The following is a 57671-nucleotide window of genomic DNA, read 5'->3' as shown; positions in this document are numbered from 1 at the left end:
CGTATCCGCCGGCCCGGGTCGAGGAGGAGTTCCTGCCCGACCTGGACCGCGTGCTCGACGCCGTCGACCGCACGTTCGCCTACTGAGGAGGGTCTGCATGAGCGTGTCGCAGTTCAACCTCCCCGACGTCGGCGAAGGGCTGACCGAGGCGGAGATCGTGTCCTGGAAGGTCAAGCCAGGCGACGCGGTGAAGGTCAACGACGTCATCGTCGAGATCGAGACGGCCAAGTCGCTGGTCGAGCTGCCCTGCCCGTTCGCCGGCGTGGTCGAGACGCTGCTGGTCGACGAGGGCCAGACGGTCGACGTCGGCACCCCGATCATCGCCGTCCGGACCGGCGCCGACCCCGCGACAGAGGTCGGGGGGCCGGCGGAGGACATGGTGCCGGTGCCGCCCGCGCCGGAGCCCGCGGAGGAGCGGCAGGCCGTCCTCGTCGGGTATGGACCACGGACGACGGCGGCGAAGCGGCGGGCCCGCAAGGCGGCGGCGCCCGCGGCTGCTCCCGCTGCGGCTCCGGTCGAGCCGCAGCCGGTGGCCGAGCCCGTCGAGCCGGAGCCCGTCGCTCGCGTGTCGGTGCTGGCCAAGCCGCCGGTGCGCAAGCTCGCCAAGGACCTCGGCGTCGACCTCGCCACGGTCACCGCCACCGGCCCGAACGGCACCATCTCCCGCGACGACGTCCAGGCCGCGGCGGCGACGCCCGCGCCGGCCGCGGCTCCCGTCGTCGCACCGTCCGGCGCCGGCTGGGGCGGGCTGCCGCGGCAGGAGCGCGTCGCGATCCGGTCCGTGCGCAAGGCGACCGCGAAGGCCGTCACCGCCTCGGCGTTCACCGCGCCGCACGTCACCGAGTTCGTCACCGTCGACGTGACCCGCACGATGAAGCTGGTCGAGCGGCTGCGCGACGCCCGCGAGTTCCGCGACGTGAAGCTGTCGCCGCTGGCGGTGCTGGCCAAGGCGGTCTGCATCGCGGCCCGCCGCACGCCCGATGTCAACGCCCGCTGGGACGAGGCGGCCGGCGAGATCGTCCTGCAGCGCTACGTGAACCTCGGTATCGCCGCGGCCACCCCGCGCGGGCTGGTCGTGCCGAACGTCAAGGACGCCGACCAGCTGTCGCTGCGCGAGCTCGCCGTGGCGATCAACCAGCTGGCCGCCACGGCCCGCGAGGGCAAGACGCCGCCCGAGGACATGCTCGGCGGCACCATCTCCATCACCAACGTCGGCGTTTTCGGCGTCGACACCGGCACGCCGATCCTCCCGCCCGGCGAGGCGGCGATCGTCGCGTTCGGCGCGGTGCGCAAGCAGCCGTGGGTGCACAAGGACGAGGTCAAGCCGCGCTGGGTCACCACGCTGGCGCTGTCGTTCGACCACCGCCTGGTCGACGGCGAGCAGGGGTCGCGGTTCCTCGCCGACCTCGCGGCGCTGCTGCAGGACCCGGCCAACGCCCTCGTCTGGGGCTGACCGCCTAGGGGCGGGCCAGGAGGACGGCGATCCCCTGGCCCACCCCGATGCACATCGTCGCCAGCGCGTGCCGCGTGCCGCGCCGCTGCAGCTCCAGCGCGGCGGACAGCGCCAAGCGGGCGCCGCTCATGCCGAGCGGGTGGCCGAGCGCGATCGCGCCGCCGTTGGGGTTGACGTGCTCGGCGTCGTCGGGCAGCCCGAGCAGCCGCAGGCAGGCCAGCGCCTGGGCCGCGAACGCCTCGTTCAGCTCGACGTTCCCGATGTCAGCGAGCTCGACCCCGGCCCGGGTGAGCAGCTTGTGCGTCGCCGGGACCGGCCCGAGCCCCATGACCCGCGGCTCCACCCCGGCGGTCGCGGCCCCGGCGATGCGGGCCAGCGGCTCGACGCCGTAGCGCTCGGCCGCCGAAGCGCTCATGACCAGCGCGGCGGCGGCGCCGTCGTTGACGCCGGACGCGTTGCCCGCGGTGACGGTGCCGTCCGGCCGCACCACCGGCCGCAGCTTGGCCAGGGCCTCCAGCGAGGTCTCGCGCGGGTGCTCGTCGGCGTCGACGACGTCTGGCTCGCCGCGCCGCCGCGGCACGGTCACGGGGACGATCTCCGCCGCCAGCTCCTTGCGCCGGGCGGCCGCGCGCTGCTGGCTGCGCAGCGCGAACGCGTCCTGGTCGGCGCGGGAGACGCCCTGCTCGGCGGCGACGTTCTCCGCCGTCTCCGGCATCGAGTCGGTGCCGTACACGGCCTCGAGCGCCGCGTTGACGAACCGCCAGCCGATGGTCGTGTCGTAGATCTCCGCAGCGCCGCGGTCGAACGCGGACTGCGCCTTCGGCAGCACGAACGGCGCCCGCGACATCGACTCCACGCCGCCGGCCACGACGACGTCCGCCTCGCCGGTGCGCACCATCCTGGCCGCGTAGGCGACGGCGTCGAGGCCGGACCCGCACAGCCGGTTCACCGTCACGCCCGGCACCGAGACCGGGTAGCCCGCCAGCAGCACCGCCATCCGGGCGACGTCGCGGTTGTCCTCGCCGGCCTGGTTGGCGCAGCCCAGCACGACCTCGTCGACGGCGTCGGCCGGCACCTCGGGATGCCGGGCCAGCAGCTCGCGCAGCACGTGCGCCGCCAGGTCGTCGGGCCGCACGGACGACAGCGCGCCCCCGTAGCGCCCGATCGGCGTGCGCACCCCGTCGGCCAGGAACGCCTCCGTCATGGCTCCTCCTCGTCGGCCACCAGCGTGCCGGGGATCTCCCGCGACCGGCCGCGGAACTCCCCGATCGCGACGTCGTCGCGGTACACGGTGACGTCGCAGATCCCGGTCCGGCCGGAGCGGTGGCGCTCGTGGGCGACGGCGCGGAGCAGGTCGCCCTCGTGTGCGGGCGCCAGGAACGTGATGTCCGCGCCGAACGCGACCGTGCGGCGGTTGTGGGTGTTGCACGCGACGGCGAACGCGCTGTCGGCCAGCGTGAACACCAGGCCGCCGTGGCAGATGCCGTGGCCGTTCACCATGTCCGGCCGGACCCGCATCGTCACGACGGCGTGCCCGGCGCTGACCTGCTCGACAGTCATCCCGAGGGCCTGTGACGCGGCGTCGTCGGCCCACATCGCGTCGGCGGCGCGCCGCGCCAGCTCGTCGCGCTCGACCACCTCGGCGTCGTCGCGCCACCCGTCGGCCTCGCGGGCGCGTCGGCGCAGTTCGGGCGAGACCCGGTAGCGGCCCGGGTCCTCGGTGGCGGCCAGCGCGTCCAGCACTCCGGCGACCCAGTTCCAGCCCAGCGCCGCGCCCCACTCGTACGGGCCGCGCGGGTAGTTCACGCCGAGGCGCATCGCGGTGTCGACGTCCTCGGCCGTCGCGACGCCGGAGTCGACGGCGTCGGCGGCCGCGGCGGCCAGCGTCGCCACCGTCCGGGCCACCACCAGGCCGGGCAGGTCCGGCAGCACCGTCACCTCCAGGCCGAGCCCTTGCAGGAACCCGACCGCCGCCTCGACGTGCTCCTTCGGCGCGTGCTCCGGCGCCGCGATGCCGACGCGGGCCGGCGACCGGTCCAGCGTCACGTCGACCAGCACGACGGTGCGCGGCCCGCCGCCGGTGCGCTGCGCCGCGGTCCGCCCGTCGGTGAGCCGCAGCTCGACGTCGTCGCCGCTCATGGTCCAGCCGGGGACGGACGGATCGAACCCGCCGGCGCCGGTCCAGATCGCCACCGTGCCGCTGACCGGCTCCGCCGTCGACGGCGCCGGACGCGGCTCGTCGTCGGCGTAGACGCCGCGGCCGGTCTTGCGGCCCAGGCGCCCGTCGGCGACCAGCCGCTCCTGCAGCACCGACGGGGTGAACCGCGGGTCGCGGCCGAACGCCTCCCACACCGACCGGCTGACCGCCAGGTTGACGTCGTGGCCGATGAGGTCGGCCAGTTCGAACGGGCCCATCCGGAAGCCGCCGGACTCGCGCAGCAGCGCGTCGATCGTCGCCGCGTCGACCCGGCCGGACTCCAGCAGCCGGAACGCCTCGCCGTAGTACGGCCGGGCCACCCGGTTCACGATGAAGCCCGGCGTCGACGCCGCCCGCACGGGTGTCTTGCCCCAGGCCGCCGCCGTCGCCACCAGCAGGTCCGCGACGCCGGGGTCCGTGCGGGCGCCGCTGACGACCTCGACCAGCGGCAGCAGGGGCGCGGGGTTGAAGAAGTGCAGCCCGGCCACCCGGCCGGGTTGCGCGAGCGACTCGGCGATCGCGTCGACCGACAGCGACGACGTGTTCGTCGCCAGCACGGCGTCCGGCCCGCAGACCGCCTCCAGCCCGGTGAACAGCGCCCGCTTGACCTCCAGGTCCTCGGCCACCGCCTCGATCACCAGCCCGCAGCCGGCCAGGTCCTCCAGCGGCCCGGCCGGGCGCAGCCGGGTGGCGGCGTCCTCGGCCTCATCGGCCAGCATCGTGCCCTTGTCGACCAGCCGGGCCAGCCGCTGGAAGATCGCCTCGACGGCGGCCGCCGCGGCGCCCTCGGCCGCGTCGTGGATCCGGACCTCGTGCCCGGCGGCCGCGGCGACCTGGGCGATGCCGGCCCCCATCGTCCCGGCGCCGACGATGCCGACGGGCACCGAGCGTGCGATCGCGTCCATGGTCCGAGTGTCTCCCCTCATGGACGGGCAGCGGGTCGATGTGACAGAGTTGGGGCAACTGCGCGCTAGTCTGTCACACGCTGTGGAGGTCCCGCGATGTCGCTGGGCAGTCTGATCGAACGCCACCGCGACCTCCTCGGCCGGGCCGAGCAGGCCATCGCCGAGCGGACGTACTTCTCCGCCTACCCGGAGTCGCCGAGTCCGCGCGTCTACGGCGAGACAGCGGCCGCCGACGGCCAAGCCGCGCATGACGCGCACCTCGGCGCCGACTTCCCGCTCACGACGCCCGGCGCCGACGGCGTCGTCGCGAGCGAGACCAGCCCGTTCGGCCCCGAGCTCGGCGTCCGCTACCCGCGGGTCCCGGCCACCGACGAGGCTGTCGGCACGCTGCTGGCCGCGGCCCAGGCGGCCATCCCAGCCTGGCGCGACGCCGGCCCGGACGCCCGCGCCGCGGTCTGCCTGGAGGCGCTGTCCCGGCTGCACGGGCGGATCTTCGAGCTGGCCCAGGCGGTCATGCACACGTCCGGCCAGGCGTTCGTCATGGCGTTCCAGGCCGGCGGCGCGCACGCGCTGGATCGTGCGCTGGAGGCCGTCGCCTACGCGCACGCCGAGCAGGCGCGGATCCCCGCCGAGGCGCAATGGGAGAAGCCGGCCAAGGGCGAGCCGCTGCGGATGACCAAGACGTTCCATCTGGTCCCGCGCGGCGTCGCGCTGGTGATCGGCTGCAACACGTTCCCGACGTGGAACTCCTGGCCGGGCCTGTTCGCGTCGCTGGCCACCGGCAACGCCGTCGTCGTCAAGCCGCACCCGAACGCCGTCCTGCCGCTGGCCATCACCGTGCAGACGATCCGCGACGTGCTCGGCGAGTACGGCTTCGACCCCGGGCTCGTCACGCTCGCCGCCGAGGAGCCGGGCGACAGGCTGGCCGCGGTGCTCGCCGTCAGGCCCGAGGTGCGCATCGTCGACTACACCGGATCCACCGCGTTCGGGACCTGGCTGGAGGAGCACGCCCGGCAGGCCGTCGTGTTCACCGAGAAGGCCGGGCTGAACACCGTCGTCGTCGACTCCACCGACGACCTGCGCGGCCTCGTCGGCAACCTCGCGTTCTCGCTCAGCCTCTACACCGGCCAGATGTGCACCGCGCCGCAGAACGTGTTCGTGCCGCGCGACGGCGTCCTCACCGACCAGGGCAAGATCACCTTCGACGAGTTCGGCGCGGCGCTGGCGGGCGCGATCGACAAGCTGCTCGGCGACGACGCGCGCGCGGTCGAGATCCTCGGCGCCGTGGTGAACGACGGCGTTCGTGGCCGGGTCGACGCGCTGGCCGGCGACGACGGCACCGTCCTTGCCGCGCGGACGATCGTCCACCCGGCCTGGCCCGACGCCACCGTCCGCACGCCCGCCGTCGTCGCCGTCGACGTCTCCGACGAGGACCGCTACGCCGCCGAGTGCTTCGGCCCGGTCTCGTTCCTCATCGCCGCCGACTCGACCGAGCAGGCGCTGGACCGGTTCGCCTCGTCCGTCCGCGAGCACGGCGGCATGACCGCGTCGGTGTACTCCACCGACCCGGCCGTGCTCGACGCCGCCGAGGCGGCCGCGATCGAGGCCGGCGTCCCGCTGTCGATCAACCTGACCGGCAGTGTCTTCGTCAACCAGTCGGCCGCGTTCTCCGACTTCCACGGCACCGGCGCCAACCCCGCCGCCAACGCGGCGCTCACCGACGCCGCGTTCGTCGCGTCGCGCTTCCGCGTGGTCGCGTCCCGCCGGCACGCCTGACCGGCAGTGTGACACCTCACAGTCCCGGCGCGACGTGACGTAATCGTTACGGCGAAGTTGCCGTAAGCCTCTTGCATTTTTCGAGCGTAAACGTTTTCGTTCATGCACTAGGACATGCATGGAGGGAGACAGAGACATGGCGATGAGCAGCGCCCGCAAGGGGTGGGCGGCCGTCGGCCTCGCTGCGAGCGTGTCGCTCGTGCTGGCCGCGTGCGGTGGCGACGACGACGGCGGTGATGACAATGCGGGCGGCGGCGAGACCGGCGGCGGCGGTGACTGTGCGTTCGCGGAGGACTTCACCGACCTCGACGGCACCTCGGTGACCGTCTACAGCACCATCGTCGCGCCGGAGGACGCGCCGCTCGAGGCGTCGTTCGACGCGTTCGAGGAGTGCACCGGCATGACGGTGGTCTACGAGGGCTCCGACGAGTTCGAGGCGCAGCTGCCCGTGCGCGTCCAAGGCGGTTCGCCGCCCGACCTGGCGATCATCCCGCAGCCTGGCCTGCTGGCCACGCTGGTCCGCGACTTCGACGCCGTCATCCCCGTCCCCGACGAGGCACGGGCCAACGTCGAGGCGTCCTTCGACCCGGCGTGGGTCGACTACGGCACCGTCGACGGCACCTACTACGGCACGCCGTTCGGGGCGAACGTCAAGTCGTTCGTCTGGTACTCGCCGTCGGCGTTCGAGGAGGCCGGCTACGAGATCCCGGAGACGTGGGACGACCTGATCGCGCTTTCGGACCAGATCGTCGCCGACGGCGGCATGCCGTGGTGCGCCGGCTTCGGCTCCGGCGACGCCACCGGCTGGCCGGGCACCGACTGGGTCGAGGAGGTCATGCTTCGCACCGCGGGCATCGACGTCTACCGGCAGTGGTACAACCACGAGATCCCGTTCAACGACCCGCAGGTGGTCGAGGCGTTCGACACTGTGGCCCAGATCCTCAAGAACGACCAGTACGTCAACGGTGGCCTCGGTGATGTCACCAGCATCGCCACCACGCGGTTCGAGGACGGCGGCCTGCCGATCCTGGACGGCAACTGCTGGATGCACCGTCAGGCGTCGTTCTACCAGGCCAACTGGGGCGACGGCGTCGAGGTGGCCGAGGACGGCGACGTATACGCGTTCTACCTGCCGGGCATCAACCCCGAGCACGGCAACCCGGTGCTGGGCGGCGGCGAGTTCGTCGCGGCGTTCGCCGAGCGCCCGGAGGTCCAGGCGTTCCAGACCTATCTGTCCACCGACCACTGGCACGCCGAGCGCGCGAGCAAGGGCAACTTCGTGTCCGCCAACCGGACCGTGCCGGTCGACGCGTACGACAGCCCGGTCAACCAGCTGTCGGCCGAGATCATCGCGGACCCCGAGGCGGTGTTCGGGTTCGACGCGTCGGACCTGATGCCGGCCGAGGTCGGGACCGTCGCGTTCTGGACCGGGATGGTCAACTGGATCACCGGCGCCGAGACGCAGGAGACGGTCGACGCCATCGAAGACGCCTGGCCGTAAGAGGGGTGAGGCGCGGACGAGCGGGATGTTCCGCTGGCTCCGCGTTTCGTGGCGGAGAAGCATGCCACGAAACGCTCTTTAGACGCCGGCTCCACATCCCGCTCGTCCGCGCCTCGCGGGTGCCCTCGTCCCCTTGTATCCCGAGGTGGTGACACGTGGACAACTCCGAGAAGCTCGTGCAGATGGTGCTGGCGATCGCGCTGTTCGTCGCGCTGATGGGCCTGGTCCTGCTGGTCGCCGGCCGAGCCCGGCGGCGCGCCGACCTCTGGCAGTCGCTGGCGTTCATGGTGCCGGCGTTGCTGCTCCTGACGGTCGGGCTGATCTACCCGGCCATCCGCACGGGCTACCAGTCGTTCTTCGACCGCACGGCGGAGAACTTCGTCGGGCTGGACAACTACCAGTTCGTCTTCACCAACGACGCGATGATCACGGTGCTGCGGAACACCGCGATCTGGGTGTTCCTGACGCCGGTCCTGTCGACGTTCATCGGACTGGTGTACGCCGTGCTGGTCGACCGCAGCCGCGTCGAGGCGGCAGCCAAGGCGGTGATCTTCCTGCCGATGGCCATCTCGCTGGTCGGCGCGTCGATCATCTGGAAGTTCGTCTATGAGTTCCGGCCGGACCAGCAGGGCATCGAGCAGATCGGCCTGCTGAACCAGGTGCTCGTCTGGCTCGGCGCGGAGCCACGGCAGTTCCTCATCGGTGAGCCGTGGAACACGCTGTTCCTCATCGTCATCATGGTGTGGGTCCAGGCCGGCTTCGCCATGACGGTGCTGTCGGCGGCCATCAAGGCGATCCCGTCCGACATCACCGAAGCGGCCCAGCTCGACGGCCTCACCGGTGTGCGGATGTTCCGCTACATCACGGTGCCGAGCATCCGGCCCGCGCTCGTGGTGGTGCTGACGACCATCGCCATCGGCACGCTCAAGGTCTTCGACATCGTCCGCACCATGACCGGCGGCCAGTTCGGGACCAGCGTCATCTCGTACGAGTTCTACACGCAGGGCTTCCGGACTCTGAACACGGGCATCGCGTCCGCGCTGGCCGTCGTGCTGTTCGTGCTGGTGGTGCCGATCGTCGTCTACAACGTCCGGCAGATGCGAAAGGCGGAGTACCGATGAGCGCCGTCATCCCGACCCCCGCCGTCCAGGAGGAGCTGTCGCACCTCGAGCCGGCCACCATCTCCGGGCGCGCGAGGAAGCGGCTCACCTCGCGCTGGGCGTCGCTGGCGGCGCTGATCATCGCGGTGCTCTGGACCCTCCCGACCTTCGGCCTGCTGCTCACGTCGTTCCGGCCCGAGCAGTCGCTGAAGACCACCGGCTGGTGGACGTGGTTCACCAACCCGGAGTTGACCCTCCAGAACTACGACGAGGTGCTCTACGGCGCGACCGCGCTGTCGACCTACTTCATCAACTCGATCGTCATCACGATCCCGGCGGTGATCATCCCGGTGACGCTCGCGTGCCTGGCGGCGTACGCGTTCGCCTGGATGAATTTCCCCTACCGCGACACGATCTTCGTCGCGGTGTTCGCGCTGCAGATCGTGCCGCTGCAGATCGCGCTGATCCCGCTGCTGTCGCTCTACGTCGACGCCGGCATGCGGGGATCGTTCTGGCCGCTGTGGATCTCGCACACGATCTTCGCGCTGCCGCTGGCGATCTTCCTGCTGCACAACTTCTTCAAGGAGGTACCGGCCGAGCTGGTCGAGGCGGCCCGGGTCGACGGCGCCGGCCACGTCACGATCTTCCTGCGGATCATGCTGCCGCTGGTGACGCCCGCCATCGCCGCGTTCGGCATCTTCCAGTTCCTCTGGGTCTGGAACGACCTGCTGGTGGCGGTCACGATGGTCGGCGGCACCCGCGACGTGGCCCCGCTGACGGCTCGCATCGCCGAGCTGGCGGGTAGCCAGGGGACGGAGTGGCACCTGCTCACGGCCGGCGCGTTCATCTCGATGGTGATTCCGGTCATCGTGTTCCTGGCGCTGCAGCGGTACTTCGTGCGCGGATTGCTCGCAGGTAGCGTCAAGGGGTGACCGGAATCGTCGACGTCGCCGCCCGCGCCGGGGTCTCGGTGGCGACGGTCTCCCGGGCACTGCGCGGGCTGCCGGGGGTGTCCGCCGCCACCCGGCAGCTCGTGCAGGAGATCGCGTCCGAACTGGGCTACGTCGCGTCGCCCAGCGCGGCCGGGTTGCCGACCGGGCGCACGGGCGCCGTCGCCGTCGTGTCGCCGATCGCGCGCGGCTGGTACTTCACCGCCGTGCTCGAAGGGGCGCAGGAGGTGCTGACGGCGCACGGCTACGACGTGCTGCGCTACGACCTGTCCGAGGTCGAGACCAACCGGCGCAAGGTCTTCGACACCCAGCTGCTGCGCAAGCGGGCCGACGGCCTGCTGATCATGAGCCTGCCGCTGGACACCGACGAGGTCGCCGCGCTGCACGCCATGCACCGTCCGGTCATGGTGGTCGGCCCGATCGTCCCGGGCATCCCCACCGTCCGCGTCGACGACGTCGAGGTGGGCCGGCAGGCGACCCGGCACCTGGTCGAGCTCGGCCACCGTCGCATCGCGTTCGCCGGCGGAGACCCCGACGACCACCTCGGCTTCCCGGTCTCGCCGGACCGCCGCCTCGGCTATGTCGAGGTGCTGCGTGCGGCCGGGATCGAGCCGGACCCGCGGCTGACCGTCCCCGCCAAGTTCACCGTCGAGGCCGGCCTGGACGCCTACGCGGAGCTGGCCGCCCGCGACGTGCGGCCGACGGCGCTGTTCGCCGTCTCCGACGAGGTCGCCATGGGGTTCATCTACGCGGCCCGCCGGGCCGGCGTCCGGATCCCCGAGGACCTCTCCGTCGTCGGCGTCGACGACCACGACCTGTCCTGGCTGTTCGGCCTCAGCACCGTCGCCCAGGACGTCCGCGAGGAGGGCCGGCTCGCGGCGACGGCGCTGGTCGAGCGGCTGCGCTCCGGCGTCGACGCGCCGCCCTCCGTCACCACCGTCCCGACCCGGCTGATCGCCCGCGCCAGCACCGCGCCGCCGCGCTGAGTGCGGCAGCCGGGTCAGTGCTGCGGGCCGTGCGGCGCCGGGACGTCGGCCAGCGCGGCGTCCTCGTCATCGGTGTAGAGACGTGAGCGGATGAGGAACCGCACGCCCTCGGGCGCCTCGACGCTGAACCCGCTGCCTCGTCCCGGCACCACGTCCACCGTGAGGTGTGTGTGCCGCCAGTACTCGAACTGCGGGCCGGACATGTAGAACGGCGTGGCCGCCACCCAGCCGAGGAACACGTCGACGTCTCCGACGAGGAACTCCCCACGCGGGTAACACATCGGCGAGCTGCCGTCGCAGCACCCGCCGGACTGGTGGAACAGCAGCGGGCCGTGCTGCTCCACCAGTCGCGTCACGAGCGCGGCGGCCGCGTCGGTGATGGCCACGCGCTCGGGCATCAGAAGAATCCCTGCGCCTTCGGGCTGTAGCTGACCAGCAGGTTCTTCGTCTGCTGGTAGTGGTCGAGCATCATCCGGTGGTTCTCGCGGCCGATGCCGGACTGCTTGTAGCCGCCGAACGCCGCGTGCGCCGGGTAGGCGTGGTAGCAGTTCGTCCACACCCGGCCGGCCTTGATCTCGCGTCCGGCCCGGTAGGCGGTGTTCGCGTCGCGGCTCCACACCCCGGCGCCGAGGCCGTAGAGCGTGTCGTTGGCGATCGTCATCGCGTCGTCGTAGCCGTCGAAGCCGGTGACCGCGACGACCGGGCCGAAGATCTCCTCCTGGAAGATCCGCATCGAGTTGTCGCCCTCGAAGATGGTCGGCTGGACGTAGTAGCCGCCGGACAGCTCGCCGCCGAGGTCGGCCCGCTCGCCGCCGGTGAGCACTCGTGCGCCCTCGGCCTTGCCGATGTCCAGGTAGGACAGGATCTTCTCCAGCTGGTCGTTGCTGGCCTGGGCGCCGATCATCGTCTCGGTGTCCAGCGGATGGCCCTGCTTGATCTCCTTCGTCCTGATGACGGCCGCGTCCAGGAACTCGTCGTAGACGGACCGGTCGATCAGCGCCCGCGACGGACAGGTGCACACCTCGCCCTGGTTGAGGGCGAACATCGCGAACCCCTCCAGCGCCTTGTCGCGGAACTCGTCGTCGGCGGCCAGGACGTCGGCGAAGAAGATGTTCGGCGACTTGCCGCCCAGCTCCAGCGTCACCGGGATGAGGTTCTGCGACGCGTACTGCATGATCAGCCGGCCGGTGGTCGTCTCACCCGTGAAGGCCACCTTCGCGATCCGGGAGCTCGACGCCAGCGGCTTGCCCGCCTCGACGCCGAACCCGTTGACCACGTTCACGACGCCGTCGGGCAGCAGGTCGCCGATCAGCCGCATCAGCTCGAGGATGGACGCCGGCGTCTGCTCGGCCGGCTTGATCACGACGGCATTGCCGGCGGCCAGCGCCGGCGCCAGCTTCCACGTCGCCATCAGCAGCGGGAAGTTCCACGGGATGATCTGGCCGACCACGCCCAGCGGCTCGTGGAAGTGGTAGGCGACGGTGTCGTGGTCCAGCTCGCTGATGCCGCCCTCCTGCGCGCGGATCGCGCCGGCGAAGTAGCGGAAGTGGTCGATGGCCAGCGGCAGGTCGGCGGCCAGCGTCTCGCGGACCGGCTTGCCGTTGTCCCAGACCTCGGCCACGGCGAGGCTTTCGAGGTTCTGCTCGATCCGGTCCGCGATCTTGTTGAGGATGACGGCCCGCTCGGCCGGCGACGTGCGGCCCCAGGCCGGCGCCGCACCGTGCGCCGCGTCCAGCGCCAGCTCGACGTCCTCCGCCGTCGACCGCGGGATCTCGCAGAACGGCTGGCCGGTGACCGGGGTGGGATTCTCGAAGTACTGGCCCTTGACCGGCGGGACGAACTGCCCGCCGATCCAGTTGCCGTAGCGGGACTCGAACTGCGCGGGGCTGCCGGGCTGGCCCGGTGCGGCGTACACGCTCATGGCTGGTCTCCTTCGACTGCACGGGTGCGCGGTGCCGGAGACCGTAGACGGCGTGTGGTTGCCGCAACGTTGCCGCGACGGCTGGGTGATCCGGGCGCCTCAGCGCAGGCCGAGCTCGGCGTCGAGCAGCTCGATGCGGCTGGCGACGGGGGACCGGCGCGGGTCACCGGCCGGCAGGCGGTCGTGCGCCGCCGTCCACACGTCGAGGTCGTCGTCGGCGTGCCGGTGGGCGTAGTCGAGCAGGGTGGCCGCGTCAGCGTGGTCGAGCAGCACCCGGCGCAGCGCCGCGGCGGTCTCGGCCCGCAGCCGGGCGATCCGCGGCGCCTGTGAGGACGGCAGCACCGGACCCGCGTACCGGTCCAGCGCCGCACGGGCGTCGCCGCGGGTGAGCAGGGCGGTCAGCTCGGCGAGGTCGGTGCCGACCGGGACGCGCAGACGGTACGGCCGCGACTGCACCGCCGCGGCGCCGAGCAGGGTCCGCAGCCGGCTCAGCTCGGCCCGGACGGTGACCATGGACGGTTCCCGTTCGTACAGGTCGACCGCCAGCTGTTCGGCGCTCAGACCGTCCGGACGGAGGCTGAGCAGCAGCAGGACCTCGGCCAGCCGGGGCGAGATGGGCTGCGGCGCGCCGCCGCGCAGCAGCCGCCCGGACGTGCCGAGCACCTCCAGGCGGGGCTGGCCGGCCGGCGACGGCACGGCCCGGGACCGCGACGGCGCCAGCGGGCCGAGCGCCTGCAGCCGCAGCTCGGACTCGGCGGCCGCCGCGGCCGCGCGCACCAGCGTCAGCATGTGCGGCGAGGCCACGTGGTCGCCGCCGGTGACGTCGATGACGCCGAGGACGGCGCCGGTGCGCGGGTCGTGGATGGGCGCGGCCGAGCAGCTCCACGGCTGCACCGCCGCGGAGAAGTGCTCGGCGGCGAAGATCTGCACCGGCCCGCCGATGGCCAGCGCGGTACCGGGGGCGTTCGTGCCGGCCAGCTGCTCGCTCCACCGCGCCCCGGCCACGAAGTGCATCGCCTCGGCCCGCCGGCGCAGCAGCGGCTCGCCCTCGACCCACAGCAGCCGGCCCTCGTGGTCGGCCACCGCGACCAGCAGGTCGCTGTCGGCGGCGTCGGCCACCAGCAGGTTCCGGATCACCGGCATGACCGCGGCCAGCGGATGCGCGGTGCGGTAGCCGTCGAGGTCGGCGTCGGTCAGCTCGACCGGCGCCAGCCGGCTCCCGGCGGGATCGGCGCCGGACGACACCGACCGCTGCCACGAGTCGGCGACGACGGGGCGCAGATCGGGGGAGGCGCGGCCGGTGGCGACGAACGTCTCGTGGGCGTACCGCAGCCGGCGCGCGATCGTGGACAGGTCGGCGCCCTTCGACCAGGCCATCGCCGTCTTCGTCATCGAAGCTCCCTCTCCGCCATGTCGAGGGTAGAACGCCGTCGTGGTGTTGCGTAAGTAGTCCTGTCAGGGCGCCGCGGTCCCGTGATAGGTAAGAAACCGTGACAGACACCACGCCGGAGACCCCGGACCTCCCACCCACACCGTTCCACGACCTGGACGCCTATGTGGCACTGCCGCGCACCGGCGGGCTGACGCTGTCGCCCGACGGCGCCCGGCTGGTGACCGCGGTGTCGACGCTCGGCCCCGACAGCACGAAGTACGTCACCGCCCTCTGGGAGGTCGACCCGGCCGGCGAGCGCCCGGCCCGGCGGCTGACCCGCAGCGCGAAGGGCGAGAGCGGCGCCGCCTTCCTGCCCGACGGCTCTCTGCTGTTCGGCTCCGCACGCCCCGATCCCTCCGCCAAGGAGGACGACGAGGTCCCGCTGCTCTGGCTGCTTCCGGCCGACGGCGGCGAGGCCCGCGTCGTCGCGAAGCGGCCGGGTGGTGTCGGCGGCGTGGTGGTCGCGCGCGAGTCCGGGACCGTCGTGGTCGCCTCCAGCACGTTCCCGTCGTCGACCGACCTCGAGTCCGAGGAGAAGCGGCGCAAGGAGCGCAAGGAGAAGAAGGTCGCCGCGATCCTGCACGAGCGTTACCCGGTGCGGTACTGGGACCACGACCTCGGCCCCGACGCGCCGCGGCTGTTCGCCGGCGCGCTGCGCGACGGAGACTCGCCTCTCGACGACCCCGCGGTCGAGCTGCGCGACCTCACCCCCGACGCCGGCCGGTCGCTGGACTCCACCTCCTACGACGTCAGCGCCGACGGCTCGAGCGTCGTCGCGGTGTGGAACGTGCCCGAGCGCGGCGGGTTCCGCCAGTCGCTGGTGCTGATCGACGTCGCGACCGGCGAGCGGCGGCTGCTGGCCGACGACGCCGACCACGAGTTCGAGACGGCGAAGTTCTCGCCCGACGGCGCCAGCGTCGCTGCCATCAGGGGCCGGCGCTCCACGCCGACCGAGCCGGTCGACCAGGAGCTGGTCGTCATCACCGTCGCCGACGGCGCCATCCGGTCGCTCACCGCCGACTGGGACCGCTGGCCCGGCACGCCGGTGTGGGCGCCGGACGGCTCCGCGCTGTTCTTCGCCGCCGACGACGACGGCCGCGCACCGGTCTTCCGGATCGACCTCGCCAGCGGCGAGATCACCCGGCTCACCGCCGACGACTACGCCTACTCCGACCTCGTCGTCGCGCCCGACGGCCAGACCGTCTACGCGCTGCGCACGTCCTACCTCGAGCCGCCGCGGCCGGTCCGGCTGTCGGCGACCGCCGCCCGGCAGAGCTCGGAGCCGCTGCCGGCGCCCGCGCCCGTCCCCGAGCTGCCGGGCACGCTCGCCGAGCTGGACACGACCGCCGCCGACGGCGTGCGCGTGCGCGGCTGGCTCGCGCTGCCCGACGGCGCGTCGGCGACGAGCCCGGCGCCGCTGCTGCTGTGGATCCACGGCGGCCCGCTCGGGTCGTGGAACGCCTGGTCGTGGCGGTGGAACCCGTGGCTCGCGGTCGCACAGGGCTACGCGGTCCTGCTGCCGGACCCGGCGCTGTCCACCGGCTACGGCCTCGACTTCATCCGTCGCGGCTGGGGCGCGTGGGGCAAGGCGCCGTTCACCGACCTGATGGCCATCACCGACGCCGCCGTCGCCCGCGACGAGGTCGACGACACCCGCACCGCCGCGATGGGCGGCTCGTTCGGCGGCTACATGGCGAACTGGGTGGCCGGCAACACCGACCGCTTCGACGCGATCGTCACGCACGCCAGCCTGTGGGCGCTGGACCAGTTCGGCCCCACCACCGACGCCGCGTTCTACTGGGTCAAGGAGATGACGGCCGAGATGGCGGCGGCCAACTCGCCGCACAACCACGTCGACTCCATCACCACCCCCATGCTCGTCATCCACGGCGACCGCGACTACCGGGTGCCGATCGGCGAGGCGCTGCGGCTCTGGTTCGAGATCGCCACCCGGGCCCAGGGCGAGGACGGCGAGATGCCGCACAAGTTCCTCTACTTCCCGGACGAGAACCACTGGATCCTCACCCCGCAGCACGCGAAGGTCTGGTACCAGACGGTGTTCGCCTTCCTCGCGCACAACGTGCTCGGCAAGGACTGGGAGACGCCGGCGATCCTCACCTGACCGCCGGCGCCCCCCGTTCGTCAGCGCGCGCTCGCCCTGCCCACCTCGGGCGGGGCGAGCGGCGAGTGCGCCTCGGCGTAGCGCCACAGCGCGTCGCCGCCGTTGAAGAGGCTGCGGTCCTGGTCGCGGGCGCCGATCAGGGCCGTGAAGCCCGGCGTGGCGTTCTTGGCGAAGAAGTTGTTCGCCAGCGTCGCCACCCGGTAGTCGCCGCCCGGGCGCAGCGGCCGGCCGTCGACGCGGACGCTGCCCGGCACGACCCGCCGGCCCAGCGGCCGGTCGGTGTCGTAGGCGTAGGTGACGTTGCCCGACACCGCCATCGACCGGAACGTCACCGTCCCGTTCGGGCCGGCCTGCCACTGGCTCTCCAGCAGGTCCAGCACGTCCTGACCCGTCACCGTGCCGCGGACGATCCCGACGCCGATGCCGGAGTCGTAGACCACGCCGACGGCGAGCTCCGGGAACAGCACCCGGCCCGGCGCGTCGCCCAGCCGCGACGGCGTCGGCGCATACGTGACGTCGGCGCGCAGGATGCCGGGCATCGCCACCGCCAGGTCGGCCGCGCCGTCCTGGTTCGCCGCCCAGAGGAACGCGTCGGCGGCCAGGTTGTACGCGGGCGACTCAGCCGCGTCGCCCGGCGCACGGCGGATGTCGCCGGTGACCGTGGCGATCTCGGTGGCGTTGCGCTCGGCCAGCCGGGCCTGCCAGTAGTCCGCGATCCGCACCGCCTCCGGATCCGGCGCGACGTCCTGCGTGTTGGGGTGCAGGACCGACGTCGTGCGGTCACGGACGACGTCGCCGGTGGCCGGGTCCAGCCGCAGGCCGATCTCGCTGATCAGGTGGCCGTGGTTGCCGCCCTGGACGATCGGCCGCGGCACGCCGTCGGGGCCGGGCAGGAAGCAGTTGACCATGCCGTGCCAGTGCCCGGTGACGATCGCGTCCACCTCGGCGTCGATCTCGCGGTTGAAGTCGACGGCCGGGCCGAACGGCGCGACGCAGTCGTTGTAGCCGGTGCCCGCCTGCTGCGAGAACCCCTCGTGCAGTACGACGACGATCGCCTCGACGCCCTGGTCCCTCAGCGCCGACGTGGCCGCGTTGATCGCGGCGACCTCGGGCGCGTAGTCGTACCCGGTGGGCGTGTACGACATCTGCTCGCTCGACGTCAGCGAGGTCGTGGCGTGCACGAACCCGACCGGCAGCGTGCCACCGGCGCCGTCGTCCACGTACTCGACGTGCGACGGCTCCAGCGCGGGCTCGTCCGTCGCGCGGTCGATGACGTTCGCCGAGTAGTACTCGTACTCGGCGCCGTCGAACACCTGGCCGGTCGAGTCGGTGAAGCAGAGGTCGTCGTCCGGGCGGCCTTCGCAGGTGCCGTTGCGCATGTGGTCGAGGAACGCGAAGCCGCGGTCCATCTCGTGGTTGCCGACGGTGGAGAACTCCAGCCCGATCGCGTCGAGGTACTCGACGGTCGGCTCGTTCCAGAAGAACTCGGTCTCGTCCGGCCAGCCGGAGAAGTCGTCGCCGGCGGAGAACAGGATCGAGTTCGGCTGCCCGGCGGCGAGCTGCTTCAGGTGCGTCGCCAGGTACGCGCCGCCGCCGACGGTCTGCGCGGGGTCGCCGGCGTGCGCGCCGCGGATCGACGCGGTGTAGGCGCCGAAGTAGCCGTGCAGGTCGGTGATCGACAGCAGCTGGACGGGGACGGTGCCGGCCGGCTCAGTCGCCTGCTCGGTCGCCGGCTCGGCGGTGGCGGCCGGCGCAGCCAGTCCGGTCAGGACGAGGGCGGCGGCCGCGGCGAGGGTGTGGTGACGGCGCATCATCGGCTCCCGGTCCGCTCGAGCTCGAGGTGGTCGAGGTTGAAGTTCTGGTAGGCGTTCGCGTCGATCCGGACGGTGAACTCGTGCGTGCCGCGGCCCAGCAGGACCTCGCCGACGGGCTGGGTCATGAAGCTGTTGTGGCCGGTCGTCGTCCTGACGTCGACCGGGCCGAGGCTCGCCCCGTCGTCGAACTCGACGGTGAGCCGGCCGGCCGGACGGTAGGGCGACGACACCCGCGCGGTGACGGCGTACCGGCCCGGCACCCGGACGTCGACGGAGTAGCGCGTCCACTCGCCGCCGCGGATCCAGCAGACGACGATCGCGCCGCCGTTGTCGCAGACGTCGACGCCCTCGTACTCGCGGGCCGCCCCGCCACGGTTCTCGACGTCCTGGTCCGCGTAGCCGACGCCGACGCCGTCGATCGAGTAGTCCTCGGCCTGGACCCGCAGGACGTCGCGGGGGAGGACCGGCCAGTCCTGGCCGGTCCTGCGCGCGGCCAGCCACTCGACCAGCGCGTCCTGGTCGTCGGTCTGGATCATCGACGCGCCGTGCCGCTCGACCACCGGCTCCCAGCCCTCGGCCGGGTCGACCAGCGACCGCTCGTCGGTGTAGCCGGCGGCCAGGCCGTACCACATGGTGTTGATCCACACCCGGGCGTCCTCGCGGATGCCTGCGACCGTGGCCGGCTGGATCTGCGGGTCGGTCAGCCGGTCGAAGACCAGCTCGTAGGCCTGCGGCCGGCCGGCGTCGTCGGAGAACGCGCCGATCGACGCCGCGTTCCCGTCGCCGACCACGTGCGTATAGAGGATCTCCGCGTCGCGGGCGAGGAACGCCTCGACCTCGGCGACCGGGGCGCTGCTCTTGAAGATCGCGTTGCGCAGCGTGCCGGTCTCGACCAGCAGGTCGTACTCCTGGCCGCGGAACGGCCAGCCCTTGTCCAGGTTCACCATGGCCCGGTCCTTCACGACCGCGAGCGCCTCCTCCAGCGTCGGCACCTGGTGGTCGGTGACGGCGGCCTGGGCGCCGCCCAGGTGCTCCTTCAGCCGCAGCGCCTTGATCTGGGCGAGCGTGAGCGACGAGACCGCGCCGGTGCCGTTCGTCGTGCGGTCGACGGTGGTGTCGTGCATGAGCACGAGATGTCCGTCGGCGGTCCGCTGCACGTCGATCTCGACGACGTGGGCGCCGCGCTCGATCGCCTGCTCGACGGCGGCGATCGAGTTCTCCGGCGCGCCGCGCCAGTAGCCGCGGTGCGCGATCACCATCACGCCGGCGTCCGGCCCATGGTCGAGGTACATCTCGTGGATCGCGTCGATGCCTTCGACAGGGGCGGCGCCGGCGACGGCCGGTGCGGCCGGCGGTGTGCCGGGTGCTGGCGGCGGGGCCTGGTCGTCCGCGCGGACGAAGCCGGCCACCGTCAGCGCGACCGCGGCGGTCGTGACCGCCGTGGTCCTCCAGGTGCTGGGCATGGGTGCTCCTGATGGGTGGGGGATCATCCACTCTCGGGACGCAAGGTGTGCGGCAAGGAGCCGTCCGGTGACGCCCGCCCGACGCTCCTGTGAAGTCGGGCGCGCAGAATGGGCCCATGGCATCGACTGGACGGGCCCGGGTCCGCGCCCCCGAGCTGGTCGGCCGCGGCGGCTGGCGATGACAGCAGTGCCCACCGGGGCGACCCCATAGCGCACGAAGGGGACCGGTTCCCACCGATCCCCGTTCGCTCCCTGGCGGCCCGACGTCAGCCGGCCCTGTCCAAGGTCACATCCGAATCAAGAACGCCACCACGAACAACGGCCAGAGATCCCGAAGGACCTGACCAATAACCTTGGTGTGACTGCGGAACCTCTCCAAGCGCTCCAGCGTCGTACGTCCTTGCCTGTGCGTGTGGCTTCGGCTACCTCCTGAGTGCTGAGGCCACCGGAGAGCCGCTCCCACAGCCCGCCCGGTAGCCCATTTCTGGACTACGCCGGGCGGATTCCCGATGTAGTTAGCCGACCAGAATGACAGTCGGACACACGAACGGTCAACGGGTAGCCTTGGAAGCGGTCGGAGGAGGCGCTCCCACGCCGGCGATCCCGGCTAGGCCCCGGCGCGCGCTGTGTGGCTCCGCGCCGGGGCTCTTGAAGTCCAGCGCAACAACGACGCTCTGCGGGCTACCGGGGGGCGGGCGCCCGGCCGGGTGTCAGGGACACTTGAACTGTGACAGGACGAGCGCGAGTCCGCGCACCAGAGTTGGTGGGCCGCGGAGGATGGATCAACACCGGCGGCGAGGACCTCAGCCTCGCAGACCTTCGAGGTCGATTTACCGTCATCGACTTCTGGACGTTCTGCTGCATCAACTGCCTGCACGTCCTCGACGAGCTGCGGCCATTGGAGGAGCGGTACGGCGACGTGCTCACGGTGGTCGGGGTGCACTCGCCGAAGTTCGAGCACGAGGCGGAGCACGATGCGGTCGTCGCGGCGGTGGAGCGGTACGGCGTGCACCATCCGGTGCTCGACGACCCGGAGCTGACGACGTGGCAGCAGTACGCCGTGCGGGCCTGGCCGACGCTGACGCTGGTCGACCCGGAGGGGTACATCGCGGCGCAGTTCTCCGGTGAGGGGCACGCGCACGCGCTCGCCGCGATCCTCGACGAGCTGATCCCGGTGCACGAGGCGAAGGGCACGCTGCGCCGCGGCAACGGCCCGTACGTCCCGCCCGAGCCGGAGCCGACCACGCTGCGCTTCCCCGGCCAGGCGATCGCGCTGCCCGGCGGCACGTTCCTGGTCAGCGACACCGGCAACCACAGCCTGGTCGAGCTGGCCGACGACCTGGAGACGGTGGTCCGGCGCATCGGCACCGGCGAGCGTGGCCTGGTCGACGGCGGCCCCGGTGAGGCCCGCTTCAACGAGCCGCAGGGACTCGCGCTGCTGCCGCCGGAGTTCCACCCGTGGACGGACTACGAGGTCGTCGTCGCCGACACCGTCAACCATGTGCTGCGCGGCGTGCGGCTGGCCGACGGCCAGGTGACGACCATCGCCGGCACCGGCCGTCCGTGGATGCAGGGCGACCCCAACGGCGAGGACGTCGGCGGCGACCCGCGCGCGATCCCGATGTCGTCGCCGTGGGACGTCGTCTGGTCGCCCGCCGATCTCACCGTCGTCGTCGCGATGGCCGGCATCCACCAGCTCTGGGCGTTCGACCCGAAGGAGCCCTCCATCGAGGTGTTCGGCGGCACCACGAACGAGGGGCTGGTCGACGGCAAGCTGCGCGAGGCCTGGTTCGCGCAGACGTCGGGGCTGACGGTGACGGCGGACCGCACGCTGTGGCTGGCCGACTCCGAGACGTCGGCGCTGCGGGCGGTCCGCGACGGCGCCGTCGAGACCGCCGTCGGCACCGGGCTGTTCGACTTCGGCTTCCGCGACGGCCCGGCCGGCCAGGCGCTGCTGCAGCACCCGCTTGGCGTGACGGCGCTCCCGGACGGCTCGGTCGCCGTCAGCGACACCTACAACGACGCCGTCCGCCGCTACGACCCCGCGACCGGCGAGCTGACCACGCTGGCCACCGGCCTGCGCGAGCCCAGCGGCGCGGTCGTCGACGGCGAGCACCTGGTGGTGGTCGAGTCCGCCGCGCACCGGCTCACCCGGATCCCCCTGGGAGCGGCCGCGACGGCGTCCGGCTCGGCGCACCGGACCCAGCGGCCCGCGCTCGACGTCGCGCCCGGCGACGTCGAGCTGGTCGTCGTGTTCGAGCCGCCGCCGGGGCAGAAGCTGGACGAGCGGTACGGCCCGGCCACCCGGCTGACGGTGTCGTCGACGCCGGCGCCGCTGCTCACCGCCGGCGAGGGCCGCGACACCGCGCTCACCCGCCGGCTGACCATCGCGGCGGGCGATGACGGGGTGCTGCACGTCGCCGCCATGGCCGCGTCCTGCGACGACGGCGGCGAGAACGCCGCGTGCCACATCCACCAGCAGGACTGGGGCATCCCGATCCGGGTCGTCGCCGGCGGCACGAGTCGCATCGAGCTGGTGCTGTCCGGCTGACCTGCCGAAACTCAACCTGCTTCCCAACGCCTGACGCCGTGGCTAGAATTTTGGTCATGCGACCAAGAAATGGGGCGACCGACCAGAAGGACCGGTCCTTCATCGAGGCCGCACGCCGCGACCAGATCGTCAAGGCGGCCATCGAGACGCTGGCCGACCTCGGCTATTCGAAGACGTCGTTCGCCCGCATCGCCGAGCGCGCAGGCATCAGCGCCGGCCTGATCTCGTACCACTTCGACCACAAGGCCGAGCTGTTCCAGCAGGTCGTCGCGGACATCAACGCGCTGACCGACGCCTGGCTCACCGAGCGCATCGGCGACGCCGACAGCTACCGCGAGGCGCTGCGCCGGCTGATCGAGGGCTTCGTGCTGTTCTGCGACACGCACCGCTCGCAGGTCCTCGCCCTCGGCCAGGTGCTGGCCGGCGCCGGTGGGCAGGAGAACGGCGAGCTGGTCCGGTCCCAGCGCGAGCAGTCGGTCGGCCAGTTGGAGCAGATGCTGCGCGAGGGCCAGGAGCACGGCGAGTTCCGCGACTTCTCGCCGCGGTTCATGGCGGCCACGCTGCTCGGCAGCCTCGAGGCCATCCCGCGCGAGCTGTACTCCCGCCCCGGCGCCGACGTCGCCGCCTACGCGAAGGAGCTGTCCATGACCTACGACCTGGCCGTGCGCCGATCCCGGCTGAGCCGGATCACCCGTGTCTGACCAGACGATCGCGTTGCGGCCGCCCGAGCACCGGGTCGAACGCCGCGCCATCGGGCTGTGGACGTTGCAGTCGGTCATCGGCTTCGGCATCCTGGCCGGCCTGCTCACCGCCGCCTACCTGATCTTCGACGGCGCCCGGTCCTGGCTCGGCCCGATCCTGCTCGTCGTCGCGATCTGGGGTGTCGTCGTCACCGCGGTCATGCCGGTGTGGCGCTACGCGGTGCACCGGTGGGAGGTCACCGAGGACGCCGTCTACACCGTCAGCGGCTGGATCGTCCGCGAGTGGCGGGTGGCGCCGATCTCGCGCATCCAGACCGTCGACACCACCCGCGGCCCGCTGGAGCAGACGCTGAGGCTGGCCACGCTGGAGGTGACGACGGCCTCCTCGCGCGGCCCGATCAAGGTGGCCGGCATCGACGCGACGGTCGCCGCGCGGGTGGCCGCGGAGCTGGCGAAGATCACCCAGCGGACCCCCGGCGACGCGACATGAGCACGGAGCCGATCCGGCCGGCGACGGACGTGCCGGATCAGCCGGAGCAGCCGGCGGCGGACGAGCCGGCGCCGGAGTCCGACCTCCCGTGGCAGCGGCTGGACACCCGCGTCGTCTGGGTCGACACCGCGAAGACCGTGCTGTCGATGGTCCCGGCCAGCGTCGCGATCGCGTTCTTCGGCGCCGAGATCAACTGGAACACGATGGGCCCGATCCTGTTCGCCACCGCGTTCGGCGTGCTCGGCGGGCTGGCCGACCTGCTGCGCTGGGTGAAGACGCGCTACCGCATCACCGAGACGCACGTCGAGCGGCGCACCGGGCTGCTGGTCCGCCAGCACCGGTCGATCCGGCGCGACCGCATCCGCAGCGTCGACACGTCGGCGCGGTTCCGGCACAAGCTGGCGGGCCTGCGCGTCGTCACCGTCGGCGCCGGCCAGCACAGCGCGGCCGGCGAGGCGGCGCTGACCCTCGACGCCGTCCGGGCCGAGACCGCGCAGCGGCTGCGGCAGGAGCTGCTCTACGGCGGCCCGGTCGAGCGCGACGACCCGGCCGCGGCGGAGCCGGCCGCCGGCGCGACGCCGGCGCACGAGGAGCAGGTGTTCGCCCGGCTGGACCGGTCCTGGGTTCTCTACAACATGTTCAGCTTCTGGGCGTTCCTGATGGCGGCCGGCCTGCTCTGGGGCACCTACTGGGCGCTGAACATGTTCGGCATCGATCTGCGCGGCTTCGTCGAGGGGCTGGCCGACTGGGACGCCATCGGCACCGGCTGGACGATCGCGATCGCGGTGGCGACGGTGGGCGTCATCGGCGTCGTCGGGCTGGCGATCAACTTCTTCACCGAGAACTGGCGGTTCGTGCTCGCCCGGGTTCCCGGCGACCGCGGGACCGTCCTGCGCACCACCCAGGGCCTGTTCAAGACGCGCGAGGTCAACCGCGACGACAACCGCCTGCGTGGCGCCCAGATCGACGAGCCGCTGCTCTGGCGCTGGATGGGCATGGCCGACACCAGCGTCATCTCGACCGGCCTGAGCATCTGGAGCATGACGCCGTCGGCGCAGATCCTGCCGCGCGGTCCGGTGTCCGTCGCCCGCCGGGTCGTCGGCGAGGTGCTGGAGACCGACCCGAGCCCGCTGGACCGCCCGCTGCGCCGGCATCCGCGCCGGGCGCTGCGCCGCCGGATCGGCTGGGCGCTCATCAGCACCGCCGCCGTCACCGGCCTGCTCGTCTGGCTGACCACGCTGATCGACGCGATGCACGACCGTCTGTGGCTGGCCGGGCTGGGCCTGCTGCCGGTCACGCTGGCGCTGGCGGTGGTGGCCTATCGGTCGCTCGGGCACACCGTCGCCGACGGCTACCTGGTCACCCGGTCCGGCGCGTGGACCCGCAGCACGGTCGCGCTGCAGGGCCGGGCCGTCGTCGGCGTCATGTTCCGGCAGTCGCTGCTGCAGCGCCGGCTGGGCCTGGCCACCGTCACGGTCACGACGGCGGCCGGGCACGGCGGCTACCAGGCGATCGACGTCGCGTCCGCCGCGGCGGTCGACCTGGCCGACAGCACGGTGCCCGGCCTGCTCACCGAGTTCCGCGCGACCGCGGCCGACGACGACGCGAGCGAGCCGGTCGAGGCTCAGGCCCTGCCGTAGACGTGGTCCACCGGCAGCCGCAGCAGCACGCGCTCGTCACGGACCATCGCGGCGCGGAAGTCGTCCCAGTCCGGGTGCTCGCCGCGGGCGTCGCGGTAGTGCTCGACCAGCGCCTCGACGGCGTCGTCGTGCGGGTCGCGGGCCACCGGTCCGAGCTCCGCGACGCCCTCCGCCGCCACCCAGGTGCCGCCGTCCGGCCCGGTCACCTGAAGCGTCGCCCGGGGATCGCGGCGCAGGTTGCGGGTCTTCGCCAGCGGGTCGCGGACGGAGACGCGGATCAGGTCGGAGCCGAGGTCGTAGACGTAGGTGACCACGGACAGCTGCGGCCGGCCGTCACGCTTGATCGTCGCCAGCACACCCAGACGTTGCGCCGCGAGCAGCTTGCGGAGGGGATCGTCGCTCATGTCCGCGATCAACGCGGCGGCCGAGGGGTCGCATTCCTGGTGACGAGCGTCTCCGTCGTGGATTGGGCGGGCGGGGCACGGAACCGGTAGACTATGGACAAGCCAAGGCCTCGTGATCGATGCGAGGCCTGATTCGTGCCCGAATTCTGTGACGGTGGAAACGTCGAGGGAAAGTCGGGTACCCCGCGCCCCTCGAAGGCCTACCGTTCATCCGCCCGCTTGCGGATGTGCTGGGGTGCGCGCCCCGCGCTCTACCGATTCGGAGCACAGTGAATTCGTACGACCCTGCCGCCAACTCGGCCGGCACAGACTCCCGTTCCTTCCGCCAGCGGCCCGAGCGCCGTGGCGGCCCTCGTCGTGAGGGCGGCGGCTACCGTCGCGAGGGTGGGTTCCGTCGCGACGGCGACACCGCCGGCCACGAGGGTGGTCGTTCCTACGGCCGCCGGCCGTTCCGCGGCGACCGCCGTCAGGGCGCCCGCCCGAACGACCGCCGTCCCTTCGACCCCGCCCGCCGGGCCGCCATCGAGGCGTTCGACCCGGCCGGCTCGGCGTTCTCCGGCATGGGCGTGCCGGACGGCGTCGTGAAGATCCTCGGCGTCGACGGCATCGTCGAGCCGACCCCCGTCCAGGCGGCCGTCATCCCCGACGCGATCGCCGGCCACGACGTGCTCGGCCGCGCCAAGACCGGCTCCGGCAAGACGCTGGCGTTCGGCCTGCCCATCCTCACCCGCCTCGAGGGCAAGCGCAGCGAGCCGAACCGCCCGCGTGCGCTCATCATCGTGCCGACCCGCGAGCTGGCCGGCCAGGTCACCACCGCGCTCGAGCCGCTGGCCGAGGCGCTGCGGCTGCGCATGGTCACCGTCTACGGCGGTGCGCCGTACGACCGGCAGATCCGCCGGCTCGACCGCGGCGCGGATGTCGTCGTCGCCACCCCGGGCCGGCTCAGCGACCTCATCGAGAAGGGCGTCTGCAAGCTCGACGACGTCGAGGTCGTCACGCTCGACGAGGCCGACCACCTGTGCGACCTCGGCTTCTTCCCGGTCGTCGACGAGCTGCTCGCCGCGACTCCCGAGGGCGGCCAGCGGATGCTGCTCTCGGCCACGCTCGACGGCGACGTCGACAAGCTGGTCCGCCGGCACCTCAACAGCCCGGCCAAGCACGAGATCGACCCCGACGCCGGCTCCGTCACCACGATGGACCACCACGTGCTCGTCGTCGGCCCGTACAACAAGCTCGAGATCATGACGGAGCTGATGCGGGCCAACCCGCGCAGCATCGTCTTCACCCGTACCAAGGACGGCGCCACGCGCCTGGCCGAGGACCTCGAGGGCGCCGGCGTCGCGGCCGTCGACCTGCACGGCGACCTGTCGCAGCGGGTCCGCGAGCGCAACCTCGACCGGTTCCGCTCCGGCCGGGCGAAGGTGGTCGTCGCCACCGACGTCGCGGCGCGCGGCATCCACGTCGACGGCGTCGGCATGGTCGTGCACTTCGACCCGGCCGGCGAGCCGAAGTCGTATCTGCACCGGTCCGGCCGCACGGCCCGCGCCGGCGCCACGGGCGCCGTCGTCACCGTCGCGACGCCGCGGCAGGTGCGCGGTCTGGGCGAGCTGTTCCGCCGGGCCGGCGTCACCGCCAAGAACGTCGACGCCCGCTCGGTCGACGGCCCGATCACGCCGACGTCGCTGGCCGACGCACCGGCGATGGTGCAGGAGCGGGAGCGGGAGCGGCCGCGCTCGTCCGGCAACGGCGGCCGGCCGAACCGCTCCGGCCGTCCGTACAAGGGCGGCGGCGCCGGCCGCGGCCGCCCGTCGGGCTACCGCCGCCGCGACTGACAGACGCCTCCGCACGACGCGCCGTCGCCGACCCGCTCCGGGTTCGCGGCGGCGCGTCGCCGTCCGGGGCGGGGGCGGGGAGCTACGGGGACTCGGCCCGCGCCAACCGGGTGGCGGCGACGTGCTCGCGGGCCAGCCGGCCGGCCGTCACGCCGTCGCGCCGCCGGACCGCGTCGACCAGGGCCTCGTGCTGCCGCCGCGAGACGTCCTGGCGCCGCGCCGGCACCGTGGCGAAGTAGAACCGGGCCCGCATGCTCAGTGTGCGGACGAACCCGGCCAGCAGGTCGTTCTGCGAGCAGCCGGCCAGCGCGCTGTGGAACTCCGCGTTGATCCTGGCCAGCTCGACCGGGTCGGTGCAGCGCCGCTGCCGGGCCAGCACGTCGTCGAGGATGGCCAGCTGCTCGCCGGTGCGCCGCTCCGCCGCGAGCGTCGCGGCCTGTGCCTCCAGCAGGGCACGGCTCTCGAACAGGTCGGCCAGCTCCTGCTCGCTGCGGCCGCGGACGAACGCGCCATGGTGCGGCCGGAACTCGATCCAGCCGTCGACGCCGAGGGCGCGCAGCGCCTCACGGACCGGGACGTGGCTGATGCCGAGCTGCTTGGCCAGCCCGTCGGCGTTGAGGTGTGCCCCGGGCGGCAGCACGCCCTGCAGGATGGCCTCTTCCAGCAGATCGCGGACATGCGGAGCGGTGCGGCCGGCGGGTTGCCGGCGACGCAGCGGCGCGAGGCCGGTGATGCCGGAGGACACAGCGAGATCCTATCCGCTCGGCGTCGGCCACAGCAGGTCGCAACAACACTAAATATGCAGGTCAGAGGCGGTTCCTGCGGCTTTACCAGCGGGCAACACAGCGGAAACGCGGTGGTGACCCGCCGTGGACCCGGGCGAGTGGTTGACCGCCCCCGGACGCGGTTCTAGGGTATCCGTATGGTGATGGGTTCGATTCCGGATCGTGGAATATGAGCTGGGCTGCCGAGCTGACGGAGGTCTTGGGTCGCGAGAACGTCATCACCGATCCGGCCCGGTTGCGCACCTATGAGTGCGATGGGCTGACTGGTTACCGCGTGGTGCCGGCGATGGTGGTGTTGCCGCGGTCGGCCGCCGAGGTGGCCGCCGCTGTGGGTGTGTGTGCTCGGCATGGTGTCCCGTTCGTCGCCCGTGGCGCTGGGACGGGGTTGTCCGGCGGCGCGTTGCCGGTCGCCGACGGCATCGTGATCTCGCTGCAGCGGCTGCGCCGCATCGTCGAGGTGGACCCGGTGAACCTGCGGGCGGTGGTGGAGCCGGGTGTGACGAACCTCGACATCAGCAAGGCGGCGGCGCCGTACGGGCTGTACTACGCGCCGGATCCGTCGAGTCAGCAGGTCTGCACGATCGGCGGGAACGTGGCGGAGAACTCCGGTGGCGCGCACTGCCTGAAGTACGGGTTCACCGTCAACCATGTGCTGGCCGCCGAGGTCGTGCTGGCCGACGGGACGGTCACGACGTTGGGTGGGGACTCGCCGCAGCTGCCGGGGTACGACCTGCTGGGTGCGTTCATCGGGTCGGAGGGCACGCTCGGGATCGTCACCCAGGTCACCGTGCGGCTGCTGGCTAAGCCGGCCGCCGTCCGCACGATGGTGGCCGACTTCGCGACGGTGGCCGGTGCCGGCGACGCGGTGACGGGCATCGTGGCGGCGGGCATCGTGCCGGCGGCGATCGAGATGCTGGACAACCTCGCGATCCAGGCGGTGGCCGCGTCGACGCAGAGCGTCTACACGCTCGACACCGTGGCCGCGCTGGTGGTCGAGCTGGACGGCCCGCCCGACGATGTGGCCGAGCAGTTCGAGCAGGTGCAGGAGATCTGCCGCGCGCACGGCTGCACGAAGGTCCTGGTCGCCGAGGACGCCGAGCAGCGGGCGTTGATCTGGACCGGCCGCAAGGCGGCGTTCGCCGCGGTCGGGCGGATCAGCCCGGACTACTTCGTCCAGGACGGGGTGGTGCCGCGTGGGCGGCTGGCCGAGGTGCTCGGCCGGATCGCCGCGATGGCCGACGAGGCCGGGGTCCGGGTCGCGAACGTGTTCCACGCCGGTGACGGCAATCTGCATCCGCTGGTCCTCTACAGCGAGGCCGCCGGTGAGCACGACCGGGCCGAGCGGCTGTCCACCGAGATCGCAGAGTTGTGCGTCGAGCTGGGCGGGTCGCTGTCGGGCGAGCACGGCATCGGTGCGGACAAGGCGTGTTCGATGCCGCGGATGTTCGGCGAGGACGACCTGGCGACGATGCTGCGGCTGCGCTCGGCGTTCGACCCCGGCGGGCTGTGCAACCCGGGCAAGGTGTTCCCGACGCCGCGGCTGTGCGGCGAGCGGCCCGGGCGGTACCGGCCGCACCCGCTGGAGGAGGCCGGGGTGATCGAGCGGCTATGAGCACCGTGACGACGTACCGGCCGACGACGCTGCGGGCGCTGCGCGACGCTCTGGCCGACGGCGCGGGCGGGCGGCTGGTCATCGCCGGCACCGGGACCGCGGCGGACTGGGGTGGTGCGCCGGAGTACGACGGCGTCCTGGACACGACCGGGATGAGCGGCCTGATCAGCTACAACCCGACCGACATGACGGTGGCCGTGCAGGCCGGCATGCCGTTGGCGACCCTGCAGGAGACGCTGGCCGAGCACGGCCAGTGGGTGGCGCTCGACCCGGCCCGCGCGGCCGCCGGCGCCACCGTCGGCGGGCTGATCGCGACGGGCGACGCCGGGCCGGTGCGGCACACGTTCGGCACGCTGCGCGACTGCGTCATCGGCGTGACGGTGGTGCTGGCCGACGCGACGGTGGCCCGCTCCGGCGGCCACGTGATCAAGAACGTCGCCGGGTACGACCTGGCGAAGCTGTTCCACGGCTCACTGGGCACGCTCGGGGTGCTGGCCGAGGTGATCCTGCGGGTGCACCCGCGCGCCGCGGCGACGGCGACGCTGGCGGTGCGGTGCGACGCGGCGACGGCGTTCGACCTCGGCGCCCGGCTGATCCACGGCTCGCTGGAGCCGGTCGCCGTCGAGTGGTGCGACGGGACGCTGCTGGCCCGGTTCGACGGCACGCCCGGCGGCGTCGAGGACCGCCTGCGCCGGGCCCGCGAGTTGGCGGGTTCCGACGCGACCGACACGGCCGACGCGGCGGCCGATGCCTGGGCCGTGGTCGGCGCGCTCGTGCGCGGCGCGGACGGCGACACCGTCGTGCGGATCGGCACGGCGCCGGACCGGCTCCCGGCGCTGGCCGCGCTGGTGGACCGCGCGGCCGCCGAGCACGCCGTCGACGCCGCGATGACCAGCAGCCCGTTCGCCGGCGCCCACACCGTCCGGCTGCGCGGCGGCGCCGCGGCCGCGCACGCCGCCGTCGTCACCGCGCTGCGCACCGCCCACCCGGCGACCACCGTCTGCCGCTGGACGGACGGCCTGCGCGCCGAGCTGCCCGCCTGGGGCGAGCCGCCGCCCGCCGTCGCCGTCCTGCGCGCCGTCAAACACGCCTTCGACCCCGACGACCGCCTCGGCTCCGGGAGGTTCGCCCCGTGGTTCTGACCAACGGCTCCTTCGACGCGCATCGGCCGCCGCGGCGCGAGCTGCTCGACGACTGCGTGCATTGCGGGTTCTGCCTGCCCAGCTGCCCGACGTACGCCGTCGGCGGCGAGGAGATGGACTCCCCGCGCGGCCGGATCTACCTGATGGACCTGGCCGAGCGCGGCGAGATCCCGCTGGACCGGACGATGGCGGGGCACATCGACTCCTGCCTGGGCTGCCTGGCCTGCGTGACGGCGTGCCCGTCGGGCGTCCAGTACGACCTGCTGCTGGAGGCGACCCGGCCGCAGCTGGAGCGGCACGTCCCGCGCACCCGGCGCGACCGGCTGGTGCGCCGGGCGGTCTTCGCCGTCTTTCCGTACCCGGCCCGGATGCGGGTGGCCGCGCTGTTCGGCGTGCTGTACCGGCGGCTCGGGCTGCGGGCGCTCACGCACCGGCTCGGCATCGTCGACCGGCTGCCGGCCGAGCTGCGCGCCGCCGAGGGCCTGCTGCCGCCGGTGAAAGTGCGGTCGCTGTTCCGCCGGCTGCCGGCGCGAGTGGCGGCGGTGGGTGAGCGGCGGCTACGGGTCGCGCTGCTCGAAGGCTGTGCGCAGCGGGTGCTGTTCGGCGACGTCAACGCCGCGACGGCACGGGTGCTGGCGGCCGAGGGCTGCGAGGTCGTCGTCCCGGAGGGGCAGCGCTGCTGCGGCGCGCTGAACCTGCACGCCGGCCTGGAGGACGACGCGGCCGCCCGGGCCCGCCGGCTCATCGACACGTTCGAGAAGGCCGAGGCCGACGTCGTCGTCGCCAACGTGGCCGGCTGCGGCTCGTCGATGAAGGAGTACGACCGGCTGCTGGCCGACGACCCCGCCTACGCCGAGCGGGCGGCGCGCTTCGCCGCGTCCGTCCGCGACGTCACCGAACTGCTGGCCGAGCTGGAACCGCGGGCACCCCGGCACCCGATACAGGCCAAGGTCGCCTACCACGACGCCTGCCACCTGGCGAACGCGCAGCGGATCCGCCGGCAGCCGCGTGACCTGCTGCGCGCCGTCCCCGGCATCGAGCTGACCGACATCGCCGAGGCGGAGCTGTGCTGCGGGTCGGCCGGAATCTACAACCTCGTCCAGCCCGTCGCGGCAGAGGAGCTGGGCCGGCGCAAGGCGGCGAACATCGAGGCCGCCGCGCCGGACGTCATCGCGACCGCCAATGCCGGCTGCCTGCTGCAGGTGCGCCGGTTCCTCGGCCGCGACATCCCGCTGGTCCACCCGATCGAGATCCTGGACGCGTCGATCCGCGGCGTGCCGCTGGAGCGGGCCCGGCGATGACGGCGTCAGGCCCGGGTCCGGCCGCTGAGCTCCTCGGAGAGGTCGCCGGCGGCCTTGATCAGCAGCGGGACGGCGCGGGCGACGAGGTCGTCGGTGACCCGCGACGTCGGGCCGGAGATGGACAGTCCCAGCCGCGACGGCGCGTCCGGCACCACGACGGCGACGCAGCGCACGCCGATCTCCTGCTCTCCGTCGTCGAGCGCGTAGCCGCGGTCCGCGGTGCGGGTGAGCTCGCGGGCGAACTCGGCCGGGTCGGTGATGGTGTGCTCGGTCTGCTGCGGCATGCCGGTGCGCTGCAGCATCTCCTGCACCGCCCGCTCCGGCAGCGTCGCCAGCACGGCCTTGCCGACCGCGGTGCAGTGCGCCCACACCCGGCGGCCGACCTCGGTGAACATCCGCATGGAATGGCGCGAGGGCACCTGTGCCACGTATACGATCTGGTCACCGTCGAGCATCGCGAGGTTCGCCGACTCGCCCAGCTCGTCGACCAGGTGAGTGAGCTGCGGCCGTGCCCACGTGCTGAGCATGGTCGAGGAGCTCTCGCCGAGCCTGATCAGGCGCGGCCCCAGGGCGTAGCGCCGCGACGGCTCCTGCCGCAGATAGCCGAGGTCGACGAGGGTCCGGACGATGCGGTGGATGGTCGGCAACGGCAGTTGCGAGGCCGTGGCCAGCTGGGACAACCCCATGCTGCCGCCGTGGTCGGCCATCGTCTCGAGCAGGCCGAACGCCCGCTCGACCGACTGCACACCGCCCGAGCGAGCCCGCGACGACTCAGTTTCCACACTGCAGATACTAACGTCCGCGATACAGAATCTTGGAGAGTAAGCGCATGGCAACGCCCAGTCCGGGATATGCGATCACCGTCCGTGTCGAAGCCCCGTCCTCGTCCACGGCCACCAGCGGCCTGGCCGCCGCCGTCAGCGCGGCCGGCGGCGCGCTGACCGCCCTCGACGTCGTCGAGTCCTTCGCCGACCGTCTCGTCGTCGACGTCACCTGCGACGCCGTCGACTCCGACCACGCCGAATCGATCACCAAGGCGCTGACGCAGGTCGACGGCGTCACGGTGCGGAAGGTGAGCGACCGGACGTTCCTCATCCACCTCGGCGGCAAGCTCGAGGTGAACCCGAAGGTCCCGCTCAAGCACCGCGACGACCTGTCCCGCGCCTACACCCCCGGTGTGGCGCGGGTGTGCCTGGCGATCGCGGAGAACCCGGAGGACGCGCGCCGGCTGACCATCAAGCGCAACACCGTCGCCGTCGTCACCGACGGATCGGCCGTGCTGGGACTGGGCAACATCGGCCCGGCCGCCGCGCTGCCGGTGATGGAGGGCAAGGCGGCGCTGTTCAAGCAGTTCGCCGGCGTCGACGCCTGGCCGGTCTGCCTGGACACGCAGGACACCGACGAGATCGTGTCGATCGTGCGCGCGCTGGCGCCGGTCTATGGCGGGATCAACCTGGAGGACATCGCCGCGCCCCGCTGCTTCGAGATCGAGGCGCGGCTGCGCGAACTGCTCGACATCCCCGTCTTCCACGACGACCAGCACGGCACGGCGATCGTCGTCCTGGCGGCGCTCTACAACGCGCTGCGGGTGGTCGGGAAGTCGCTGGACTCCGTCCGGGTCGTCGTCAGCGGCGTCGGCGCGGCCGGCCACGCGATCATCCGGCTGCTCGCCGCCCAGGGCGTCACCGACATCGTCGCCTGCGACCGTCGCGGCGCCGTCAACCCCGACGGCGAGGGCCGCGACCAGTTCCGCCGCTGGATCGCGCAGAACACCAACCCGCGCGGTGTCACCGGGTCGCTGCGTGAGGTGCTCGCCGGCGCCGACGTGTTCATCGGTGTCTCCGGGCCGAACCTGCTCACCGGGGCCGACATCGCGACGATGGCCGACGACGCGATCGTGTTCGCGCTGGCCAACCCCGACCCCGAGGTCGACCCGATCGGCGCGCGCGAGCACGCCGCCGTCGTCGCCACGGGCCGGTCGGACTTCCCGAACCAGATCAACAACGTGCTCGCCTTCCCCGGCTTCTTCCGCGGCATGCTCGACGCCGGCGCGCACCGGATCACCGACGCCGTCATGCTCGCCGCGGCCCGAGCCATCGCCGACTCCGTCCGTCCGGCCCAGGTCAACGCCAGCTACATCGTCCCGTCGGTCTTCGACCCCGAGGTCGCCCCGGCCGTCGCCGCCGCCGTCAAGCAGGCGGCGCAGTCGGGCTGACGGGATGCCAGGGTGGCAGGTGCTCGGGGTCGCGCGGGTAGAGCTCGTGGTCGCGGCGCAGTAGCTCCACCTCGCCCGGTCCCCACTGCATGAACGGCGGGCCGTCGTAGTCGTACTTGGTGGCGAGGCGGCCGTCGTTGTCGAGGCGGATGAGGGCGCCGTACCAGGCGCCCCGTCCGTCCGGCTCGTAGGTGGCGCGGCGCAGCGCCAGCGCGGCCGCGGCGACGTCCGGGAGGTAGAGCAGGATCCGGTGCCGCGCGTCGCCGCCGGGCAGCCGGACCGTCACGTACGTCCGCACCTCGTCGGCCGCCGCCGACACCGTGAGCAGCGCGAACTCCCAGCCCTCCGGCAGGTGGGCCAGCAGCGCGTACCCCACGGCCAGCAGGGGGTCGTCGGTCGGCGCCGGCGGGTCGTCCAGCTCCAGCCGTGGGTACGGCGCGCCGTCGGCATCGGCCCAGTGGTCGCGGCCGGAGTCGAGCATCGCCGCGCGCATCGTCCGGCCGAGTTCCTCGTCGCCGAGAGCGAGCAGCTCGTTCGTGATCTCGTACGCCGGTCCGTCGCTCATGTCCCGCTCATGGCATCTGTTCGTAGGCCGGCAGCGTGAGGAAGTCGGTGTAGTCGTCGGCGAGGGCCAGGTCGGTGAACGTGGCCCGTGCCTCGGCCCAGTGGCCGCCGGCGAACGCGTCGGCGCCGACGCGCTGCTCGATGGTGGTGCACTCCTCCTCGATCAGGCGCTCCACCAGTTCCCGGGTGACCCGCTGGCCGTCGGCCAGCTGGACGCCGTTGTGCAGCCACTGCCAGACCTGGCTGCGGCTGATCTCGGCGGTCGCCGCGTCCTCCATGAGGTTGTTGATGCCGACGGCGCCGAGGCCGCCCAGCCAGGCGGCGAGGTACTGGATGCCGACCGAGATGTTGCCGCGCAGGCCGGCCTCGGTGACCTCGCCCGGCGTCGACGCGACGTCGAGGAGGTCGGCGGCGGTGACGTTGACGTCGTCGCGGGTGCGGTCGATCTGGTTCGGACGGTCGCCGAGGACGGCGGTGAAGGCGTCGCGGCAGACCTCGACCATGCCGGGGTGGGCCACCCAGGACCCGTCGAAGCCGTCGCCGGCCTCGCGCTCCTTGTCGGCGCGGACCTTGGCGAACGCGGCGTCGTTGATCTCCGGATCCTTCGACGGGATGAACGCCGCCATCCCGCCGATCGCGTGCGCGCCGCGCTTGTGGCAGGTGCGCACGAGCAGCTCGGTGTAGGCGCGCATGAACGGCACCGTCATCGTGACCGAGTTGCGGTCGGGCAGCACGAAGTCGGTGCCGCGGGTGCGGTGCGTCTTGATGACGCTGAACATGTAGTCCCAGCGCCCGGCGTTGAGGCCGGCGGAGTGCTCGCGCAGCTCGTAGAGGATCTCCTCCATCTCGAACGCCGCCGGATAGGTCTCGATGAGGACGGTCGCCCGGATGGTGCCGCGCGGGATGCCCAGCGCCTCCTGGCCGATGACGAACGCGTCGTTCCAGAGCCGCGCCTCGAGGTGGCTCTCCATCTTCGGCAGGTAGAAGTACGGCCCCTGGCCGCGGTCGATCTGCTTCTGCCCGCTGGTGGCGAGGTAGAGCGCGAAGTCGACCAGCCCGCCCGACGTCGGCTCGCCGTCGACGGTGATGTGCTTCTCCGGCAGGTGCCAGCCCCGCGGCCGGACGACGATCGTGGCCAGCGGCTGGTCGGTGCGCAGCGCGTAGTGCTTGCCGTCGGGGTTGGTGAACTCGATCGTCCTGTCGATGGCGTCGCGCAGGTTGAGCTGCCCCTGGACGACGTTCTCCCACAGCGGCGTGTTGGCGTCCTCCTGGTCGGCCAGCCACACCTTCGCGCCGGAGTTGAGCGCGTTGATCGTCATCTTCCGGTCGGTCGGGCCGGTGATCTCGACCCGGCGGTCCTCCAGGCCCGGCGCCGGCGGCGCGGCCCGCCACGAGTCGTCCTCGCGGACGTCCTTGGTCTCGGCGAGGAAGTCCAGATCGGCGCCGCCGGCGATGGCTGCGGTGCGCTCGGCGCGACGGCGCAGCAGCTCCAGGCGGCGCGGGTTCAGCTCCCGGTGCAGCCGCTCGATCAGCGCCAGCGCGGCCGGGGTCAGCACCTCGTCGAACCGTTCGCGCATCGGACCGGTGACCTCGATACCCGCCATCCCAACTCCCAGAATTCCACGATTCGGAAACTGCTATCTGCATTCCAGAATATCGGTGAGGCGGATGGGTGGTCAACCGGTCCGGGATACGAGGTGAGAGGCTGCGATCGTGCACGATGACGCGTTGGCCGCGCTGCTCGAGGCGTCGCTGTCGCCGGACGTCGAGATCCGCGCCGACGCCGGTCGTCAACTGGCGGCCTGGGCGGAGCGTTCTCCAGTCGCCGCGACGCTGCGCCGCCTGGTCCTGGACGCCTACAACACCTATGTCACCGATGTGGTTGCTCGCGCTCTGCTCGAGCGCGACGACGTTCGCGGCGTCCGCGTGCTGGCGCAGGCTGCGGCTCACGCCGACGCCGAGCAGCAGGACCACCTCTACTGGGTCGTCCAGGAGCGGCAGGAGCGCGTCCTGGAGCTGTGCGCCGTCGCGGCCCCTGACGAGGATCTGACGACCCGGGCGGGTGCCGCACTGCTGCAGGACTGGCTCAGCTAGCCGCCCCGTCGAGGAAAGCGACGGCCCCCGGACCGTGGGTGGTGCGGTCCGAGGGCCGGCGATCGTGGGCGCCTGGTCAGGCGCGTGGGCGATGGGTCAGAAGGCGGCCTCGTCGAGGTCCATCAGGGCGTTGTCGGTCGCCTCGGCGACGGCCCGCTCGGCGGCCAGCCGGGGCAGGACCTGCCGGGCGAAGAACTGCGCGGCCGCGACCTTGCCCTCGTAGAACGCCTGGTCCTTGGCCGAGACCTCGCCGTCGAGGCGGGCGAGGGCCACCGCTGCCTGCCGCAGCAGCAGCCAGGCGACGACGAGGTCGCCGGCGGCCAGCAGCAGCCGGGTGGTGTTCTGGCCGACCTTGTAGACGTTGCGGACGTCGCCGCCCTCGGTGCGCTCGTCGGCGGACATGAGGAAGCCGACCATCGTGGCGAGGATGCCCTGGACGTCGGCCAGCGCCTTGGCCAGCAGCTCCCGCTCCACCTTCAGCCGGCCGCCGCCCAGCTCGTCGTCGACGGTCTGCTGGATCTGCTGCGACAGCCAGCCGATGGCCTGGCCGTTGTCGCGGACGATCTTGCGGAAGAAGAAGTCCTGGCCCTGGATCGCGGTCGTGCCCTCGTACAGCGTGTCGATCTTGGCGTCGCGGACGTACTGCTCGAGCGGGTAGTCCTGCAGGAAGCCCGAGCCGCCGAAGGTCTGCAGCGACTCCGAGCCCAGCAGCACCCAGGACCGCTCCGACCCGTACCCCTTGACGATCGGCAGCAGCAGGTCGTTGACGCGCTCGGCGTTCTCGTCGGTCTCGCCGCGCGCGGCCGCCGCCGCGACGGCGTCCTGCATGGTGGCGGTGTAGAGGACGAGCGCCCGCATGCCCTCGGCGTGCGCCTTCTGGGTCATGAGCGACCGGCGTACGTCGGGGTGGTGGGTGATGGTGACGCGCGGAGCGGACTTGTCGGTGGCCCGGGTGAGGTCGGCGCCCTGGACCCGCTCCTTGGCGTACTCCAGCGCGTTGAGGTAGCCGGACGAGAGCGTGGCGATCGCCTTCGTGCCGACCATCATCCGGGCGTACTCGATCACCTGGAACATCTGCGCGATGCCGTCGTGGACGTCGCCGAGCAGCCAGCCGGTCGCGGGCTCGCCGTCGCCGAAGGTCAGCTCGCAGGTGGTGGAGACCTTGAGCCCCATCTTCTTCTCGACGTTGGTGGCGTAGACGCCGTTGCGAGAGCCCAGCTCGCCGGTCGACGGGTCGAACCGGATCTTCGGGACGATGAACAGCGACAGCCCCTTGGTGCCTGGGCCGCCGGCGCCCTCGACGCCCACCGGCCGGGCGAGGACGAGGTGCACGATGTTCTCGCTCATGTCGTGCTCGCCGGACGTGATGAACCGCTTCACGCCCTCGATGTGCCAGCTGCCGTCGGGCTGCGGGTGCGCCTTCGTGGTGCCGGCGCCGACGTCGGAGCCGGCGTCGGGCTCGGTGAGCACCATCGTGGCGGCCCAGCGGCGGTCGATCATGATCTCGGCGATCCGCTTCTGCTCCTCGGTGCCGTTGCGCCAGATGACGCTCGCGAACGACGGGCCGGAGGCGTACATCCAGGCGGCCGCGTTGGAGCCGAGGATCAGCTCGGCCGCGCCCCAGAACACCGACGGCGGCAGCGGGGTGCCGCCCAGGCCCTCGGGCAGCGCGAAGCGCCACAGCTCGGAGTCCATCAGCGTGGCGAAGCTCTGCTTGAACGCCTCGGGGAGGGCGACGGAGCGCGTGGCGGGGTCGTAGACCGGCGGCGTGCGGTCGGACTCGGTGTACGAGGCCGCGAGGTCCTCCCGGCTCATCCGGTCGACCTCGGCCAGGATGCTGCGCACCGTGTCGGCGTCGAACTCCTCGTAGCGCCCGCTGCCCAACTGCGCGTCGCTGCCGAACACGTCGAACAGCGCGAACTCGATGTCACGCAGGTTGGACCTGTAGTGGCTCATCGCATCCTCCGTACCGTGTTGCTACCAGCCGGTAACCCCATGATGCTACTTGTCGGTAACTTCGCGCAACCCAGGAACGCCGGGCGCTTCACATCCGTCCCATGGACATGCGACGACTAGGAACTCTCGCCGCCGTGGCCGGCATCGCGTTGCTGGCGGCCTGCGGCGGCAATGACAGCGGCGACGACACCACCGCGGTCCCCGGCGACTCCTCCGGATCCGACGGCTCCACCGAGCCGGGCGTGCCGATCGTCGGCAGCCGCTGGGTGCTCGAGGAGCTGCAGGCGGCCGGCGCCACGGTCGCCGGGCCCGCGGACCCCCAGGCCTACTTCGAGATCGACGAGAACGGCGACGTCACCGGCTCCACCGGCTGCAACGGGTTCAGCGGCGCCGCGGAGGTGAGCGACGCCGGCATCACCTTCGAGCCGCTCATCTCCACCCGCCGCGGCTGCTCCGGCGACCTCGGCCAGATCGACAGCTCGATGCTGCAGGTGCTGCGCGGCGAGACCACCGTCGAGGTGGCCGGCGACACCCTGACGATCACGAACGCCGACGGCGACTCGCTGACGCTGCAGGCGTCCGACGCCCCGTCGACGGAACTCTGACGTGCGACGCCCGGCGGGACGGCTGGGCCTGCTGGGCGTCGTGCTCCTCCTCGGCGCCTGCGGCGACGCGGCCGCGGGCGACGGTGACGGTGCCAGCAGCGCGCTGGCCGGCCGGACGTTCCGCTCCACCGAGGACGTCGGCATCCCCGGCGGCGGCCCGCTGAACCTGCAGTTCACCGACGACGGGCGGCTGGTGGCCACCGCCGGCTGCAACAGCGCCAACGGCCCGGTCGACCTGAGCGACGGCCGGCTCGGCGGCGCCGGCGACCTCGGCATGACAGAGATGGGCTGCCCGCCCGAGGTCATGGAGTCCGACGGCTGGCTGATGGACCTGCTCGGCGCGGAGCCGTCCTGGGAGCTGTCCGGCGACGGCACCCTGGTGCTGACGGCGGACGAGCTGGTGGTGTCGCTGATCGACCGCGACGTGCTGGAGCCGCCGGCCGAGCTCACCGGCCGCCGGTGGGACGTCGACGGGCTCACCGACGGGCAGACGGCCTCGTCGGTGCCGGTCGGCATCACCGCGTTCCTGCGTATCGACGGCGACGCGCTGACCGGCCACACCGGCTGCAACGAGCTCAGCGGCACCGTCGCGGTCGACGGTGACACCCTCACCGTCACCGGGCTCACCGTGACGGACGCGGCCTGCGACGCGGCGGCCGGCTACGTCCAGCAGACGGTGCTGGCGGCGCTGGACGGCGAGGTCCGGTACTCGATCACCAGCAACCGGCTGTCGCTGGAGGCGCCGAGCGGGTTCGGATTGCAGGCGATGACGGCCGCCGGTTGACAATGAGCAGCGTTGGTTGTCACGATTCGGCGCGGCTGTCCACAACTGATCCACAACCTGTGGGTCACGGGTCCTATCGACCCGTTCGTACCGAAATCGGCGCAGGTGGAAGACCCCTCGGACCCTTACCCCGAGGGGTCTTCTCGATTCTTATCGCATCCGTGGATGAACACCGCGTAACGACACGGCGTAGCAGCGGGATCGGTTCGAGTTGGTGCGTCCGCATACAACCGCTTTGCCGCACCCGTTACATTGAGCAGCGAGCACGGCAAGGGTGAGATGGCCGGACCGGGAGGCAGGGTGCGCGACAGGCTCAGCCGGGCCGAGTCCGTGCTGCGGTCGGCCGTGGCGCGCGGCGGCGAGGCGGACCTGGGGCGCGACATCGACCCGCGCTCCGTCGAGTCCGCCGACGCCTGGGACGAGTCGCGCACGGTCCGCGCGCGCGTCGTCGACGAACTGCTCCGCGACAGCGACGGCGTGCCGGGCGCGGCCGTCCGGCTGACCGGCGCGCGCATCACCGGCGGCCTGCGGCTGCGCTACGGGCGGCTCGAGCGGCCGCTGCGGCTGGACATGTGCTGGATCGACGACGTGCTCATGCTGGCCGAGCTGACGGCGGCCGGCGTCGAGCTGGTGCGCTGCCGGGTGCCGGACCTGCGCACCGAGTCCATCGACGTGCAGAACGCGCTGGCCGTGCGCGAGTGCTTGGTCGGCTCGGTGAGCATGGTCGACACCCATGTGCACCGGTCGGCGTCGTTCGAGGACAGCCGGTTCCAGGGCCAGGCGACGCTGTTCCACGCCCGCAACCTCAGCGTCGGCGGCGACCTGCTGCTGACCCGGGCCCGGCTGTTCGCGACATCGGGCAAGGCGATCGACGCCGAGCGGCTGCGGATCGACGGCGGGCTCGGCCTGGTCGGCGCGCGGGTGCGCGGCCCGATCGGGCTGTCCGGCGCGACGGTGTCCGGCCGGGTCGACCTCACCGACGCGGTCCTGCGCAACCGGCACGGCGTCGCGCTGGACGGGCGGCGGCTGGTCGCGGGCGGCATCCAGGCGCACGGCCTGCGCTGCAGCGGCACCTTCGACCTGGGCCACGCGACGGTGGCCGGCAGTGTCGTGTTCGACGGTGCGGTGCTGGCCAACCCGGGCGGCGACGCGCTGGTGGCCAGCGACATCGAGGCCGACCGGCTGGAGGCGGAGAACGGCGCCCGCATCATCGGCCGGATGCTGATCCCGCGCGGCGTCGTCCGCGACACGCTCGCGCTGCGCGGCGTCGAGATCAGCAATCCCGGCGGGTACGCGATGGTCGGCATCGGCGCCGCGGTCGGGTCGCTGGTGGCCGACCGGGCCCGGCTGGTCGGCCGGGTGATGCTGGACGAGATGGAGGCGACGTCGGTCCGGCTGGTCGGCACCCGGGTCACGAACCCGGACGACTCCTGGGCGCTGAGCATGCAGTCGGCGACGGTGCGGCGCGACCTCAACCTCGAGCGGCTCTCGGCCATGGGCGGGCTGAACATCAAGAGCATCCGAGTCGGCGCGGCGGTGTTCCTCAGCGGCGCCCACCTCGACGGCGGCCACCGCGCGCTGGCCGCGTCGCGGGCCGTGATCGGCGAGCGGATGGTGCTCGGCCGGCAGTTCCGCTGCCGCGGCGACATCGACCTCGCCCACGCCGACCTCGGCAAGAGTCTGGCCATGGACGGTGCCCGGGTCCAGGGCCAGCTGCGGCTGTTCCAGGCCCGGGTCCGCAGCGACGTGCTGCTGCGCGGCGCCTACATCGAGGCCTCCGGCATGGGGGTCGACGCGATCGGCCTGCGGGTCGACGGCCGGCTGACCGCGCGCGGCATGGTCTGCGACGGCGCCGTCCGGCTGACCGCGGCGGTCGTCGACAGCCTCGTGCTCACCGGCGCACAGGTCTACAACCCCGACGGCAACGCGCTGATCGCGCCGCGCATCGAGGTCCGCGGCGACCTCATCATCGGCGACGACCCGTACTCGTCCGACCTGGGCGGCTTCTGGTCCGACGGCGGCGTCGTCATGCGCGACGGCAAGGTCGGCGGCGACCTCGTGCTGGACGGCGCGGTGCTGCGCCGGCCCGACCACCGGGCGATCGACTGCACGGGCATACAGGTCGGCGGCAAGGTGTCGTTCGAGTCCGCCGAGATCGAGGGCACCGTCTCCTTCGACCAGGCGCACGTGCGTCGCCGGTTCGTGCTCAGCGGGGCGACGCTGGCCGGGCACGGCGTCGGTTCCGCCGACGGTCCGATCGCGTTCAGCGCCATCCAGGCGGTGTCCGACGACTTCCTCGTCGACGGCGGGGTGTTCCGCGGCGCGCTGCGGCTGACCGGGTCGACGTTCTCGGCCGGGATGAGCCTGCGCAACGCGGAGTTCGCCGCACACGGGCAGACGGCACTGCTGCTGCCGGACGTCACGTGCGGGGTGTTCCGGCTGACCGGGCTCGACGTCGACGGCGCGGTCGTCGTGGCGCGGTCGCGGGTCGGCGGCGACCTGGTCGTCGACGGCGGCCGCTACCGCCACCCGGGCCGGTTCGCCGTCGACGCCGCTCAGGCCGCGGTCGGCGGCTCGCTCGTCGTCCGCGACGCGGAGCTGACCGGTGGCCTGGCGCTGCGCCGGGCCGAGGTCGGCTTCAGCGTCCTGCTGACGGCGCTGCGTGGCGAGATCGGCGAGCGTGACGACGGCCGGGTGCCGGTCGGCGAGATGGTGGCGGCGTCCGGCCTGCGCGTCGAGGGCAACCTGGAGTGCCGCGACGTCGAGCTGACCGGGCAGCTCTCGCTCGGCGAGGCCGTGCTGGCCGGCCGCCTGTTGCTCCGCGGCCGGACCACCCTGACGAACCCGGGCCGCACCGCGGTGTTCGCGCCCAACCTGCGGGTGTCCGGCGCGGTGGAGCTGGGCTCGCGGCGCTCCACCGGCAACGGCCCGCTGACCATCGTCGGCGAGGTGCGGCTGGACCGGGTGCACATCGGCGAGCTGTCGTGTGAGCAGCTGTTCATCAGCCAGGGCGACACCGACGGTGCGGCGCCGGTCGCCACCGAGCAGGTGCGGCCGCTGGTCAGCCTGCACGAGGCCGAGGTGGCCCGGCGGGTGCTGATGAACGACCTGAACGTCGCGCCGACGACGCCGCGGGGCGGCCGCGCGCTGATCGACCTGTCCGAGCTGCAGGCCGGCACCGTCGAGCTGCCGGCCGGCGAGATCGCCGTCGACCTGCGCGACTCCGTCGTCCGCACGCTGGTGATGGACCCCACCGACACGTCGATGGTGATGTTGTCGGGCCTGACCTTCGACGATCCAGGCGACGCCGACGTCGAGACCGCGCTGGCCTGGCTTCGTCGCGACCCGACCGGCTACCAGCACCAGGTGTACGAGCAACTGGCCAACCACTACCGCCGCTCCGGCGACGACGCCGCCGCGCGCACCGTCCTGCTGGCCCGGCTGCGGCACCGTCGCGACCTGCTCGGCACGTCGTCGTTCGGCCAGCTGCTGATGAAGGGCTGGGGCTACCTGCAGGACCTGACCGTCGGCTTCGGCTACCGGCCGGGGCTGGCGGCGATCTGGTTCGCCGGGCTGCTGGCGTTCGGCACGATCTGGTTCTGGGGCAAGCAGCTGGACCCGGTCGAGGTGAACGTGCACCCGACGTTCAACCCGTTCGGCTACACGCTGGACCTGCTGATCCCGATCCTGAGTCTCGGCCAGGACAGCGCCTGGGACCCGCGTGGCGGCGATCTGATCGTGGCCTACGGACTGGTCTTCTGTGGTGCGGTGCTCGCCACGACCGTCGTCGCTGCCGTGACTCGCGTATTGAACCGGCGTTGATCTCGCCGAGTTGTCCACAGATTTTGTGCACAGGGGTGTGGGTAACCGATGGCTCACGCTCAGCCTCTTGTGGACAGTCCTGTGGGCGAACAAGAGTCCCGGAAATGTTCGCCGAACCTCTTGTGCGGGGTGCGGCAGAGGACTAGAAATGCTCCATCGTCATCGACGAGTTCGGAGCCGGAAAGCCAGGGTGACCTGGCCCGATGGCATCGAAAGTAGTCGAGGGCGGGCCGGACGGAGAACGGCAGTTCGCCACGCTGGGGCAACCCGGCGGACCGCGTACCGATGAGCGGGGCGGCTGACGGAGCCGGACGGCAGACCGGAAGGGCTGTGGAGCACCCACGGGCAACCGTGAGTTCCCGGTTCGAGCCGCCGTCATCGGAGGTGGCGAGCATCCGGCCGGTTCATCCGGCCGTGATGGTTCTGGTCGACTGAGAAGGCCCCTCGGACCCTTACTCCGAGGGGCCTTCGCCTTTCCAGGGTAAACGCGTTGCCGGGCCGGGCGGCGGGCCGGTAGACAGGGCCCGTGATCGACGCAGCGGCCGTGGCCACCACACCCACCCTCACCGGCGAGCGGATCCGGCTGGTCCCGCTCGGCCCGGAGCACGCCCAGGCGCTGTTCGAGTCGTTGCGCGACGCCGAGTCCGCGCGGCTCACCGGCACGCACCAGACGTTCACGCGCGAGGCGATCGACGCGTTCTGCGCCAGCCGCGCCGACCAGGACGACCGGCTGGACTGGGCGATCGAGGACGCCGGATCCGGCTCGTACGCCGGCGGGCTGGCCGTCAACGAGGTGGACGCCGACAACGAGACCGCCGGGTTCCGCATCGACCTCGTGCCGGCCTACCAGGGCCGCGGGATCGGCCCGGAGGCGATCGAGCTGATGCTGGCGTACCTGTTCGAGGAGGTCGGCGTGCACCGCGTCGGCCTGGAGGTCTACGCGTTCAACCCGCGGGCGCAGCGCTCCTACGAGAAGGCCGGCTTCGTCGTCGAGGGCCGGCTGCGCGACTCGCTGCTCTGGGCCGGCGAGCGGGTCGACACCGTCGTGATGGGCCTGTTGCGGCCCGACTGGCTGGCCCGCCGCAAGACCTGAGGTGGGGCTGTCCCCCCGGTGAAGCGGCCGGTCAGCGCCATGGGGCCGGCGCCGCCCGGTCCGTAGCGTCGGAAGCCGAGGTCGCGCACCGGGCGCGGCCACGTTCTCGGGAGCTTCCGATGCTCGGTCTGGCGGTGCGGACCCTGCGGTACCGCAAGGGCGCCTTCGTGGCGGCGTTCGTGGCGATGGTGCTCGGCGCGGCGATGGTGATGGCCTGCGGCGGGCTGATGGAGACCGGCATCCGGACGGCGGTCCCGCCGCGGCAGCTGGCCGGCGCCGACGTCGTCGTCGCGGGGGAGCAGCGCTACGACATCCCCGGCACGGACGAGTCCACCGTGCTGTCCGAGCGAGTGCGCGTCGACGACGACCTGGTCGCGACGGTGGCCGCGGTCGACGGCGTCGCCACTGCCGAAGGACACGTCCTGGACGCGCCGGCGCCGGCCGGCACCGTCGACGCGATCGCGGTGACCGCCGCGCCGGGAGTGGGCGCCGGCGAGCTGCGCGAGCGCATCGACGCCGCGCTCGACGGCACCGCCACGACGACGCTCACCGGCGACGACCGCGGCCTCGCCGAGCTGCCGGAGGCGCTGGCCAGCAGCGTGGACCTCATCTCGCTGGCCGGCGTGTTCGGCGGCTGGGCGATCATGGTCTCGATGTTCGGGGTCGCGTCGATGCTGGCCCTCTCCATCCAGCAGCGTGGCCGCGAGCTGGCGCTGCTGCGGGCCACCGGCGCGACGCCGGGACAGCTGCGGCGGATGGTGCTCGGCGAGACGCTGCTGCTGTCTCTGGTCGCGACCACGCTCGCGCTGGTCCCGGGCCACTACCTGGGCCGGTTCCTGTTCGAGCGGATGACCGATGCCGGTGTCGTCCCGGCCGGCGTGGAGTTCCGGCAGGGCTGGATCCCGGTCGTGACGGCGGCCGGCGCGGCGTTGATCGCGGCGATCGGCGGCGCGCTGGTCGCGGGCCGCCGGGCGGCCGCCGTCCGGCCCACACAGGCGCTGGCCGAGGCGTCCCTGGAGAACAGGACGATGGGCGCGTGGCGCTGGGTGTTCGGCCTGCTGGCCCTCGGCGGCGGCATGGCGCTGGCCGTCGTCACGATGACGGTGATGAGCGGCCCACTGACGTCCAGCACGGCAGGGCCGGCGGTGATCCTGTGGGCGATCGGGCTCGCGCTGCTCAGCCCCGTGCTGACCCGCGCCCTGACCGCGCTGCTGCAGTGGCCGGTGCGCGCCGTGGCCGGCTTCTCGGGACAGCTGGCGGTGCTCAACGCCCGCGGCCGCAGCGCCCGCACGGCCGCCGTCGTCACCCCGATCATCATGCTCACCGGCATCGCGACCGGCACGCTCTACCTGCAGTCGACCGAGGAGGCGGTCAACCGCGAGTCGTTCGCCGCCGGGCTGGTCGCCGACGCCGTCGTGACGACGTCGGACCCGGCCGACGCGGAGCTGGCGGCCCGGATCGCCGGGCTGCCCGGCGTCGCGGGCGCGTCGGAACTGGTCCGCAGCGCCGGCTTCGTCGAGGCGCCGCACGACGCCGCGCAGAGCGACGAGGGCTGGACGCTGCAGGGCGTGACGGCGGCCGGTGCGGCCGCGACCACGCCGGTCACGGTCGTGGACGGCGCGCTCTCCGGCCTGACGGGCGACACCGTCGCGTTGGACGCGGAGCACGCGCGCTCGCTCGGCGTGGGTCTCGGCGACGAGCTGACGATGCGGCTCGGCGACGGCGCGGCGGCGACGCTGCGGGTGGTGGCGACCTTCGACGCCGCCGACGACTACGACACGCTGCTGCTTCCGGCCGACCTGCTGGCGCCGCACACGACGTCGGGCGGGGTGCACGAGATCCTGGTGGCCGCGGAGGACGGCGCCGCGTCCTCCGTCGTGTCGCAGCTGCGGGAGCTGGCGGCGGCGACGCCCGGGCTGGCCGTCGCCGACCGTGCGGCGCTGTTCGACGACTACGGCGACCAGCAGCGCACGCTCGCGTTCGCCAACTACACCATCGTGCTGATGATCGTCGCCTACGCCGCGATCTCGGTGATCAACGTGCTGTCGGCCAGCACAGGGGCGCGACGGCGCGAGTTCGGGCTGCAGCGGCTCACCGGCGCCACGCGGGCCCAGGTGCTGCGGATGGTCAGCGCTGAGGGTGTGCTGGTGGCGGCGGTCGGGATCGTGCTCGGCACGCTGGCGTCGGTCGCGACACTGGTGCCGTTCAGCCTGGCCCGGGCCGACCAGCTGACGCCGTCGGGGTCGCCGCTGATCTACCTCGCCGTGGTGGCGGTCGCGCTCGGCCTCACGCTGACGGCGACGCTGCTGCCGGCCTGGCAGGTTCTGCGCCAGCGGGCCGCCGCCGCGGCGGCGACGGCGGACTAGCCTGGCTGGGCCACGCAGAACTCGTTGCCCTCGGGGTCGAGCAGCACCGTCCAGGTCTTCTGGACACTGTGCACGCTCGCCCCGAGGGCGACCAGCCGGTCCACCTCGGCGGCGCGGTCGGCCGCCTCGACGTCGAGGTGCACGCGGTTCTTCACCGTCTTCGGCTCGGGCACCTGCTGGAAGAACAGCGTCGGGCCGGGACCGCCGACGGCCACCGTCGGGTCGGTCTCCGGGGTCAGGCCGAGCGCCGCCAGCCGGGCGACCTCGGCGTCGTCGTACGGCATGACCTCGTAGCCGTCGAGCACCGCGGCCCAGAACCGGGCCAGGCTCGGTGCGTGCCGGCAGTCGACGACGATCTCGCTCAGGACGGCCATGCGGACGACGCTAGACGACCGGAGTCCCGGTCCGCACGTGGCGGACCGGGACTCTCGTGACGTCCGGAGCTCAGTCGTCGGTCTGGTCGTCGATCACCGCGTCGACGGCGTTGCGGCGGATCGAGTCGATGCCGTTGAGTGCGCCGCTCTTGCTGGTGTACGCCTCACCGACCGCGATGGTCTCGCCGTTGCCGGCCTTCAGGCGGAAGCGGTACTGGTCGGACTTGTCCTTGTAGAGCTCGAACTTGCCTGCCATCGGTGAGCCTTCCTTGTGACGACGTGTGCGTGGCAGCAGCGTAGAGCCACGGCCGGACATCGCGCCGCCGGAACAGACTGTGTCGCCTCACGGACAGCGCGGCACGGGCGCGCTCCACGTGGTCGAGGACCGGTTCTCGACGTAGTAGTCAGTGACCCAGCGCCCGTCGTCGAGGAGGTTCCAGACCCGGCTGGTGCCCACGAGCGTCCCGGTGGCCTGGCACATGACGTACGCCAGCGCGCCGGGCTGCAGCGCGGTGCCGGTGCCGCCGTAGTTCGTGCCCGGGCCCCGGCGGGTGTTCAGCGGCGTCGTGCTCGTCACCTGGCCCGGGTACGTGCACTTCGGCAGTGCGCTGGAGAACGTGGTGTTCGACGGGGTGGAGACGTAGTAGTCCGTCACCCAGCTGCCGTCGGTGAGCCGATCCCACACCGCCGTCGTGCCGACTCGCTGGCCGATGCCCTGGCACACGACGGCGACGGACGCTCCGGGCGCGATGCTGCGCACGGCCGGATAGGCGGTCGACGGCCCGGAGCGCGCGTTCAGCGCGGTCGCGCTGGTGACGCGGAACGTCTGTGCGACGGTGGCCACGGGCGCGTCGAGCGCGTCGCTGTCGATGTTCAGCGTGACGCCGCCGTGCGTCTCGTTGTGGTCGCCGAGGTACTGCTTGGCCCGCTGGTGGGTCGCCCACTGGGTGTTCGGCGCGGTGGGCCAGCCGGTCAGCGCGGGGTTGCCGTCCCAGCGCGCCATCCAGACGGCGTCCGGCCGGGCCCAGCTGGAGTTGCCGTAGGACGCGGACAGGTCGCGCAGCCCGGAGTCCTGGTGGACGTAGACGCCGGCCAGGTAGCCGGCCTGGTGGACGGCGATCGTCCAGGCCGAGACGTACCGGCGCACGGCCAGCGAACAGGTGGCGTCCGTGCGGTTGTAGTGCTCGACGTCGGCGTAGAGCGCGCTGCCGGGCAGCAGGCCGAGCGCTCGCGCCTGCGCGACGGCGTCCTGTGCGTCGGACCGGCCGTACGAGTCCGCCGTCCCGGCGGTGTACCGGTGCGGCTTCGTGCCGAACATGCAGTACGGCTGCCGGCCGAAGTACGTGGGCAGCAGCCGCCAGCCGGCCGCCGTCGCGCTGCGCACCCAGGCGGCGGTGAGGTTCGGCTGGGCGCAGCCCCGGTTCACGCCGCCGAAGTAGATGTTGACCGTCCGGTACGGCGACGCGCGCCAGGCCTGCAGCGCCGCCAGCGAGGGCGCGGTACAGGTGTCGAAACCACGACCGATGGCGACGGTGGCCGACGAGCCGCTCGGGTAGTTCCCCGGCGTGGCCGGATAGCCGGCGGCCGGTGCGGTGAAGGCGGCGGCGACGAGCGCCGTCCCGGCGACGAGAACGGCCGCCCTGCTGACTCTGCTCGACCAGCGGCTCATGGTGGACCCCCCTGTCCTCCGCTTTCGAGTGTCCTCCCGAAAACGGCGGTTGAACAGGGGTTTCGGCGACCGTTACCGGCTTGCGACAGTGGCGATGGGAGCGTCCAGCGAGTCGCTGTCGATGTTCAGCGTCACGCCGCCGTGGGTCTCGTCGTGGTCGCCGAGATACTGCTTGGCCCGCTGGTGGTTCGCCCACTGGCTGTCCGGCGCGGTCGGCCAGCCCGTCAGCGCCGTCTTGCCGTCCCAGCGCGCCATCCAGACCGCGTCCGGAGTGGCGTAGCTGGACGATCCGTAGACCGCGGAGAGGTCGCGCAGCCCGGAGTCCTGGTGGACGTACACGCCGGCGAGGTAGCCGGCCTCGCGCAGCGTCCGCGTCCAGGTCGACACGTAGCGGAGGACCGCCGTCACGCACGACGTGTCGCTGCGGTCGTAGTGCTCGACGTCGGCGTAAAGGGCGCTGCCCGGCAGCAGGCCGAGGTGCCGTGCCTGCGCGATGGCGTCCTGGGCGTTCGACGCGGCGATCGCGTCGGCGGTGCCCGCGGTGTAGCGGTGCTCCTTCGTGCCGAGCATGCAGATCGGCTGGTGACCCATGTAGGTGGGCAGCAGGCCCCAGCCCATCCCGCTGACGGTCTGCACCCACGCCGGCGTCAGGTTCGGTTGCCGGCAGCCGCGGTTGATGCCGCCGAAGTAGATGTTGACCGTCGTGTACGGCGAGGTGCCCCACCACGCGTCCAGCGCTGCTACGGACGGCGCGGTGCAGGTGTCGAAGCCGAGGCCGGTCGCGATCCTCGGCGCCGGGATGCTCTGGTCGGCGGCGCTCACCGGGGCGGCGGCGGTGACGGAGGTGGCGGCGAACAGGACGGTGGCGGCGATGACCGCACGTCGTCTCCGGGTCATGGAGACAGTCATATCACCGCATCAGGTGCCGGCGACAGGTCCGTTCGGCCGGAGGATCGTTACGCCGGTCGGGGAGCCTTTGGACATCGCCAGGAGGGCGTCGACTCCTTCCTCGAGCGTGAGTTCGGCGCCCAAGAGTTGGTCGGGGCGGAGCTGGCCGGTGGCGATCTCTGCCAGCATCGCGGGGTAGTGGTGGGCGGACATGCCGTGGCTGCCGAGCAGGTCCAGCTCGCGGGCGACGACCGGGGGCATCGCGACCTCTTGGGTGGCGTGGCCGGCCAGGAGCAGGCCGGCCTGCACGTGGCGGCCGCGGGTGCGCAGGCCGCGCACCGAGTTCTGGAAGGTCGCCGTGCTGCCGAGCGCGTCCAGGGAGAGGTGGGCGCCGCCGGCGGTCGCGTCGTGGACCGCGGCGACGACGTCGGTTCCGTCGCTTGCGTCGATGGTGAGGGTGGCGCCGACCCGCGTGGCCAGCTCCAGGGCCGGCGTTGCCACGTCGATGGCGATGACGTTGGCTCCGTGCGCCGCGGCGATCATCACGGCGGACAGGCCCAGGCCGCCGCAGCCGTGCACCGTCACCCACTCGCCCGGCGCGACCCGCCCCTGCTGCACGACAGCGCGGTACGCCGTCGCGAACCGGCAGCCCAGCCCGGCCGCCGTCGCGGTGTCGACGGAGCCGGGCAGCCGCACCAGGTTGACCGCGGCGTGCTCGATCGCGACGTACTCGGCGAACGAGCCCCAGTGGGTGAAACCGGGCTGGGTCTGACGGGCGCAGACCTGGTGGTCGCCGGCGCGGCACTGCTCGCACTCGCCGCACGCGCAGACGAACGGCACGGTGACCCGCTCGCCCGGCCGCCAGCCCTCGACGTCGGGCGCGACCTGTGCCAGCACGCCGGCGAACTCGTGCCCGGGGACGTGCGGCAGCCGGATGTCGTCGTCGTGACCCATCCAGCCGTGCCAGTCGCTGCGGCACAGCCCGGTGGCCTCGACTCGGATCACCGCGCCGCCCGGCGGGCAGGCCGGCTCCGGCACGTCGCGGACGACCGGCCGCTCCTGGAAACCCTCGTAGACCATCGCACGCATGGGGCCGACCCTAAATCCCCGGTGCGGTAGCCCGCGACGGCGCTATAGTCACGTCGATTACCTGCGTGTTCGGAAGGCTGGACGGTGGCGATCCACGATCTCTTCGACGCCGCCATGACGTTCCCGGCGGCGCCGTTCACGTTCCTCACCGTCGCCGTGATCGTCTACTGGCTGCTGGTGATGGTCGGCGGCAGCACGCCACCGACCAGCGGCGGCGTGCCCCTGAACATCACCGGGTCGGTGTTCATCGTGCTGGCCTGGCTGGCGCTGCTGACCGGCACGATGGTCCACGACCCCGACGTCGCCGCCGACCCGCCGGGCCTGGCCGCGTCCGTCCTGATCCTCGCGGTGTCGCTGGCGGTCGCCGCACTCGGCACGGCGCTGCTGGCACGTCCGATCCGGCACCTGCTGCGCCCTGGCCGGCCGGCCGATCCGGCCCGGCTGGTCGGCAGCATCTGTGTCGTGCGCACCGGGGAGGTCGGCCCGGACACCGGTCAGGCGGAGGTCACCGGCGCCGACGGCACTCCCGTCGTCATCGAGGTGCGCCACGACGGCGTCGAGGAACTGCGTCCGGGCAACACGGCGCTGATCGACGACTACGACGCCGAGCACGGGGTGTTCTGGGTGACGGCGTTCCACCCCAAGCTCGGCACCACGCCCTAGCGTCCGTAGCCGGCCCGGCGGAACGCGTCGGCGATGGCCCCGGCGGCCGGTGCGGACTCGCGCTGCGGCCGCGGCTTGCCGCCACCGCGCGGCTGCCCGCCGCGCTGACCTCCACGGGGCTCGCGCTGACCCCGTCCGCCCGGCGCCGGCAGCTCGTCGTCGAGCCGGAGCGTGAGCGAGATGCGCTTGCGGTCGACGTCGACCTCCAGGACCTTCACCCTGACGACGTCGCCGGGCTTGACCACCTCGCGCGGGTCGGACACGAACCGCTTCGACATCGCCGACACGTGCACGAGGCCGTCCTGGTGCACGCCGACGTCGACGAACGCGCCGAACGCGGCGACGTTGGTGACCACGCCCTCCAGCGTCATGCCGGGGTTGAGGTCGGTGAGCTTCTCGACGCCGTCGCTGAACGTGGCGGTCTGGAACGACGGACGCGGGTCGCGGCCGGGCTTCTCCAGCTCGCGCAGCACGTCGGTGACGGTCGGGACGCCGAAGACGTCGTCGGCGAAGTCGGCCGGGCGGAACTCGCGCAGTGTGCGGGTGTCGCCGAGCAGGCCCCTCAGCTCCCGGCCGGAGCTGCCGACGATGCGGCGGACCAGCGGGTAGGCCTCGGGATGCACGCCGGACGCGTCCAGCGGGTCGTCGCCGCCCTGGATGCGCAGGAAGCCGGCGCACTGCTCGAACGCCTTCGGGCCGAGCCGGGCGACCTCCTTGAGCGCCGTGCGGGTGCGGAACGGGCCGTTGCCCTCACGGTGCGCCACGATGTTCTCCGCCAGACCTGGCGTGATCCCGGAGACGCGGCTGAGCAGCGGCGTCGATGCCGTGTTGAGGTCGACGCCGACGGCGTTGACGCAGTCCTCGACGACCGCGTCGAGCGAGCGGGACAGGGCGAAGTCGGGGAGGTCGTGCTGGTACTGGCCGACGCCGATGGACTTCGGGTCGATCTTCACCAGCTCGGCCAGCGGGTCCTGCAGCCGCCGCGCGATCGAGACGGCGCCGCGCAGCGAGACGTCCATGCCGGGCAACTCCTGCGCCGCGAACGCCGACGCCGAGTACACCGACGCGCCGGCCTCGGAGACCATCACCTTGGTGAGGCCGGGGCGCAGCTTGACGAGGTCGGTGGCGAGCTTGTCGGTCTCGCGCGACGCGGTCCCGTTGCCGATCGCGACCAGCTCGACATCGTGCTCGCGCGCCAGCCGCTCCAGCGTCGTCAGCGCCTCGTTCCACCGGTTGGCCGGCTGGTGCGGGTAGATCGTGTCGGTGGCCACGACCTTGCCGGTGGCGTCGACGACGGCGACCTTGACGCCGGTGCGGAACCCGGGGTCCAGTCCCAGCGTCGCGCGGGTGCCGGCCGGCGCGGCCAGCAGCAGGTCGCGCAGGTTCGTCGCGAAGACCCGGATCGCCTCCTCCTCGGCCGCCTCGCGCAGGCGGGTGCGCAGGTCGAGGTCGAGGCGGAGCAGGATGCGGGTGCGCCAGGCCCAGCGGACGGTCTCGCCCAGCCACTGGTCGGCGGGCCGGCCCTCGTCGCGGATGCCGAACCGGCGCGCGATCTCGCCCTCGTACCCGGCGGTGGAGCCGTCGTCGTCGGTGGGGTCGATCGTGAGGTCGAGGACCTCCTCCTTCTCGCCGCGCAGCATCGCCAGCACCCGGTGCGACGGCAGCTTGGTCAGCGGCTCGGCGAACTCGAAGTAGTCGGCGAACTTCGCGCCGGCCTGCTCCTTGCCCTCGCGCACCTTCGACGTCATCCGGCCGGCCTTCCACACCTGCTCGCGCAGTGTGCCGATGAGGTCGGCGTCCTCGGTGAACCGCTCGACCAGGATGGCCCGGGCGCCGGCCAGCGCCGCGGCGGTGTCCTCGACCCCGGCCTCGGGGTTGAGGTAGCCCGCGGCGACGGTCTGCGGGTCCTGGGTGGGGTCGGTGAGCAGGCCGTCGGCCAGCGGCTGGAGCCCGGCCTCGCGGGCGATCTGCGCCTTGGTGCGCCGCTTCGGCTTGTACGGCAGGTAGATGTCCTCCAGCCGGGCCTTCGTGTCGGCCAGCAGGATCTGCGCCTCCAGCGCGTCGTCGAGCTTGCCCTGCTCGCGGACCGACTCCAGCACAGCGGCGCGGCGCTCCTCCAGCTCGCGCAGGTAGCGCAGCCGCTCCTCCAGCGTGCGCAGCTGGGTGTCGTCGAGCCCGCCGGTGCGCTCCTTGCGGTACCGGGCGATGAACGGGACGGTCGCGCCCTCGTCGAGCAGGCCGACGGCGGCGGCGACCTGATGCTCGGGCACGCCGAGCTCGTCGGCGATGCGCTGCTGGACGGACGGCAGGGCGGGCTTGGACACGTGGTTCCACTCTCTTCGGCAGGACGTCCCCGGCATTCTGCCGCGCCGGCCGCGGTTGCCGCGAGTCGGTCCGGCCCCGATCAGCCCTTCGACGTGCGCGCCACCCACGGGCCAGGTGCGCACCCGACCCGGTTCACTCGTCCAGGTCGGCGTGGTGGCGGTTCCAGCGGCGCCGGCGGCCGCCCTTGCGGTTCACCGGCCAGGGCGCGCGGGCGGCGTCGCCGTGGCCGCGGTGCTTGTGCGGCTTGCAGAGGCCGCAGCCCTTGCGGCGGCGGTGCGGCGAATGCGCCAACGTCTCGATAAGCGAGACGATTCTGTTCGGAGTGTGGACGCTCGGCGCGAGGGTCGGTTAGGCTCGCGGTCGAAGGTCATGAGCGCCAGCGCCAAGCCCCGGCTCGCTGGCCGGCAACCCTCCTCCGCGGTGGGGTGCCCCGGGTGACGACCTGGCCGTCTCGGCAGCGAGCCGGCAAGCGCGGACCCGGCGCCCCGGGTCCCGAACGACCTGGAGGACCCATGACCGTGACCGACCTGCCCCGCGTCCACACCCCGTTGCCGGCCGCGCCGACGCAGCCGCTGCTGCCCGTCGTCGGCGCGGACCTGGAGGCGCCGCTGGCCGGCGGGGGCGTCGCCCGCTACGTCAACCTCGACTACGCCGCCAGCGCCCCCGCGCTGCGCGCCGTCGCCGACCACGTCGCCGAGATCCTGCCGACCTACGCGAGCGTCCACCGCGGCGCCGGCTACGCGTCGCAGTTGTCGACCCAGCGGTACGAGGACGCCCGCGCGACCGTCGCCGGGTTCGTCGGCGCCCGCCCCGACGACGTCGTCGTGTTCACGCGCAACACGACCGACGCGCTGAACCTGCTGGCCAGCTGCGTGCCCGACGGCGGCGAGGTGGTCGTGCTCGACCTGGAGCACCACGCCAACCTGCTGCCGTGGCAGCGCGGGCCGCACCGCGTCGTCGAGGTGGGGCCGACGCTGGCGCAGACGCTGAGCCGGCTCCAGGTCGAGCTGTCCCGGCGCCCGGCCGCGCTGCTCGCCGTCACCGGCGCCTCGAACGTGACGGGCGAGCAGTTGCCGCTCGGCGCGCTGGCCGGGCTCGCGCACCGCAACGGCGCCCGGATCGCCGTCGACGCCGCCCAGCTGGCGCCGCACCGGCGCATCGACATCGTCGCCGGCGAGCTGGACTACGTCGCGTTCTCCGGGCACAAGCTGTACGCCCCGTTCGGCGCCGGCGCGCTGGTCGGCCGGCGCGACTGGCTCGACGCCGCGCCGCCGTACCTGGCCGGCGGTGGCGCCGTCCGCGAGGTGACGACGGCGGCGACGGACTGGGCGCCGGCGCCGGCCCGGCACGAGGGCGGCTCGCCGAACGTCATCGGAGCGGTCGCGCTGGCCCGCGCCTGCGAGGTGGTCGCGGCGCTGCCGGAGGGCTGCGTCGAGGTGCACGAGTCGGCGCTGCGCCGCCGGCTGCTGGCCGGGCTGGAGCGCATCGACGCCGTGCGGACGCTGCGGCTGTGGCCGGACAGCGGCGCCGCCATCGGCGTCGTCGCGTTCACCGTCGACGGGTTCGCGGCCCGGCAGGTGTCCGAGTACCTGGCCGCCGAGCACGGCATCGGGGTGCGCGACGGCCGGTTCTGCGCGCACCCGCTGCTGGCCCGGCTCGGCGCGGACGAGGGTGCGCTGCGGGCCAGCTTCGGTCTCGGCTCCACCGCCGCCGACGTCGACCGGCTGCTGGCCGCGCTCGACCGGCTGGTGACGGAGGGGACCACGCGCGGCTACGCCGTCCGTGCCGACCGGCCGTGTGACTAGCTACCATGCAGAGTGGCCCGGTACCGCCTCGGCGCGCTGGCCGCTCTCGTCCTGACGGTCACGGCGTGCAGCGGTGACGACGGCGAGCCCGTCTCCTCGCCGGCGCCGTCGATCCTGACGGCGTCCGAGACGCCGACTCCCACACCGACGCCCACGCCGACCCCGACGCCGACCCCGACTCCCACGCCACCGCCGGTGTTCGACCCGGCCGCCACGTACGCCGTCGTCGAGCACCTGGCCGGGACGATCGGGCCGCGGGAGGCGACGTCGCCGGCGTTCGGCGCGGCGGCGCAGTACGTCGCCGACACGCTGGCGGCGCTGGGCTACCAGGTGTCCGCGACGCCGTTCGAGGTGCCGGCCGGCAACTCCTGGGGCGTCGACGTCGGAGCGGGGACGTCGACGAACGTCATCGCCGACCCACCGGGGTTCGACCCGGCGCGGCCGCACGTCGTCGTCGGCGCGCACCTGGACACCGTCCCGCAGGCGCCGGGTGCGGAGGACAACGCGTCCGGCGTCGGCGTCATGCTGGAGCTGGCCCGGATGGCCGCGGCGCACCCTCCCCGCGTGCCGGTGCGGTTCATCGCGTTCGGCGCCGAGGAGCCGCGCGGCGAGGGCGACTCCATGCACCACTTCGGCTCCCAGTTCTATGTCCGCGAGCTGCCGCCGGAGCAGGCCGCCGCGACGACCGCGATGGTGTCGCTGGACCGAGTCGGCGTCGCGGCCGACCACGTGCCGGTCTGCACCGGCGGCCGCGGCACGACGGCGGTGCGCGACGCGCTGGTCGCGGCCGCCGGGACGGTGGCCGTGCCGGTGCAGACCTGCGAGAACCGCTCCAGCGACCACTGGTCGTTCGAGAAGGCGGAGCTGCCGTCGGCGCGGCTGGGCAGCATCCCCTACGAGGGCTACCACTCGCCCGGCGACGTCCCGGCCGTCGTCGACCCCGCCCAGCTGGACCGCGTCGGCACCATCGTCTGGACCTGGCTCGGCGCCCTCTGACGGCGGAGCCGGGAGGTTTCGGGTCGTCGGGGCCGGGGCAAGAATGCCCTCCGTCGAGCGGACGGAGGGGCGGGCATGCGCGCAGCGCGGGCGAGGACCGCGGCGTGTGCTGCCGTCGCCGGAGCCGCCCTGCTGCTGGCCGGCTGCGGCGACGAACCGGTCGCGGTCCCCCGCGCCGCGGACACCGGCCCGTGGCCCTGGGAGGAGTTCTCGGCGACGCCGTCCGCGACGCCTGCGCCCACCCCCACCCCGGACCCGACTCCGACGGCCACGCCGACCATCACC

The 57671-nt window shown here is 72.9% G+C and carries 46 protein-coding genes, 1 pseudogene and 1 riboswitch (1 of these 48 running past the window's edge); of the genes and pseudogenes, 27 read left to right on the top strand and 20 right to left on the bottom strand.

All coding sequences use genetic code 11. The annotated features are described in order from the left end of the window. Window positions 1-86, top strand: the final stretch of a protein-coding gene (locus C1I92_RS08545; RefSeq protein WP_111254241.1) for an alpha-ketoacid dehydrogenase subunit beta. 892 nt of this gene lie to the left of the window's left edge; the window shows 86 of its 978 coding nt (coding positions 893-978); the start codon falls outside the window, past its left edge; the stop codon is at window positions 84-86. A gap of 11 nt (window positions 87-97) precedes the next feature. Beyond that, entirely contained in the window at window positions 98-1453 is a 1356-nt protein-coding gene (locus tag C1I92_RS08540; protein WP_111254240.1) for a dihydrolipoamide acetyltransferase family protein, read from the top strand. Between the two features lie 4 nt (window positions 1454-1457). Here the strand turns inward: C1I92_RS08540 and pcaF are convergent, their stop codons facing one another. Together pcaF and paaI are read right to left on the bottom strand one after the other, a co-directional pair. Further along, window positions 1458-2657, bottom strand: coding sequence for a 3-oxoadipyl-CoA thiolase (gene pcaF, locus C1I92_RS08535; RefSeq protein WP_111254239.1), 1200 nt, complete (start codon window positions 2655-2657; stop codon window positions 1458-1460). Further along, window positions 2654-4555 (bottom strand): hydroxyphenylacetyl-CoA thioesterase PaaI, encoded by a 1902-nt coding sequence (gene paaI / locus C1I92_RS08530; RefSeq protein WP_111254238.1) that lies wholly within the window; start codon window positions 4553-4555, stop codon window positions 2654-2656. The genes pcaF and paaI overlap by 4 nt, the downstream gene beginning before the upstream one ends. 96 nt (window positions 4556-4651) lie before the next feature. On the opposite strand from paaI, the gene paaN reads away from it, so the two are divergent. From paaN to C1I92_RS08505, 5 genes are all read left to right on the top strand, one after another. Next, window positions 4652-6331 carry a phenylacetic acid degradation protein PaaN gene (gene paaN, locus C1I92_RS08525; protein ID WP_111254237.1) on the top strand — a complete coding sequence of 560 codons (1680 nt, stop codon included), beginning with the start codon at window positions 4652-4654 and terminating at the stop codon, window positions 6329-6331. Between the two features lie 136 nt (window positions 6332-6467). After that, window positions 6468-7832 carry an ABC transporter substrate-binding protein gene (locus tag C1I92_RS08520; RefSeq protein ID WP_111254236.1) on the top strand — a complete coding sequence of 455 codons (1365 nt, stop codon included), beginning with the start codon at window positions 6468-6470 and terminating at the stop codon, window positions 7830-7832. 182 nt (window positions 7833-8014) lie between these two features. Then, window positions 8015-8953 (top strand): carbohydrate ABC transporter permease, encoded by a 939-nt coding sequence (locus C1I92_RS08515; RefSeq protein WP_111254284.1) that lies wholly within the window; start codon window positions 8015-8017, stop codon window positions 8951-8953. Then, window positions 8950-9864, top strand: coding sequence for a carbohydrate ABC transporter permease (locus C1I92_RS08510; protein WP_111254235.1), 915 nt, complete (start codon window positions 8950-8952; stop codon window positions 9862-9864). The genes C1I92_RS08515 and C1I92_RS08510 overlap by 4 nt, the downstream gene beginning before the upstream one ends. Beyond that, complete coding sequence (locus C1I92_RS08505; RefSeq protein ID WP_111254234.1) at window positions 9861-10868, top strand: LacI family DNA-binding transcriptional regulator; 1008 nt, start codon at window positions 9861-9863, stop codon at window positions 10866-10868. The genes C1I92_RS08510 and C1I92_RS08505 overlap by 4 nt, the downstream gene beginning before the upstream one ends. Window positions 10869-10882: 14 nt before the next feature. Here the strand turns inward: C1I92_RS08505 and C1I92_RS08500 are convergent, their stop codons facing one another. The 3 genes from C1I92_RS08500 to C1I92_RS08490 form a co-directional block, all read right to left on the bottom strand. Next, on the bottom strand, window positions 10883-11266 hold the full coding sequence (locus C1I92_RS08500) for a DUF779 domain-containing protein (protein WP_111254233.1): 384 nt from the start codon (window positions 11264-11266) through the stop codon (window positions 10883-10885). After that, window positions 11266-12789: an aldehyde dehydrogenase gene (gene adh / locus C1I92_RS08495; RefSeq protein ID WP_111254232.1), complete on the bottom strand. Its 1524-nt coding sequence runs from the start codon at window positions 12787-12789 to the stop codon at window positions 11266-11268. Before adh ends, C1I92_RS08500 begins: the two co-directional genes overlap by 1 nt. A gap of 99 nt (window positions 12790-12888) precedes the next feature. Continuing rightward, window positions 12889-14181, bottom strand: a complete 1293-nt coding sequence (locus C1I92_RS08490) for a GAF domain-containing protein (RefSeq protein WP_111254231.1) — start codon at window positions 14179-14181, stop codon at window positions 12889-12891. Between the two features lie 98 nt (window positions 14182-14279). Between C1I92_RS08490 and C1I92_RS08485 the strand changes: the two genes are divergently transcribed. Next, window positions 14280-16343 (top strand): S9 family peptidase, encoded by a 2064-nt coding sequence (locus tag C1I92_RS08485; RefSeq protein WP_111254230.1) that lies wholly within the window; start codon window positions 14280-14282, stop codon window positions 16341-16343. A gap of 20 nt (window positions 16344-16363) precedes the next feature. Here the strand turns inward: C1I92_RS08485 and C1I92_RS08480 are convergent, their stop codons facing one another. Both C1I92_RS08480 and C1I92_RS08475 read right to left on the bottom strand, forming a co-directional pair. Beyond that, complete coding sequence (locus tag C1I92_RS08480) at window positions 16364-18154, bottom strand: bifunctional metallophosphatase/5'-nucleotidase (RefSeq protein WP_199521071.1); 1791 nt, start codon at window positions 18152-18154, stop codon at window positions 16364-16366. Beyond that, entirely contained in the window at window positions 18154-19620 is a 1467-nt protein-coding gene (locus C1I92_RS08475) for a glycerophosphodiester phosphodiesterase family protein (protein ID WP_199521070.1), read from the bottom strand. Before C1I92_RS08475 ends, C1I92_RS08480 begins: the two co-directional genes overlap by 1 nt. 727 nt (window positions 19621-20347) lie before the next feature. Here C1I92_RS08475 and C1I92_RS08470 point away from each other — a divergent pair. Genes C1I92_RS08470 through C1I92_RS08455 form a run of 4 tightly spaced genes read left to right on the top strand, consistent with a single transcriptional unit; the run spans window position 20348 to window position 25002 of the window. Then, window positions 20348-22171, top strand: a complete 1824-nt coding sequence (locus C1I92_RS08470) for an NHL domain-containing thioredoxin family protein (RefSeq protein ID WP_111254227.1) — start codon at window positions 20348-20350, stop codon at window positions 22169-22171. Between the two features lie 56 nt (window positions 22172-22227). After that, the gene (locus tag C1I92_RS08465; RefSeq protein WP_111254226.1) at window positions 22228-22872 is read left to right on the top strand and encodes a TetR/AcrR family transcriptional regulator; all 645 of its coding nucleotides are present in this window, start codon (window positions 22228-22230) and stop codon (window positions 22870-22872) included. After that, on the top strand, window positions 22865-23362 hold the full coding sequence (locus tag C1I92_RS08460; protein ID WP_111254225.1) for a PH domain-containing protein: 498 nt from the start codon (window positions 22865-22867) through the stop codon (window positions 23360-23362). The genes C1I92_RS08465 and C1I92_RS08460 overlap by 8 nt, the downstream gene beginning before the upstream one ends. Then, complete coding sequence (locus C1I92_RS08455) at window positions 23359-25002, top strand: PH domain-containing protein (RefSeq protein ID WP_111254224.1); 1644 nt, start codon at window positions 23359-23361, stop codon at window positions 25000-25002. The genes C1I92_RS08460 and C1I92_RS08455 overlap by 4 nt, the downstream gene beginning before the upstream one ends. On the opposite strand, the gene C1I92_RS08450 is transcribed toward C1I92_RS08455, so the two are convergent. Beyond that, window positions 24987-25406, bottom strand: a complete 420-nt coding sequence (locus tag C1I92_RS08450) for a PPOX class F420-dependent oxidoreductase (protein WP_111254223.1) — start codon at window positions 25404-25406, stop codon at window positions 24987-24989. The two genes, C1I92_RS08455 and C1I92_RS08450, sit on opposite strands and share 16 nt — an antisense overlap. A 269-nt stretch (window positions 25407-25675) precedes the next feature. On the opposite strand from C1I92_RS08450, the gene C1I92_RS08445 reads away from it, so the two are divergent. After that, the gene (locus C1I92_RS08445) at window positions 25676-27238 is read left to right on the top strand and encodes a DEAD/DEAH box helicase (RefSeq protein ID WP_111254222.1); all 1563 of its coding nucleotides are present in this window, start codon (window positions 25676-25678) and stop codon (window positions 27236-27238) included. Between the two features lie 82 nt (window positions 27239-27320). Here C1I92_RS08445 and C1I92_RS08440 read toward each other — a convergent pair whose 3' ends face one another. Then, window positions 27321-27983, bottom strand: coding sequence for a GntR family transcriptional regulator (locus C1I92_RS08440; protein WP_111254221.1), 663 nt, complete (start codon window positions 27981-27983; stop codon window positions 27321-27323). 209 nt (window positions 27984-28192) lie between these two features. Between C1I92_RS08440 and C1I92_RS08435 the strand changes: the two genes are divergently transcribed. The 3 genes from C1I92_RS08435 to C1I92_RS08425 are packed head-to-tail and all read left to right on the top strand — an operon-like array spanning window position 28193 to window position 32078. Beyond that, window positions 28193-29635, top strand: coding sequence for an FAD-linked oxidase C-terminal domain-containing protein (locus C1I92_RS08435; RefSeq protein ID WP_111254220.1), 1443 nt, complete (start codon window positions 28193-28195; stop codon window positions 29633-29635). Further along, complete coding sequence (locus tag C1I92_RS08430) at window positions 29632-30777, top strand: FAD-binding oxidoreductase (protein ID WP_111254219.1); 1146 nt, start codon at window positions 29632-29634, stop codon at window positions 30775-30777. Before C1I92_RS08435 ends, C1I92_RS08430 begins: the two co-directional genes overlap by 4 nt. Beyond that, complete coding sequence (locus C1I92_RS08425; protein WP_111254283.1) at window positions 30774-32078, top strand: (Fe-S)-binding protein; 1305 nt, start codon at window positions 30774-30776, stop codon at window positions 32076-32078. The genes C1I92_RS08430 and C1I92_RS08425 overlap by 4 nt, the downstream gene beginning before the upstream one ends. Before the next feature lie 5 nt (window positions 32079-32083). Here C1I92_RS08425 and C1I92_RS08420 read toward each other — a convergent pair whose 3' ends face one another. After that, a complete protein-coding gene (locus C1I92_RS08420; protein ID WP_233506892.1) occupies window positions 32084-32860 on the bottom strand; it encodes an IclR family transcriptional regulator in 777 nt (258 codons plus the stop codon). 47 nt (window positions 32861-32907) lie between these two features. Here C1I92_RS08420 and C1I92_RS08415 point away from each other — a divergent pair, with 47 nt between their 5' ends. Then, window positions 32908-34293, top strand: coding sequence for an NAD-dependent malic enzyme (locus C1I92_RS08415; RefSeq protein WP_111254218.1), 1386 nt, complete (start codon window positions 32908-32910; stop codon window positions 34291-34293). Here the strand turns inward: C1I92_RS08415 and C1I92_RS08410 are convergent. Then, on the bottom strand, window positions 34268-34858 hold the full coding sequence (locus C1I92_RS08410; RefSeq protein WP_111254217.1) for a hypothetical protein: 591 nt from the start codon (window positions 34856-34858) through the stop codon (window positions 34268-34270). The two genes, C1I92_RS08415 and C1I92_RS08410, sit on opposite strands and share 26 nt — an antisense overlap. Window positions 34859-34865: 7 nt before the next feature. Continuing rightward, window positions 34866-36461: a malate synthase A gene (gene aceB / locus C1I92_RS08405; RefSeq protein WP_111254216.1), complete on the bottom strand. Its 1596-nt coding sequence runs from the start codon at window positions 36459-36461 to the stop codon at window positions 34866-34868. Between the two features lie 109 nt (window positions 36462-36570). On the opposite strand from aceB, the gene C1I92_RS08400 reads away from it, so the two are divergent. Further along, window positions 36571-36951, top strand: coding sequence for a hypothetical protein (locus tag C1I92_RS08400; protein WP_111254215.1), 381 nt, complete (start codon window positions 36571-36573; stop codon window positions 36949-36951). A gap of 96 nt (window positions 36952-37047) precedes the next feature. Here C1I92_RS08400 and C1I92_RS08395 read toward each other — a convergent pair whose 3' ends face one another. After that, complete coding sequence (locus C1I92_RS08395) at window positions 37048-38907, bottom strand: acyl-CoA dehydrogenase (RefSeq protein ID WP_111254214.1); 1860 nt, start codon at window positions 38905-38907, stop codon at window positions 37048-37050. 101 nt (window positions 38908-39008) lie between these two features. Between C1I92_RS08395 and C1I92_RS08390 the strand changes: the two genes are divergently transcribed. From C1I92_RS08390 to C1I92_RS08370, 5 genes are all read left to right on the top strand, one after another. Next, the gene (locus C1I92_RS08390) at window positions 39009-39512 is read left to right on the top strand and encodes an META domain-containing protein (RefSeq protein WP_111254213.1); all 504 of its coding nucleotides are present in this window, start codon (window positions 39009-39011) and stop codon (window positions 39510-39512) included. Between the two features lies 1 nt (window position 39513). Then, window positions 39514-40296 carry an META domain-containing protein gene (locus tag C1I92_RS08385; RefSeq protein WP_111254212.1) on the top strand — a complete coding sequence of 261 codons (783 nt, stop codon included), beginning with the start codon at window positions 39514-39516 and terminating at the stop codon, window positions 40294-40296. A gap of 300 nt (window positions 40297-40596) precedes the next feature. Then, the gene (locus C1I92_RS08380; protein WP_111254211.1) at window positions 40597-44118 is read left to right on the top strand and encodes a hypothetical protein; all 3522 of its coding nucleotides are present in this window, start codon (window positions 40597-40599) and stop codon (window positions 44116-44118) included. Window positions 44119-44644: 526 nt separating this feature from the next. Beyond that, the gene (locus tag C1I92_RS08375; RefSeq protein ID WP_111254210.1) at window positions 44645-45211 is read left to right on the top strand and encodes a GNAT family N-acetyltransferase; all 567 of its coding nucleotides are present in this window, start codon (window positions 44645-44647) and stop codon (window positions 45209-45211) included. Window positions 45212-45330: 119 nt separating this feature from the next. Further along, entirely contained in the window at window positions 45331-47577 is a 2247-nt protein-coding gene (locus C1I92_RS08370; RefSeq protein ID WP_111254209.1) for an FtsX-like permease family protein, read from the top strand. Here C1I92_RS08370 and C1I92_RS08365 read toward each other — a convergent pair. The 5 genes from C1I92_RS08365 to C1I92_RS08345 form a co-directional block, all read right to left on the bottom strand. Continuing rightward, window positions 47574-47951 carry a VOC family protein gene (locus tag C1I92_RS08365; RefSeq protein WP_111254208.1) on the bottom strand — a complete coding sequence of 126 codons (378 nt, stop codon included), beginning with the start codon at window positions 47949-47951 and terminating at the stop codon, window positions 47574-47576. The genes C1I92_RS08370 and C1I92_RS08365 overlap by 4 nt on opposite strands. 70 nt (window positions 47952-48021) lie before the next feature. Beyond that, entirely contained in the window at window positions 48022-48207 is a 186-nt protein-coding gene (locus C1I92_RS08360; protein WP_111254207.1) for a YegP family protein, read from the bottom strand. A gap of 87 nt (window positions 48208-48294) precedes the next feature. Continuing rightward, entirely contained in the window at window positions 48295-49620 is a 1326-nt protein-coding gene (locus C1I92_RS08355) for a glycoside hydrolase domain-containing protein (protein WP_111254206.1), read from the bottom strand. Between the two features lie 72 nt (window positions 49621-49692). Further along, entirely contained in the window at window positions 49693-50517 is an 825-nt protein-coding gene (locus C1I92_RS08350; protein ID WP_199521068.1) for a DUF1906 domain-containing protein, read from the bottom strand. Window positions 50518-50538: 21 nt separating this feature from the next. Further along, on the bottom strand, window positions 50539-51597 hold the full coding sequence (locus C1I92_RS08345; protein WP_111254204.1) for a zinc-dependent alcohol dehydrogenase family protein: 1059 nt from the start codon (window positions 51595-51597) through the stop codon (window positions 50539-50541). Window positions 51598-51681: 84 nt separating this feature from the next. On the opposite strand from C1I92_RS08345, the gene C1I92_RS08340 reads away from it, so the two are divergent. After that, window positions 51682-52260, top strand: a complete 579-nt coding sequence (locus C1I92_RS08340; RefSeq protein ID WP_111254203.1) for a hypothetical protein — start codon at window positions 51682-51684, stop codon at window positions 52258-52260. Here the strand turns inward: C1I92_RS08340 and C1I92_RS08335 are convergent. Both C1I92_RS08335 and C1I92_RS34345 read right to left on the bottom strand, forming a co-directional pair. Beyond that, window positions 52257-54584 (bottom strand): Tex family protein, encoded by a 2328-nt coding sequence (locus tag C1I92_RS08335; protein WP_325048135.1) that lies wholly within the window; start codon window positions 54582-54584, stop codon window positions 52257-52259. The two genes, C1I92_RS08340 and C1I92_RS08335, sit on opposite strands and share 4 nt — an antisense overlap. A 133-nt stretch (window positions 54585-54717) precedes the next feature. After that, complete coding sequence (locus C1I92_RS34345; protein WP_199521067.1) at window positions 54718-54876, bottom strand: hypothetical protein; 159 nt, start codon at window positions 54874-54876, stop codon at window positions 54718-54720. 74 nt (window positions 54877-54950) lie between these two features. Continuing rightward, window positions 54951-55063: riboswitch (SAM riboswitch) on the top strand. 34 nt (window positions 55064-55097) lie between these two features. Here C1I92_RS34345 and C1I92_RS08330 point away from each other — a divergent pair. From C1I92_RS08330 to C1I92_RS08320, 3 genes and pseudogenes are all read left to right on the top strand, one after another. Continuing rightward, complete coding sequence (locus C1I92_RS08330) at window positions 55098-56390, top strand: aminotransferase class V-fold PLP-dependent enzyme (protein WP_111254202.1); 1293 nt, start codon at window positions 55098-55100, stop codon at window positions 56388-56390. A gap of 12 nt (window positions 56391-56402) precedes the next feature. Continuing rightward, window positions 56403-57386, top strand: coding sequence for a M28 family metallopeptidase (locus C1I92_RS08325; protein ID WP_199521066.1), 984 nt, complete (start codon window positions 56403-56405; stop codon window positions 57384-57386). A gap of 75 nt (window positions 57387-57461) precedes the next feature. Continuing rightward, a pseudogene (locus C1I92_RS08320) lies at window positions 57462-57671 on the top strand (endo alpha-1,4 polygalactosaminidase); the annotation flags it as partial.

It is taken from the genome of Jiangella anatolica, assembly GCF_003236295.1.
GTDB lineage: Bacteria > Actinomycetota > Actinomycetes > Jiangellales > Jiangellaceae > Jiangella > Jiangella anatolica.
The sequence above is the reverse complement of the archived record's forward strand: the minus strand, read 5'-3'. Positions and strand labels throughout refer to the sequence as shown.

Bases quoted from the DNA above. Each gene is read 5' to 3' on its own strand.
- C1I92_RS08540 (WP_111254240.1), top strand. From the start codon at position 98: ATGAGCGTGTCGCAGTTCAACCTCCCCGACGTCGGCGAAGGGCTGACC.
- pcaF (WP_111254239.1), bottom strand. From the start codon at position 2,657: ATGACGGAGGCGTTCCTGGCCGACGGGGTGCGCACGCCGATCGGGCGC.
- paaI (WP_111254238.1), bottom strand. From the start codon at position 4,555: ATGGACGCGATCGCACGCTCGGTGCCCGTCGGCATCGTCGGCGCCGGG.
- paaN (WP_111254237.1), top strand. From the start codon at position 4,652: ATGTCGCTGGGCAGTCTGATCGAACGCCACCGCGACCTCCTCGGCCGG.
- C1I92_RS08520 (WP_111254236.1), top strand. From the start codon at position 6,468: ATGGCGATGAGCAGCGCCCGCAAGGGGTGGGCGGCCGTCGGCCTCGCT.
- C1I92_RS08515 (WP_111254284.1), top strand. From the start codon at position 8,015: ATGGTGCTGGCGATCGCGCTGTTCGTCGCGCTGATGGGCCTGGTCCTG.
- C1I92_RS08510 (WP_111254235.1), top strand. From the start codon at position 8,950: ATGAGCGCCGTCATCCCGACCCCCGCCGTCCAGGAGGAGCTGTCGCAC.
- C1I92_RS08500 (WP_111254233.1), bottom strand. From the start codon at position 11,266: ATGCCCGAGCGCGTGGCCATCACCGACGCGGCCGCCGCGCTCGTGACG.
- adh (WP_111254232.1), bottom strand. From the start codon at position 12,789: ATGAGCGTGTACGCCGCACCGGGCCAGCCCGGCAGCCCCGCGCAGTTC.
- C1I92_RS08490 (WP_111254231.1), bottom strand. From the start codon at position 14,181: ATGACGAAGACGGCGATGGCCTGGTCGAAGGGCGCCGACCTGTCCACG.
- C1I92_RS08480 (WP_199521071.1), bottom strand. From the start codon at position 18,154: ATGCGCCGTCACCACACCCTCGCCGCGGCCGCCGCCCTCGTCCTGACC.
- C1I92_RS08475 (WP_199521070.1), bottom strand. From the start codon at position 19,620: ATGCCCAGCACCTGGAGGACCACGGCGGTCACGACCGCCGCGGTCGCG.
- C1I92_RS08465 (WP_111254226.1), top strand. From the start codon at position 22,228: ATGCGACCAAGAAATGGGGCGACCGACCAGAAGGACCGGTCCTTCATC.
- C1I92_RS08455 (WP_111254224.1), top strand. From the start codon at position 23,359: ATGAGCACGGAGCCGATCCGGCCGGCGACGGACGTGCCGGATCAGCCG.
- C1I92_RS08450 (WP_111254223.1), bottom strand. From the start codon at position 25,406: ATGAGCGACGATCCCCTCCGCAAGCTGCTCGCGGCGCAACGTCTGGGT.
- C1I92_RS08435 (WP_111254220.1), top strand. From the start codon at position 28,193: ATGAGCTGGGCTGCCGAGCTGACGGAGGTCTTGGGTCGCGAGAACGTC.
- C1I92_RS08430 (WP_111254219.1), top strand. From the start codon at position 29,632: ATGAGCACCGTGACGACGTACCGGCCGACGACGCTGCGGGCGCTGCGC.
- C1I92_RS08415 (WP_111254218.1), top strand. From the start codon at position 32,908: ATGGCAACGCCCAGTCCGGGATATGCGATCACCGTCCGTGTCGAAGCC.
- C1I92_RS08410 (WP_111254217.1), bottom strand. From the start codon at position 34,858: ATGAGCGACGGACCGGCGTACGAGATCACGAACGAGCTGCTCGCTCTC.
- aceB (WP_111254216.1), bottom strand. From the start codon at position 36,461: ATGGCGGGTATCGAGGTCACCGGTCCGATGCGCGAACGGTTCGACGAG.
- C1I92_RS08395 (WP_111254214.1), bottom strand. From the start codon at position 38,907: ATGAGCCACTACAGGTCCAACCTGCGTGACATCGAGTTCGCGCTGTTC.
- C1I92_RS08390 (WP_111254213.1), top strand. From the start codon at position 39,009: ATGGACATGCGACGACTAGGAACTCTCGCCGCCGTGGCCGGCATCGCG.
- C1I92_RS08370 (WP_111254209.1), top strand. From the start codon at position 45,331: ATGCTCGGTCTGGCGGTGCGGACCCTGCGGTACCGCAAGGGCGCCTTC.
- C1I92_RS08365 (WP_111254208.1), bottom strand. From the start codon at position 47,951: ATGGCCGTCCTGAGCGAGATCGTCGTCGACTGCCGGCACGCACCGAGC.
- C1I92_RS08360 (WP_111254207.1), bottom strand. From the start codon at position 48,207: ATGGCAGGCAAGTTCGAGCTCTACAAGGACAAGTCCGACCAGTACCGC.
- C1I92_RS08355 (WP_111254206.1), bottom strand. From the start codon at position 49,620: ATGAGCCGCTGGTCGAGCAGAGTCAGCAGGGCGGCCGTTCTCGTCGCC.
- C1I92_RS08350 (WP_199521068.1), bottom strand. From the start codon at position 50,517: ATGACCCGGAGACGACGTGCGGTCATCGCCGCCACCGTCCTGTTCGCC.
- C1I92_RS08345 (WP_111254204.1), bottom strand. From the start codon at position 51,597: ATGCGTGCGATGGTCTACGAGGGTTTCCAGGAGCGGCCGGTCGTCCGC.
- C1I92_RS08330 (WP_111254202.1), top strand. From the start codon at position 55,098: ATGACCGTGACCGACCTGCCCCGCGTCCACACCCCGTTGCCGGCCGCG.